Source organism: Pseudomonas sp. NPDC047961, assembly GCF_050272435.1.
Classification (GTDB): domain Bacteria; phylum Pseudomonadota; class Gammaproteobacteria; order Pseudomonadales; family Pseudomonadaceae; genus Stutzerimonas.
Genome location: NZ_JBNNMD010000003.1, coordinates 1 through 57,671, shown reverse-complemented (window position 1 = coordinate 57,671; position 57,671 = coordinate 1). Strand labels below are relative to the sequence as shown.

Annotated in this window: 50 protein-coding genes and 2 tRNA genes (1 of these 52 running past the window's edge); 37 read left to right on the top strand and 15 right to left on the bottom strand. The window is 53.9% G+C overall.

Annotated elements, in window-relative coordinates:
* Positions 1–1,253, bottom strand: the 5' portion of a protein-coding gene (locus ACQKIK_RS10985) for an NAD(P)/FAD-dependent oxidoreductase (RefSeq protein WP_499135959.1). 31 nt of this gene lie to the left of the window's left edge; only the first 1,253 of its 1,284 coding nucleotides appear in the window; its start codon is at positions 1,251–1,253; its stop codon lies off the left edge, out of view.
* Between the two features lie 169 nt (positions 1,254–1,422).
* On the opposite strand from ACQKIK_RS10985, the gene ACQKIK_RS10980 reads away from it, so the two are divergent.
* From ACQKIK_RS10980 to ACQKIK_RS10910, 15 genes are all read left to right on the top strand, one after another.
* Positions 1,423–1,499 (top strand) — tRNA-Val (locus ACQKIK_RS10980).
* Positions 1,500–1,722: 223 nt separating this feature from the next.
* Positions 1,723–3,645 (top strand): threonine--tRNA ligase, encoded by a 1,923-nt coding sequence (gene thrS, locus ACQKIK_RS10975; protein WP_499136421.1) that lies wholly within the window; start codon positions 1,723–1,725, stop codon positions 3,643–3,645.
* Positions 3,645–4,196, top strand: a complete 552-nt coding sequence (gene infC / locus ACQKIK_RS10970) for a translation initiation factor IF-3 (RefSeq protein ID WP_181689948.1) — start codon at positions 3,645–3,647, stop codon at positions 4,194–4,196. The genes thrS and infC overlap by 1 nt, the downstream gene beginning before the upstream one ends.
* A gap of 62 nt (positions 4,197–4,258) precedes the next feature.
* Positions 4,259–4,453: a 50S ribosomal protein L35 gene (rpmI, locus tag ACQKIK_RS10965; protein WP_045426283.1), complete on the top strand. Its 195-nt coding sequence runs from the start codon at positions 4,259–4,261 to the stop codon at positions 4,451–4,453.
* Between the two features lie 27 nt (positions 4,454–4,480).
* Positions 4,481–4,837, top strand: a complete 357-nt coding sequence (gene rplT, locus ACQKIK_RS10960; protein ID WP_019339387.1) for a 50S ribosomal protein L20 — start codon at positions 4,481–4,483, stop codon at positions 4,835–4,837.
* 167 nt (positions 4,838–5,004) lie between these two features.
* Positions 5,005–6,021, top strand: a complete 1,017-nt coding sequence (pheS, locus tag ACQKIK_RS10955) for a phenylalanine--tRNA ligase subunit alpha (protein WP_499135958.1) — start codon at positions 5,005–5,007, stop codon at positions 6,019–6,021.
* Positions 6,022–6,058: 37 nt separating this feature from the next.
* Complete coding sequence (gene pheT / locus ACQKIK_RS10950; RefSeq protein ID WP_499135957.1) at positions 6,059–8,437, top strand: phenylalanine--tRNA ligase subunit beta; 2,379 nt, start codon at positions 6,059–6,061, stop codon at positions 8,435–8,437.
* 3 nt (positions 8,438–8,440) lie between these two features.
* A complete protein-coding gene (ihfA, locus tag ACQKIK_RS10945; protein WP_045426292.1) occupies positions 8,441–8,743 on the top strand; it encodes an integration host factor subunit alpha in 303 nt (100 codons plus the stop codon).
* Positions 8,724–9,080: a MerR family transcriptional regulator gene (locus tag ACQKIK_RS10940; RefSeq protein ID WP_045426295.1), complete on the top strand. Its 357-nt coding sequence runs from the start codon at positions 8,724–8,726 to the stop codon at positions 9,078–9,080. Before ihfA ends, ACQKIK_RS10940 begins: the two co-directional genes overlap by 20 nt.
* Before the next feature lie 82 nt (positions 9,081–9,162).
* Positions 9,163–9,239 (top strand) — tRNA-Pro (locus ACQKIK_RS10935).
* A gap of 170 nt (positions 9,240–9,409) precedes the next feature.
* Positions 9,410–10,618 carry a hypothetical protein gene (locus tag ACQKIK_RS10930; protein WP_499135956.1) on the top strand — a complete coding sequence of 403 codons (1,209 nt, stop codon included), beginning with the start codon at positions 9,410–9,412 and terminating at the stop codon, positions 10,616–10,618.
* Positions 10,619–10,847: 229 nt separating this feature from the next.
* Positions 10,848–11,447, top strand: coding sequence for a TIR domain-containing protein (locus ACQKIK_RS10925; RefSeq protein WP_499135955.1), 600 nt, complete (start codon positions 10,848–10,850; stop codon positions 11,445–11,447).
* A 198-nt stretch (positions 11,448–11,645) separates the two neighbouring features.
* Entirely contained in the window at positions 11,646–12,857 is a 1,212-nt protein-coding gene (gene thcB4 / locus ACQKIK_RS10920) for a Thoeris type III anti-phage system protein ThcB4 (protein WP_499135954.1), read from the top strand.
* On the top strand, positions 12,799–13,368 hold the full coding sequence (gene thcA, locus ACQKIK_RS10915) for a Thoeris type III anti-phage system protein ThcA (protein ID WP_499135953.1): 570 nt from the start codon (positions 12,799–12,801) through the stop codon (positions 13,366–13,368). Before thcB4 ends, thcA begins: the two co-directional genes overlap by 59 nt.
* Positions 13,369–13,582: 214 nt before the next feature.
* Positions 13,583–14,179 carry a toll/interleukin-1 receptor domain-containing protein gene (locus tag ACQKIK_RS10910; RefSeq protein ID WP_499135952.1) on the top strand — a complete coding sequence of 199 codons (597 nt, stop codon included), beginning with the start codon at positions 13,583–13,585 and terminating at the stop codon, positions 14,177–14,179.
* Positions 14,180–14,396: 217 nt separating this feature from the next.
* Here the strand turns inward: ACQKIK_RS10910 and ACQKIK_RS10905 are convergent, their stop codons facing one another.
* Positions 14,397–16,016 carry an MBL fold metallo-hydrolase gene (locus ACQKIK_RS10905; protein WP_499135951.1) on the bottom strand — a complete coding sequence of 540 codons (1,620 nt, stop codon included), beginning with the start codon at positions 16,014–16,016 and terminating at the stop codon, positions 14,397–14,399.
* 151 nt (positions 16,017–16,167) lie between these two features.
* Positions 16,168–16,296 carry a hypothetical protein gene (locus ACQKIK_RS10900; RefSeq protein WP_499135950.1) on the bottom strand — a complete coding sequence of 43 codons (129 nt, stop codon included), beginning with the start codon at positions 16,294–16,296 and terminating at the stop codon, positions 16,168–16,170.
* Positions 16,297–16,440: 144 nt separating this feature from the next.
* Between ACQKIK_RS10900 and ACQKIK_RS10895 the strand changes: the two genes are divergently transcribed.
* Positions 16,441–17,097: a hypothetical protein gene (locus ACQKIK_RS10895; RefSeq protein WP_499135948.1), complete on the top strand. Its 657-nt coding sequence runs from the start codon at positions 16,441–16,443 to the stop codon at positions 17,095–17,097.
* A gap of 96 nt (positions 17,098–17,193) precedes the next feature.
* Here the strand turns inward: ACQKIK_RS10895 and ACQKIK_RS10890 are convergent, their stop codons facing one another.
* From ACQKIK_RS10890 to ACQKIK_RS10870, 5 genes are all read right to left on the bottom strand, one after another.
* A complete protein-coding gene (locus ACQKIK_RS10890; RefSeq protein ID WP_499135947.1) occupies positions 17,194–18,300 on the bottom strand; it encodes a phage integrase Arm DNA-binding domain-containing protein in 1,107 nt (368 codons plus the stop codon).
* Entirely contained in the window at positions 18,300–18,518 is a 219-nt protein-coding gene (locus ACQKIK_RS10885; protein ID WP_499135946.1) for a hypothetical protein, read from the bottom strand. Before ACQKIK_RS10885 ends, ACQKIK_RS10890 begins: the two co-directional genes overlap by 1 nt.
* The gene (locus ACQKIK_RS10880) at positions 18,487–18,705 is read right to left on the bottom strand and encodes a helix-turn-helix transcriptional regulator (RefSeq protein WP_499135944.1); all 219 of its coding nucleotides are present in this window, start codon (positions 18,703–18,705) and stop codon (positions 18,487–18,489) included. Before ACQKIK_RS10880 ends, ACQKIK_RS10885 begins: the two co-directional genes overlap by 32 nt.
* Positions 18,706–18,783: 78 nt before the next feature.
* Positions 18,784–19,536 (bottom strand): XRE family transcriptional regulator, encoded by a 753-nt coding sequence (locus ACQKIK_RS10875; RefSeq protein ID WP_499135943.1) that lies wholly within the window; start codon positions 19,534–19,536, stop codon positions 18,784–18,786.
* A gap of 400 nt (positions 19,537–19,936) precedes the next feature.
* On the bottom strand, positions 19,937–20,113 hold the full coding sequence (locus tag ACQKIK_RS10870; protein ID WP_499135941.1) for a hypothetical protein: 177 nt from the start codon (positions 20,111–20,113) through the stop codon (positions 19,937–19,939).
* A 308-nt stretch (positions 20,114–20,421) separates the two neighbouring features.
* Here ACQKIK_RS10870 and ACQKIK_RS10865 point away from each other — a divergent pair, with 308 nt between their 5' ends.
* The 5 genes from ACQKIK_RS10865 (at position 20,422) to ACQKIK_RS10845 (ending at position 23,234) form a co-directional block, all read left to right on the top strand.
* Positions 20,422–21,252: a pentapeptide repeat-containing protein gene (locus ACQKIK_RS10865; protein WP_499135939.1), complete on the top strand. Its 831-nt coding sequence runs from the start codon at positions 20,422–20,424 to the stop codon at positions 21,250–21,252.
* Between the two features lie 194 nt (positions 21,253–21,446).
* Positions 21,447–21,851, top strand: coding sequence for a DUF6957 family protein (locus ACQKIK_RS10860; RefSeq protein WP_499135938.1), 405 nt, complete (start codon positions 21,447–21,449; stop codon positions 21,849–21,851).
* Entirely contained in the window at positions 21,851–22,165 is a 315-nt protein-coding gene (locus tag ACQKIK_RS10855; RefSeq protein WP_499135937.1) for a hypothetical protein, read from the top strand. The genes ACQKIK_RS10860 and ACQKIK_RS10855 overlap by 1 nt, the downstream gene beginning before the upstream one ends.
* Before the next feature lie 198 nt (positions 22,166–22,363).
* Positions 22,364–22,732 carry a hypothetical protein gene (locus tag ACQKIK_RS10850; protein ID WP_120997723.1) on the top strand — a complete coding sequence of 123 codons (369 nt, stop codon included), beginning with the start codon at positions 22,364–22,366 and terminating at the stop codon, positions 22,730–22,732.
* 67 nt (positions 22,733–22,799) lie between these two features.
* On the top strand, positions 22,800–23,234 hold the full coding sequence (locus tag ACQKIK_RS10845; RefSeq protein ID WP_499135935.1) for a hypothetical protein: 435 nt from the start codon (positions 22,800–22,802) through the stop codon (positions 23,232–23,234).
* A 38-nt stretch (positions 23,235–23,272) separates the two neighbouring features.
* Here ACQKIK_RS10845 and ACQKIK_RS10840 read toward each other — a convergent pair whose 3' ends face one another.
* Positions 23,273–24,637, bottom strand: coding sequence for an Arm DNA-binding domain-containing protein (locus ACQKIK_RS10840; protein ID WP_499135934.1), 1,365 nt, complete (start codon positions 24,635–24,637; stop codon positions 23,273–23,275).
* Positions 24,638–25,403: 766 nt separating this feature from the next.
* A complete protein-coding gene (locus ACQKIK_RS10835) occupies positions 25,404–26,171 on the bottom strand; it encodes a hypothetical protein (RefSeq protein ID WP_499135933.1) in 768 nt (255 codons plus the stop codon).
* A 262-nt stretch (positions 26,172–26,433) separates the two neighbouring features.
* Between ACQKIK_RS10835 and ACQKIK_RS10830 the strand changes: the two genes are divergently transcribed.
* The 16 genes from ACQKIK_RS10830 to ACQKIK_RS10755 all read left to right on the top strand — a co-directional run bounded on the left by ACQKIK_RS10830 (position 26,434) and on the right by ACQKIK_RS10755 (position 53,388).
* Positions 26,434–27,441, top strand: coding sequence for an IS5 family transposase (locus ACQKIK_RS10830; protein ID WP_499135932.1), 1,008 nt, complete (start codon positions 26,434–26,436; stop codon positions 27,439–27,441).
* A 1,254-nt stretch (positions 27,442–28,695) separates the two neighbouring features.
* Complete coding sequence (locus ACQKIK_RS10825) at positions 28,696–29,364, top strand: DUF1819 family protein (RefSeq protein WP_499135931.1); 669 nt, start codon at positions 28,696–28,698, stop codon at positions 29,362–29,364.
* The gene (locus tag ACQKIK_RS10820; protein WP_499135930.1) at positions 29,355–29,933 is read left to right on the top strand and encodes a DUF1788 domain-containing protein; all 579 of its coding nucleotides are present in this window, start codon (positions 29,355–29,357) and stop codon (positions 29,931–29,933) included. The genes ACQKIK_RS10825 and ACQKIK_RS10820 overlap by 10 nt, the downstream gene beginning before the upstream one ends.
* A 14-nt stretch (positions 29,934–29,947) precedes the next feature.
* Positions 29,948–33,616: a BREX system P-loop protein BrxC gene (gene brxC, locus ACQKIK_RS10815; protein WP_499135929.1), complete on the top strand. Its 3,669-nt coding sequence runs from the start codon at positions 29,948–29,950 to the stop codon at positions 33,614–33,616.
* Between the two features lie 68 nt (positions 33,617–33,684).
* Positions 33,685–34,344 (top strand): hypothetical protein, encoded by a 660-nt coding sequence (locus ACQKIK_RS10810; RefSeq protein ID WP_499135928.1) that lies wholly within the window; start codon positions 33,685–33,687, stop codon positions 34,342–34,344.
* A 110-nt stretch (positions 34,345–34,454) separates the two neighbouring features.
* Positions 34,455–38,051, top strand: a complete 3,597-nt coding sequence (pglX, locus tag ACQKIK_RS10805; protein WP_499135927.1) for a BREX-1 system adenine-specific DNA-methyltransferase PglX — start codon at positions 34,455–34,457, stop codon at positions 38,049–38,051.
* A gap of 40 nt (positions 38,052–38,091) precedes the next feature.
* On the top strand, positions 38,092–38,895 hold the full coding sequence (locus tag ACQKIK_RS10800) for a hypothetical protein (RefSeq protein ID WP_499135926.1): 804 nt from the start codon (positions 38,092–38,094) through the stop codon (positions 38,893–38,895).
* 31 nt (positions 38,896–38,926) lie between these two features.
* Positions 38,927–39,382: a hypothetical protein gene (locus ACQKIK_RS10795; RefSeq protein WP_474470181.1), complete on the top strand. Its 456-nt coding sequence runs from the start codon at positions 38,927–38,929 to the stop codon at positions 39,380–39,382.
* A 41-nt stretch (positions 39,383–39,423) separates the two neighbouring features.
* Entirely contained in the window at positions 39,424–40,629 is a 1,206-nt protein-coding gene (locus tag ACQKIK_RS10790; protein ID WP_499135925.1) for a hypothetical protein, read from the top strand.
* A complete protein-coding gene (locus tag ACQKIK_RS10785) occupies positions 40,629–42,614 on the top strand; it encodes a phospholipase D-like domain-containing protein (protein WP_499135924.1) in 1,986 nt (661 codons plus the stop codon). The genes ACQKIK_RS10790 and ACQKIK_RS10785 overlap by 1 nt, the downstream gene beginning before the upstream one ends.
* Positions 42,601–46,374, top strand: a complete 3,774-nt coding sequence (locus ACQKIK_RS10780; RefSeq protein WP_499135923.1) for a DEAD/DEAH box helicase family protein — start codon at positions 42,601–42,603, stop codon at positions 46,372–46,374. Before ACQKIK_RS10785 ends, ACQKIK_RS10780 begins: the two co-directional genes overlap by 14 nt.
* Positions 46,375–46,494: 120 nt before the next feature.
* The gene (locus ACQKIK_RS10775; RefSeq protein WP_499135922.1) at positions 46,495–47,259 is read left to right on the top strand and encodes a type IV toxin-antitoxin system AbiEi family antitoxin domain-containing protein; all 765 of its coding nucleotides are present in this window, start codon (positions 46,495–46,497) and stop codon (positions 47,257–47,259) included.
* Entirely contained in the window at positions 47,249–48,181 is a 933-nt protein-coding gene (locus ACQKIK_RS10770; RefSeq protein WP_499135921.1) for a nucleotidyl transferase AbiEii/AbiGii toxin family protein, read from the top strand. Before ACQKIK_RS10775 ends, ACQKIK_RS10770 begins: the two co-directional genes overlap by 11 nt.
* A gap of 136 nt (positions 48,182–48,317) precedes the next feature.
* Complete coding sequence (gene pglZ / locus ACQKIK_RS10765; protein ID WP_499135920.1) at positions 48,318–50,939, top strand: BREX-1 system phosphatase PglZ type A; 2,622 nt, start codon at positions 48,318–48,320, stop codon at positions 50,937–50,939.
* Positions 50,923–52,977 (top strand): protease Lon-related BREX system protein BrxL, encoded by a 2,055-nt coding sequence (gene brxL, locus ACQKIK_RS10760; RefSeq protein WP_499135919.1) that lies wholly within the window; start codon positions 50,923–50,925, stop codon positions 52,975–52,977. Before pglZ ends, brxL begins: the two co-directional genes overlap by 17 nt.
* A gap of 51 nt (positions 52,978–53,028) precedes the next feature.
* Positions 53,029–53,388, top strand: coding sequence for a hypothetical protein (locus ACQKIK_RS10755; protein ID WP_499135918.1), 360 nt, complete (start codon positions 53,029–53,031; stop codon positions 53,386–53,388).
* Positions 53,389–53,426: 38 nt separating this feature from the next.
* Here the strand turns inward: ACQKIK_RS10755 and ACQKIK_RS10750 are convergent, their stop codons facing one another.
* Genes ACQKIK_RS10750 through ACQKIK_RS10730 form a run of 5 tightly spaced genes read right to left on the bottom strand, consistent with a single transcriptional unit; the run spans position 53,427 to position 57,447 of the window.
* Entirely contained in the window at positions 53,427–53,714 is a 288-nt protein-coding gene (locus ACQKIK_RS10750) for a hypothetical protein (protein ID WP_499135917.1), read from the bottom strand.
* The gene (locus ACQKIK_RS10745) at positions 53,715–54,194 is read right to left on the bottom strand and encodes a hypothetical protein (protein WP_499135916.1); all 480 of its coding nucleotides are present in this window, start codon (positions 54,192–54,194) and stop codon (positions 53,715–53,717) included.
* A complete protein-coding gene (mobF, locus tag ACQKIK_RS10740) occupies positions 54,169–56,841 on the bottom strand; it encodes a MobF family relaxase (RefSeq protein ID WP_499135914.1) in 2,673 nt (890 codons plus the stop codon). The genes ACQKIK_RS10745 and mobF overlap by 26 nt, the downstream gene beginning before the upstream one ends.
* On the bottom strand, positions 56,795–57,124 hold the full coding sequence (locus ACQKIK_RS10735) for a hypothetical protein (protein ID WP_499135913.1): 330 nt from the start codon (positions 57,122–57,124) through the stop codon (positions 56,795–56,797). The genes mobF and ACQKIK_RS10735 overlap by 47 nt, the downstream gene beginning before the upstream one ends.
* Complete coding sequence (locus tag ACQKIK_RS10730) at positions 57,121–57,447, bottom strand: hypothetical protein (protein WP_499135911.1); 327 nt, start codon at positions 57,445–57,447, stop codon at positions 57,121–57,123. The genes ACQKIK_RS10735 and ACQKIK_RS10730 overlap by 4 nt, the downstream gene beginning before the upstream one ends.
* Between the last annotated feature and the right edge of the window lie 224 nt (positions 57,448–57,671).

Here is a 57,671-nt window from a genome sequence, read left to right as displayed (position 1 = left end):
TAGAGCGCACCGAGCGCACTTATTGGCGCGCTGAACTTCTGACCACCAGGAAAGGGGTAATGCGGCAAACTGGCAAAGGCGTCGAATCGCTCTGCCTGACCTCGTAGTGCTTCGGCGATCACTTTTCCGGCGACATGGGTGTAGGTGACACCATGACCGCTGCAGCCTTGGGAATAATAAATGTTATCGCCGAGTCGACCGACTTGCGGTAAGCGCGATAGTGTCATTAGAAAGTTGCCGGTCCAGGCGAAATCCGTCTTGATGTTTTCGAGTTGAGGGAAGGTCTTGAGCATTTTCGGTCGGATGATCGAATCAATATCGGCTGGATCGCGCGCGCCGTAGACCACTCCACCGCCATAGATCAGCCGCTTGTCAGCGGATAGCCGAAAGTAGTCGAGCAGGTAGTTGCTGTCTTCTACGCAGTAGTCTTGTGGGAGCAGGGCAGCTGCTAACTCAGGGTCGAGGGGCTCTGTAGCAATCACTTGGGTTCCGCAGGGCATGGATTTAGCTGCCAATTCCGGAATCAGTCCTCCGAGATAGGCATTTCCCGCAACGACGACGAACTTCGCGGTCACTTGGCCGTGCTGAGTATGAACACGCGGATTGCTTCCTCGATCGATACGGACTGCTGGGGTTTGTTCGTGGATCACGCCGCCCAGCGATTCGATGGCTGCTGCTTCGCCTAGTGCAAGGTTGAGCGGATGGATGTGGCCGCCGCCATGATCCAGCAGCCCGCCTGTGTATCGCTCGCACGCAACAACCTTTCTGATGCCGACGTGGTCGAGCATCTCAAGTTGATCGTAGCCGTAACGCTCCCAGAGCGCTTTCTGCGATTCGAGATGGTGCATCTGCTTGATATTGAATGCGGCAAATACGCCTCCGCTTTTCAGATCGCAGTCGATGCCATAACGCGCCACCCGCTCGCGGATGATGCGCCCACCCTCGAATGCCATGGCCCCGATTAGCCGTGCAGCTTCAGCACTGGCAGTGCGCTCGACGGTGTCGATATCGCGGCTGTAACTGTTGACGATTTGCCCGCCATTGCGTCCGGAGGCGCCAAAGCCGACCTTGGCGGCCTCCAGTACGACGACGCGAAACCCCTGCTCGAGAAGGAACAGCGCTGTCGACAGCCCGGTATAGCCAGCGCCGATTATGCAGGCATCCGTCTCAATGTCGGTTTTCAGGGGGGTGCGAACTGGAGCCGGGTTCGCTGAGGCCGCATAATAGGACGCCGGGTATGAGGTGTGCGACATTATGGTTGTCCTGTTGTAAATACTTGACGCCGATGCTATCTCGAGAGTGCTGCGCGCGCTATAGCAGCATTAGGTTCCTATTTGTTAGGCCAAAAATTACAAATATCAGTGGCTTAGCGAAAAAGCGCTTGACTCTTTCAGGCGAGTCTCTAGAATGCGCGTCCATCGGAGGCACATAGCTCAGTTGGTTAGAGCACCACCTTGACATGGTGGGGGTCGTTGGTTCGAATCCAATTGTGCCTACCAATTCCGAAAAGGGTCGCGCTAGCGACCCTTTTTTTATGCCTTGCTTGTCAGTGCGGCGGCTTTCTGAAAGCATCCGCGCTCCTGTATTTCCAGTGACTTCGGTCCGTCTCGATCGCCTTAGGGCTCCTGCCAATGTGCGGCAGGTTATTCGGCGGGTCGCTTTCCTGGCTCATCCCAACCCATGTGGCCTTTGGTAGGGGTCACCACTAGGAGAGGAGGCGCCATGCCCACCATTACTCTTCCTGACGGCAGTCAGCGTTCGTTCGATCAACCGGTCTCCGTTGCTGAAGTGGCGCAATCCATTGGCGCCGGTTTAGCCAAGGCGACTCTTGCCGGTAAGGTCAATGGTCGTCTGGTTGATGCCTGTGACCTGATCGAGAGCGATGCGAGCCTGCAGATCATCACGCCGAAGGATGAAGAGGGGCTGGAGATCATCCGCCACTCCTGCGCTCACCTGGTTGGTCACGCTGTCAAGCAGCTATATCCAACTGCGAAGATGGTTATTGGTCCGGTCATCGCCGAAGGTTTCTATTACGATATTGCCTTCGAGCGACCGTTTACACCGGATGATATGGCTGCGATTGAGCAGCGCATGAAGCAGTTGATTGATACCGAATACGATGTGATCAAAAAGGTTACGCCTCGTACTGAGGTTATCGAAGTATTCCGGTCGCGTGGTGAGGACTACAAGCTACGTCTAGTAGATGACATGCCTGACGAGCAGGCTATGGGTCTCTACTACCACGAAGAATACGTCGACATGTGTCGTGGTCCGCATGTGCCAAACACTCGTTTCCTCAAGTCATTCAAGCTGACCAAGTTGTCCGGTGCTTACTGGCGTGGCGATGCGAAGAATGAACAGCTTCAGCGCGTCTACGGCACTGCCTGGGCGGACAAGAAGCAGCTTGCAGCTTACATTCAGCGAATTGAAGAAGCCGAAAAGCGCGATCATCGCAAGATTGGCAAGCGCCTTGATCTCTTCCATACCCAGGAAGAGGCCCCTGGCATGGTTTTTTGGCACCCGAATGGCTGGACCATCTACCAAGTGCTTGAACAGTACATGCGCGGCGTGCAGCGTGTGAACGGCTACCAAGAGATCAAAACACCGCAAGTTGTAGATCGCAGCCTGTGGGAGAGATCCGGGCACTGGGGCAACTACGCTGAAAACATGTTTACCACTGAGTCGGAAAGCCGCGATTACGCGATCAAGCCGATGAACTGTCCCTGTCACGTTCAAGTGTTCAATCAGGGGCTCAAAAGTTACCGTGAGCTGCCGCTGCGTCTTGCAGAGTTTGGCTCTTGCCACCGCAACGAGCCCTCTGGCGCGCTGCACGGAATCATGCGTGTCCGGGGTTTTACCCAGGATGACGCGCACATTTTCTGCACTGAGGAGCAGGTCAGTGCTGAGGCAGCTGATTTCATCAGGCTGACCATGCAGGTCTATGCTGATTTCGGTTTCAGTGACATCAAGTTGAAGTTGTCAACGCGGCCTGAGAAGCGCGTCGGAGACGATGCGTTCTGGGATCGCGCCGAAGCAGCCTTGGCAGGTGCGCTGGATGCGGCTGGTTTGCCTTGGGAGTATTTGCCGGGGGAGGGTGCGTTCTACGGTCCGAAGATCGAGTTCACGTTGCTTGACTGCCTGGGTCGTTCCTGGCAGTGCGGCACCCTGCAGTACGATCCGAACATGCCCCAGCGTCTCGATGCGAGTTACGTGGCGGAGGATAACAGTCGAAAGACGCCGGTCATGCTGCACCGCGCGATCCTTGGTTCGTTCGAGCGCTTTATAGGTATTCTGATCGAGCACTATGAGGGCGCGTTCCCGGCCTGGCTGGCTCCGACGCAAGCTGTGGTTATGAATATTACCGATAAGCAGGCTGATTTCGCACAGGAAGTGGAGAAAACACTTACCCAAAGCGGCTTCCGTGCCAAGTCCGACTTGAGAAACGAAAAGATCGGCTTTAAAATCCGCGAGCATACCTTGCTCAAGGTTCCCTATCTCCTGGTTATCGGAGATCGGGAAGTAGAGACACGAGCCGTTGCTGTGCGCACCCGTGAAGGCGTCGATCTGGGCTCCATGCCCTTGGATGACTTCGCGCAGCTGCTGACACAAGCGGTTTCCCGGCGTGGTCGCCAAGAATTGGAGTAATGACTATTAAGCGTGAAATGAGACAGGATAAACGAGCTGCACCCAAGGCCCCGATCAACGAGAATATCTCGGCTCGTGAGGTCCGTTTGATTGGTGCTGATGGCGAGCAGGTTGGCATCGTCTCGATTGATGAAGCGCTTCGTATAGCTGAAGAAGCCAAGCTGGATCTGGTGGAAATTTCCGCCGATGCGGTTCCTCCTGTATGCCGGATCATGGATTACGGCAAGCACCTCTTCGAAAAGAAGAAGCAGGTTGCTGCAGCGAAGAAGAACCAGAAGCAGATTCAGGTTAAAGAAATAAAGTTTCGTCCAGGGACGGAAGAAGGGGACTACCAGGTCAAGCTACGCAACCTGGTTCGTTTCCTGAGTGAAGGGGACAGGGCCAAGGTATCGTTGAGATTCCGCGGTCGTGAGATGGCGCATCAGGAGCTGGGGATGGAACTGTTGAAGCGGGTCGAGGCTGATCTCGTGGAGTACGGTTCGGTCGAACAGCATCCAAAGATGGAAGGACGCCAGCTGATCATGGTCATCGCTCCCAAGAAAAAGAAGTAACCACCAGGGCACTGGCAGGCCTTGCGGTTATTTGAAATCACCCACACTGTGGAGTACCGAACATGCCAAAGATGAAGACTAAAAGTGGCGCTGCAAAGCGCTTCAAAAAGACGGCGAATGGCTACAAGCACAAGCACGCTTTCAAAAGCCACATCCTGACCAAAATGTCTACCAAGCGTAAGCGTCAGCTGCGTGGTACATCTCTGATGCACCCGGCCGACAAAGCAAAAGTAGAGCGCATGCTGCGCGTTCGTTAATTCGGTCAAGACTCAGAGGAATAACTCATGGCTCGTGTTAAGCGTGGCGTCGTCGCTCGTCGCCGTCACAAGAAAATTCTGAAACTCGCTAAAGGCTACTATGGCGCTCGTTCAAGAGTGTTCCGTGTTGCCAAGCAGGCGGTAATCAAGGCTGGCCAATATGCCTACCGTGACCGCCGTCAGCGGAAGCGTCAGTTCCGCGCTCTGTGGATTGCTCGTATCAACGCCGGCGCTCGTGTAAATGGTCTGTCCTACAGCCGTTTCATTGCTGGTCTGAAAAAAGCAGCCATTGAGATCGATCGTAAGGTCCTGGCCGAGTTGGCAGTGAATGAAAAAGCAGCTTTTGCTGCAATTGTCGAAAAAGCCAAAGCTTCTCTGGCCTAAGCCCATCGACAATCGAATCTTCGGATTCGTAGCGTCACCGATAGGGGAAGAGCCTTGTGCTCTTCCCCTATTTCGTATCTGAAGGGGCATTTGCAAAAATGCACCTCGCGTAAAGCCTAAGCGCTGATCGTCTGGTGCGGTTCTGCAAGAACCTCTGGAGGTTGTACATGGAAAACCTGGATGCACTGGTCTCGCAAGCGCTTGAGGCGGTGCAACATAGCCAAGACATCAACGCCCTGGAGCAGATCCGGGTTCAGTATCTCGGCAAGAAAGGCGAGCTGACCCAAGTCATGCAGACCCTGGGCAAACTTTCCGCGGATGAACGCCCCAAAGCCGGTGCGCTCATCAATGCAGCGAAGAGCCGTGTTCAGGATGAGCTGAATGCCAAGAAGGCGGATCTGGAGCAAGCTGCGCTGAGCGCCAAGCTCGCTGCCGAGCGGATCGATGTGACATTGCTAGGTCGGGGAGAGGCCTCCGGTGGCCTGCATCCGGTGACGCGTACACTAGAGCGGATCGAACAATTCTTCAGCCATATCGGTTATAGCGTTGCCGAGGGGCCGGAGGTCGAAGACGACTACCACAACTTCGAAGCGCTCAATATCCCCGGCCATCATCCTGCCCGGGCGATGCACGACACCTTCTATTTCAACGCCAACATGCTGTTGCGTACCCATACCTCGCCCGTTCAGGTGCGCACGATGGAGTCGCAGCAACCACCCATCCGCATCGTTTGCCCGGGGCGTGTCTACCGATGCGACTCGGATATCACCCATTCGCCTATGTTTCATCAGGTTGAGGGCTTGCTTGTCGATGAGGGTATTAGCTTTGCGGATCTAAAAGGCACCATCGAGCAGTTCTTGCGGGTGTTCTTCGAAAAGCCGCTGGGCGTCCGTTTCCGGCCCTCGTTCTTCCCGTTTACCGAGCCGTCGGCCGAAGTGGACATGCAATGCGTCATGTGCAGCGGAAAGGGATGTCGCGTCTGCAAGCAGACCGGCTGGCTCGAGGTGATGGGCTGCGGCATGGTGCATCCGAATGTGTTGCGCATGTCCGGTATCGATCCGGAAAAATACCAGGGCTTCGCTTTCGGTATGGGGGCCGAGCGGCTTGCCATGCTGCGCTATGGCGTCAACGACTTACGCCTGTTCTTCGATAACGACCTGAGGTTCCTAGCTCAATTTCGCTAGGTCCAGAGTCCAGTCAAAGAAATTTTAGGAGAGCAGGATGAAATTCAGCGAGCAGTGGTTGCGTACTTGGGTCAATCCGCAAGTTTCTCGTGAGGAACTGGTGGCGAGGCTGTCGATGGTCGGCCTCGAAGTGGATGCGGTCACACCGGTGGCCGGTGAGTTCAGTGGCGTTATCGTCGGTGAGGTGCAGAGCACCGAGCAACATCCGGATGCGGACAAGCTGCGCGTCTGCCAGGTCAGCAACGGCAGCGAAACCTTTCAGGTAGTCTGTGGTGCGCCCAACGTGCGCCCGGGCTTGAAGATTCCTTTTGCGCAGATCGGCGCTCAGCTGCCGGGCGACTTCAAGATCAAGAAAGCGAAGCTTCGCGGCGTCGAGTCCAACGGCATGCTCTGCTCGGAAACCGAGTTACAAGTTGGTACAGACGACAGTGGACTGATGGAGCTGGCTGGCGATGCCCCGGTTGGTAGCGATTTGCGAGTGTATCTCGGCCTGGACGACGCGAGCATCGAGATAGGCCTGACGCCGAACCGTGGCGACTGCCTCTCTGTCGCAGGGCTAGCGCGTGAGGTAGGCGCTATCTACGGCGCGACGGTCGCTCCAGTCGATATCGTTCCGGTGGCTGCGAGCCACGATGAGGTACGCCCGGTCGAGGTATTGGCACCCGCAGCCTGTCCGCGTTATCTCGGACGCGTGATTCGTGATGTAGACCTGTCGCGGCCCACTCCGCTGTGGATCGTCGAGCGGTTGCGTCGTTCCGATATCCGCAGCATCGATGCGGTGGTAGATGTCACCAACTACGTAATGCTTGAGCTTGGGCAGCCACTGCACGCGTTTGACCTGGCCGAGATCCATGGAGGCATCAGGGTTCGGATGGCTGAGGATCAGGAGAAGCTCGTCCTGCTCGATGGGCAAGAAGTGACCCTGCGCAGCGATACCTTGGTTATCGCTGATCATCAGCGTGCCCTCGCGATCGCTGGGGTCATGGGTGGTGAGCACAGCGGCGTGAGTGCAGCAACACAGGATCTGTTTCTGGAGAGCGCCTTCTTCGACACCATTGCCCTTGCCGGCAAGGCGCGCTCCTATGGTTTGCATACCGACGCCTCGCATCGTTACGAGCGAGGGGTAGACGCTCAGCTGGCCCGCCGGGCCATGGAGCGGGCGACTGCACTGTTGTTGGATATTGTCGGCGGTAGCGCCGGGCCCGTAATCGAAGCTGCCAGCGACGCCGATCTCCCGCGCGTTGCACCGATTCAGCTACGCAAGGATCGAATCGAGCAGATGCTGGGGTTGAGCATGGCGGGCGATCAGGTCGTCTCGCTGCTGTCAGCTCTGGGTCTGGGTGTTGCCGAACAGGGCGAAGAGTCATGGGAAGTCAGCGTTCCCAGTCACCGATTCGATATCAGTCTAGAGGTAGATCTAATCGAGGAGTTGGGCCGTCTGTATGGCTACGACCGCTTACCGGTGCGTTATCCCCAGGCACGTCTGGCGCCTGAGGCCAGCCCTGAATCCCGAGCCGAACTGCCCGCCCTGCGCCGCTTGCTGGTTGCCCGTGGCTACCAGGAAGCGATCACCTACAGCTTCATCGACCCAAAAATGTTCGAGCTGTTCAGCCCTGGCGTCGAGCCGCTGCAATTGACAAACCCGATCTCGTCGGACATGGCGGCGATGCGCGCGACGCTATGGCCAGGATTGATGAAGGCATTGCAGTACAACCTGAACCGACAACAGACGCGGGTGCGTCTGTTCGAGAGCGGCCTACGTTTCGTCGGTCAGCTTGACCAGTTGAAGCAAGAGCCGATGCTGGCCGGTGTCATCACCGGCAGCCGTTTGCCGGAGGGTTGGGGCAACGATAGAGCCGCAGCTGATTTCTATGACATGAAAGCCGACGTCGAAGCCTTGCTTGGATATGCCGGTGACTCTACCGCCTATGGCTTTGCCGCCACCGAGCATCCTGCTCTACATCCTGGACAGACTGCTCGAATCGAGCGGGAAGGGCGTCTGGTCGGCTATATCGGAAGTCTTCATCCTGAGTTGGCCGCCACGCTGGGTATCGATCAGCCCGTCTATCTGTTCGAGCTGTTGGTCGCCGAAATCAGCGAAGGCCGGCTGCCGCGTTTTAGTGAGCTGTCCCGTTTTCCTGAAGTGCGTCGCGACCTGGCGATTCTGGTGACACGTGAGGTTCCGGCTGCCGATGTGTTGCTATGCATTCGTAAGGCCGCGGGCGAGAACCTGACGGACCTCAAGCTATTTGATGTGTATCAGGGTAAAGGTATTGATCCTCTTAGCAAAAGTGTGGCAGTCGGCTTGACCTGGCAACACCCTTCGCGCACTCTAAACGACGACGAGGTGAGTGGTGCGATGCAGCAAATCCTCTCGTCCTTGGAAGAAAGGTTCAACGCCACGTTAAGGAAATAGCGTATGGGGGCTCTGACGAAAGCTGAAATGGCGGAACGTCTATTTGAAGAGCTAGGCTTGAATAAGCGCGAGGCAAAAGAGTTGGTCGAGCTCTTTTTCGAGGAGATTCGCCAGGCGCTTGAGCACAACGAGCAGGTGAAGTTGTCCGGGTTCGGCAACTTCGACCTGCGCGACAAGCGACAGCGTCCTGGGCGTAACCCGAAGACCGGCGAAGAAATTCCCATCACGGCGCGTCGTGTCGTGACATTCCGGCCCGGCCAAAAATTAAAAGCCAGAGTCGAAGCATATGCTGGAACCAAGTCATAACGACGAACTGCCAACGATACCTGGCAAGCGCTATTTCACTATAGGTGAAGTGAGTGAGCTATGTGCAGTTAAGCCGCATGTGCTGCGCTATTGGGAGCAGGAATTTCCACAGCTGAATCCTGTGAAGCGTCGTGGAAACCGGCGCTACTATCAGCGTCAGGATGTGCTGATGATCCGGCAAATCCGTTCGTTGCTTTACGAGCAGGGCTTTACCATTGGCGGTGCTCGCCAGCGGATGTCAGGCGATGAGGCTCGCGAGGACACTACCCAATACAAGCAGCTCATCAGGCAGATGATAACTGAGCTTGAAGACGTGCTTCAGGTGCTTAAAACCTAAGCCCTTCTGACGAAAAAACTTTCACATATTCAGTCGCTTAATGTATAGTTCGTTCCGTTTTCAGCGAACCTGAAGATGCAGTCGGGGCGTAGCGCAGCCTGGTAGCGCACTTGCATGGGGTGCAAGGGGTCGAGTGTTCGAATCACTCCGTCCCGACCAAAAATCCCTAGAAAATCCAGTCACTTAGCGGTGACTGGATTTTTTTATTTCTGGCGCCTGCAAAAATTCTGCAAAATACCAGCAAAACCCCTCGTCAAGCTGCCAAGCGCGGGCTGAGTTATGTCTGGGCTTGAATCGCCACCTGTATCGCTTGGACAAAGGGAAACAGCATGGATCGCCTGTTTGCGAACCTGTCGCCAGAGGAGCTCTATGAGCACCTTCAATCTCTGGACGATGCTGAGAAAACTATCAGAGTTGTTGGAAACACTGCCTTACTGCCTTCTCTTGGCACTGTATACAAATTGCTTCATACCTCTCGCGAGGCGGTTTGGGATGCCATGCGGGCAGAACGCCCATATTTGCCCGTCTCAAAGACGATGTCTAAGGCCTGGTGCAGGCCGGGCACATGCCTTGGACGTAGTGCCTCTATTCGAATGTTGCGGGCAGCACAGAGCGCAGGGATGGCTGGAGTACTCTCTGAATTTCTCGATCTGGATTACCTCTGGCCTCCCGGCAATGAATGGGCGGGACTGTTTGCCAGTAATTTTTTCTCTCAGGATGTCGCGAAGAAATTTTGGGTCGGCTTCGTCAAGGAGGCGATGCACCTCAATGCAATTGAGCTTCATCCAGATCTTGGCCGGCTGACGCGGTGGAAGGTCTATGCGCATTCGTCGACAGTGAATCGTTTTGGCTATCCAGCAATGCGAGAGGCTCTATTTGAGCGCCTAGCGGTTCTCTCCTCTGATATGGAGGCAGAGCTCGACCCTATGCTTGACCGTGTGCACGTCGCCGACACTTTTGCAGTTCTGATGCGCCTTTTAGCATGGTGTGTTGCAGACTTAACGATAGAGTTATGGGAGCAGGTTGAACAGGACGGGATGGCTCATGATATTCCGCTCCAGGAGCTGATACCTGCTTTTGATGATGGCGCTCAGGCATGGAGCAATCCCATGCAATCTGCGCTTGATCGTCTGGCCAAGATGGCTGGTTGGCAGCAGGAGCAGAAAGCAACTAGGTTTTTGGGGCAACTTTGGGGGCGCGAGGGGGGCGAGAATGGTGTTGAATCACGCATCAGGCTGCTGCGCTACTGGGTACAGCTGAAAAAAGGTCGCCCTGACTTCAAAACATTTTTGGCGCTGTCTAGGGTGGTCGCCGCTGAAAAGCTTCGCTGCGCGGACGCAGATAAAGACGGCATAGAGCAGTTTGCCTGGTATCAGGCCGTCATCTTGCGTGTTGCTGAGACGTTGTCACACTTGCGGTTAGGCCTCAGCAGGAAAGGGTATTCGACGTCGGAACTCTCTGAGCTGATGTCGATTTATCGACAAGAGTTTTGTGCTGCACGTGATTTGCTAGGTAAACCCATACAGCTGGCTGGTTGAGCAGTTTGATATAGTTGTTTGGGTACGCATCCAGGCATGCGCACCTATTTGCACCTGAGGCCAAAGTAAGCAGTTTGCTTCATCAATCTGGTTGGCTTTGCGCTGTCCGAAGCCGCTGGTAGGGTCTGGCGGCCTCGCTCAGCAGGACGATCACAGACGACTCATACCGGAGTCAACCGCAGCTGCTCTGGCATAATAGCGGTGGGTTATTAACTGAAGGAGGCTAGGGATGGCACGCAGAACATTTTTTTCATTCCATTATCAAGAAGACGTCTGGCGAGCATGGAATGTTAGGAACTGCTGGGTCGTAAACGACGAGCAAGCTTCTGTCGGATTCTTCGACGCTAGTGTATTCGAAGCTTCCAAAAAGGAAGGCTCTGAGGCGCTCAAAACCTTCCTTCGTAATGGTCTCAACAACACCTCTGTTACCTGCGTGCTTGCCGGCCAGTTCACCGCAGCCAGGCGATGGGTACGTTACGAGATAGTTCGTAGTGTTTTGAAGGGCAACGGGCTGCTCACCGTCGATGTCCATGGCTTAAGGAATAGCGAGAAGGAGCTTGGTGTGAAAGGCACAGACCCACTGGATGAAGTGGGTGTTTATCTCGCCAACGGCAAGATTTTTTTCGCGGAGCGCAAGGACGATGAATGGGTGAAGTATTCGGACTACGCCCCCGCCATCCCTGCCTCTGATTTGTGGTTTGACGCCCCAACCAGTAACAAGGTTGTCAAATTGTCCAAATACTGCATGAGATACGATTTTGCGGCTCAAAATGGCAGGGAAAACATCGGAGGTTGGATCGAAACCGCTGCTGCCTTGGCCGGTCGTTAACAAAGCGACGCTAGAAGTACTAGCCAGCAGAGATCGGCTTTTCAGATCACTCAGGTTCTTCACATTGCGCTCACGCAGCGTCCGGCCGGCGTCAGGCTTCATCTGGGTAGCTGCGTAGGCACGGACGCTCTGGGGAAGGTTACTCGGCGCCCGTTTGGCAAAAAATAGCGCTTAATTGAACTTGATAGCGAGGCGGTCATGCCATTCATCTATCAGCTTGCTGTCCTGGGGGCACCCTCGGCTGAACAAGTCTTTGAACTCGAAACCGCTGTAGCAGATGCGATGTCCATGTTTGGCTTGAGGTTGGGCCAGGAGATTGGCTGGGAGGTAGCTCCTGCTACCTTCACTCCTTGTCAGCAAAGATCGGCTGCCGTCGTTTTTTTCGGTGGTGTAGGCGCTGATCATTCCAGCCTACCAAGCTTGTTGCGAGGAGGCGTCCCTGTTGTTCCGGTCGTCTCTGACCTAGGTCGAGTCGCGACGGAAATCCCCGAAATTCTGCGCCCATTGAATTGTTTGTCTTACGCAGATGGTGGGGTAAAACGTGTCGCCACTGCGCTGTTGGAGTGTGCGGGTCTGCTTCCGAAGCAACGTCGGGTCTTTGTCAGCTATCGACGAGACGAGGCTAGGCAGGCGGCGCTGCAAATGTTCGACGCGCTCTCTGCCAAGCATTTCGACGTTTTCCTGGATACCCATAGCATTGCGCCGGCAGAAGATTTTCAGACCATGCTGTGGCATCGGCTTTGTGACTCTGACGTGTTGTTGATGCTCGACACGCCTGACTATTTCAACAGTCGATGGACGGCAGCTGAGTTCGGAAGGGCCCTTGCCAAGGGCATCAGCGTTCTTCGCGTGGGGTGGCCAGAGTCCCAGCGTTCCGCGCGCTTGGCAACTGCAAGTCTCGCTGAGCTTGATGTTAGCGAGATAGATGTCTCATCTGGACGGATTAATGATGACGCGATCAGTCGTATCTGTATTCAGCTTGAGGAAGTCCGTAGTAAAAGCCATGCGGTAAGAATCGTTAACCTGATTAGCAATCTTCGAATAGGCATTGAGGCTATAGGTGGCGAGGTGATTGGCATCGGCGCCGGGCGCGGGATTCGAGTACGTCTTCCCGATGACCAGATGGTTGTGGTCTACCCAGCGGTTGGCGTTCCGACTTCGACAACAATGCACGAAGCATCAATGAGCTCTCCTGGCGAATCTGTGGCCATCCTTTATGACCATGTAGGCCTACATCCTGAATGGCTGATCCACTTAGATTGGCTGGGCCAATACATCCAAGTGCCGCGCTGGGTTAAGGTTTGCGAGGCAGGTTGGCAGGTTGGCAATTTGCAGATTGGAGAGCATAGAAATGGGGGCTATTTTCCTCTCGGCAAGCATCCCTGTGATCGGGCGGGGGAAGTACTATGAAACCGCTGACCCGTTTCTAATCCAGTGTGCCGTTCGTGAACTAGCCATCGCTACTGTTCGCCGGCACAAGATTATATGGGGCGGCCACCCTGCAATTACTCCTATGATTTGGAGCATCTGTGAGGATCTTGGGGTTGATTACGCACGTTCTGTGGTTCTCTATCAAAGCCGGTATTTCGAGGGTCGTTACCCAGAAGAGAATCAGCGGTTTGACAACGTAATTTATACCGATCCCGTACCCGAGGATATCCAAGGTAGCTTGGAACTGATGCGTGAGCAGATGCTCTCTAGAGATGATCTGGTCGGTGCGGTTTTCATTGGCGGGATGGACGGCGTTGAGGTCGAATACGATATATTCATACGGCTCAATCCTAAGGCTTTCGTCCTGCCAATTGCTGCACCGGGGGGGGCAGCACTCAATCTCGCTCGTGATAAAGGCTATTTCAGTGGGCAAGAGCTCGAAGACATAGATTTCGCCACGTTATTTAATCGTTATTTGTCTGCTGATTAAGCATATGTAAAGCTAGTCAGGCCCCCATACGTAACGGGGGCATGATGCCTGCGAGTCCGATAGGTGTTAAGAATCGGTTCGTTAGGGCAGTTGTATCTGCCACTTGGCGTGTGACTGCGTGTGCGTTGATGAGCCCAATTGCTGGTCATGAGTGCTAACCCACAATAATGCATGTCATGAATCATGACTCTCGTGGCCTAAGAAGGGGGATTGAATGGCGTTTTTCACCAAAACAGAAGCACGAAAGGCAGCGCAGCAGGCCATACGGGGTAGTCGCAACGCTCGAGATGTCTTAATCGACGCACAGAAGAACTACAAAGAAACGGATCGATTTGACATCTTTCTTTCTCACTCCATGGTGGATGCGGAGCTCGTGCTCGGGATCAAAGTCCTTCTTGAGGCTCAAGGTCAAAGGGTCTACGTGGACTGGATCGACGACCAGGCTCTTGAGCGTGATCGCGTTACCGCTAAGACCGCTGACGTATTGCGCAAACGTATGCGTCAATCTGAATCTTTTCTTTATGTCGCCACAGAGAGCGCACCTAAGTCTAAGTGGATGCCTTGGGAGCTTGGCTACTTTGATGGATTCAAGAACGGAGGTGTGGCGGTTTTGCCGGTACTGGATAAATCAGACTCGCCATTCGAAGGGCAGGAGTATCTTGGTCTCTACCCTGTTATCACCAGGGAATCGCTAACTAAGGATAAGCGCCCCGTCGGGCGTCCGATCCAGAGTCCGTTTGGGTTGCCCTTGGACACCGGATCGACATTAGACCCAAGATTTCCTTTCGTGGGGCCCAAGACTTTCTTCTGATTATTTACTGGTATGACTGGTCGCACCTGACCGTTAACTTCTTGGCATCGCTACGACGTGCTCGCCAAGTCGAAAGCAACTTACTAGCGAGTAGTGGTGTAAGCGGGTAGTCATGCCAGAGTCATTTAAAAATCGAATGAGCGCCACCCGTCCGTCTCTGAGTAAAACTTTACTCAGCTGCCGTTCGCAGGGCGGTTTTCTCGTGACCGACGTGCCATTAGCGATCACTGAGAAGCGCAACTTGCCTCCGTAAAACCTCAATCTCGCTGAGCAGTGCTTGTTCGGTGTGGTTTTGCTCAATCACTTCACCTGTGTCCAGGTTCAGCCAGCGGGCATCGGCGATTCTCACGTCTTTGATTCGGCGATCACTTTCCTTTCGACTGTCCGCACGTATCTGCAAAGCTTTGCGCAGTTCGTACTTGCTTTCTGGGTTGCCATGGTTGATCAGTAACGTCGCGGCTTTGTTGCAGCCAAAGCCATCGGTACGGAACAGGAAGTCCAACAGCATCTGTTGATCGGCATGGGCTGAGTAATAAGGCGACATATCAATCACCTCTGCCAGTCCAGGTGAAAAGCTATCCATGGGCGCAGGGGAAGCTTTAGCACGCTGCATCAGCTCGGCACCTTTGCTGCCCGCAGACTGATAGCCCGTGAGGATCACGGTGTTGCGTGGATCGTTACCCCAGCGTTCCAGATAGCTAACTACCGGCCCGTTGTCGCACATGCCGGCGCTGGCGATCACGATATCAGCCTCAAAGTTGGAGGGCTGCTTCGGCTTTGTGATGCTCAGGTAGCCTCCATCGCCTGCTTTGAAGCGGCCATGTTCTACCAGCCGCTGCAACATGGTTTGAATCTCATCGGCATGCATTGCCAGTGATTCACACAGTTCAGCATTAAGATATTTGAACTTGCCGTTAGGCGACTTGCTGCAAAGATGTTTTGCATATACCTGAGTCACCGCGTGGCCAAGTGGCGCATGGAAAATGGCAGTGACTGGCCGATCGTTATCGCTATTTCCAAGTCCGTGTCTTCTGTTTGGCATGCTGACTTTCATCCAATGCAGGACGTCCATCAGTAATTCCTGAGCACGGTGCAGTGAAAAGGTCGGTATCAAAACCTTGCCGCCCTTAACGAACAGGGTGTGGACGATGACGTCTGCCAGGCGTGCCAAACGCAGCTGGGAATCCTGATGCTCATGTGCTCGCACGCGGCCGCCGTAAGTGGACTCAACAACGATGTAGTCCGTATCGGCAAACGGATGCTGGCCGCTCTTCATCAGTGGCAGGTAGGCGTTCTCATCCGTCTGGCACCCCACGTCACCGCTGAAGCAGATGGAGCGATTACCATCATTCGCCTTCCAGCCAATGCTGATCAAACAGGCCCCCAAGATGTGGCTGCTGCGCAGGTATGCCATCCAGATACCTTCGGCCAATCGGATGCTGCGGCCCCACTTGAAACCGAGGTCATCATCCAGAACGCTCCAGCGGATCTGCTTCACCTCGTGCTCAGTAAACATGCCGCTTACCCGTGCTGCGTCCAGCAGCATTAGTTCGGTAAGTTCACGGGTTGCCCGGGTGGCATATACCAAGCCGGTAAAACCCTCTCGTACCAGCCGGGGCAGTAGGCCGCAGTGATCAATGTGAGCATGAGTGAGTAGCACATATTTGAGGCGTGCAGCCTGGAAGGGAAACGGTTGGCTATTGGCCCATTCCTCGCGCTCCGTACCCTGATGCATGCCGCAGTCCACCAGAAACTGAGTTTCAGAGTCGGTGTGATGCAGCCAGGTGCACGAGCCGCTGACGCCCTCGATTGCGCCGACGAATTTGATTTTCAACATGATCTTTCCCTTTTCCTGGGCAACAGCAGGCGGTGCTCTTGGGCAATCAGCCGAGCTGTCTGTAATGAGTTTTTTCGGGTGTTACGAAACGCGCTAGATCTAGTCGATTATCGACTCCATACCGGCTGCCAGGGGGATGCCGCGAGATATCTCATTGATCCTCGTCCGAACGGTCTTCCCAGTCTTCCGGGCGCTCGTCATAGCCACGCGACTGCCAGTACGCATCGTTGTTTTCATTCAGTTGGTTTGCATGGTTGTCGCGGTCGCTTTTAAAGCTCATTGTGATTTTCCTCTAGGAGTCAGCCTGTCTAAGGCCTGCGGTGAAGACGGGCTCAGTATTTGTTCGCTGCTGGTGGCTGCGATAGGGAACTGACGAGGAAATTTTTCTGCTTAGGCGATAAAGGCTTACCACTGCGAGGATCAGATGTATCACCGACCGATTTATGATGAAGTCATGAGCCGGGCATCACGCTTGGCCAGTGACTGCCATCCAATGGTGGCGGAGCGTCACGTTGATACGCTGGCTCGTTACGCCCGGGTGAACTCTGCGTGCGATGCCCTTGAGTCTTTTCTCGGCGCTCGCCCCCGAATGGATGACGACGTGTTCGCTCTGCTATCGCAACGTCGAGCACAGATCGCTGATTTGATCGCGGGGGCTAACCTTGACGCCTACGAGCAGGAGCTGCCTTCTGGCTTGTACTTAGCAATACCGTTTTTCCCACGGTGCTCAGACAAACAGCCCGTAGGGCTGGTGAATCGAACAGCGAAGCCCGTCACTTATCTCAGCCGGTCGCTCTGTGCGTTTGCGAGCACGGATGATGGCGTCAATGAGTATCGGGCAGCAGGCTCTGCGTTCAAGGACGGAATTGCAGTTTCTGCCTTGATTGCGCCGGGCGAGAAATTGCAGATCGATGAGTACTCAATGAGCTTCGACGGCGACTTCGTCAGCAATCGCCGGATTGTTCTCCACATTGATGGCGAGCGTCGCGAATGGTTTGTCAGTATCTCGAAGCTTGGCGGCTACCTCTGGGATGAGGAGCTCCATGGGTTTCATGCGCTGAAAGACGTCACTGACCACTAACCGAGCAGTAGCGAGAGCTGGCGCCGAAGTAAAGCCGAAGTTGTGCTGCTCAACTTGTATCTTGGCAGTGACAGCTAAGTAGAAGCGGCATGTGGCTTATTCGTCTGTGAACTCGCTGATGTCGAGATCTGGAGAAACTTCAACCCATTCGGCGAACTCGTGCCCCTTGAGGTAGTTTAAGGTCATATCAGGACTGGCATGGCCGGCGATCTTCTGTGCATCTTTGCCCGCCATTTGGTACATCTTCAATGACGTACCGCGAATTTCATGCAAACCCGGCATCTCTTTTGCGCCGTATTGTGGGTAGCAACGTGCGGCATCCCGCGCTTTTTTGAATTCGGTGCTCAGATAGTGTCCAGTGATCTGAGTGGGATGCTCTTTGTTGGCATATTCGCGCTTGCGATCTGGTTTTCTATGGATCAGAAAAGGTGAGTCCACATCATCCCGACACTGATCGATCACTTTCTGAAACGCTGGAGTGATCTCCAACTTTAACCAGGCAGAGTCGGTTTGATCGCCTGTTTTCTGCTGGATAAGGTACATGTAGCCATCTTTGATCCCATCAAAACGGAGATTCAGTAGGTCGCAGCGGCGTTGCGAAATGACCAGTGCCAGGTCGATGGCGTTCTTAAGCCACTGCGGGGCATGCTCGCGGATTGCCTTGATGCCTTCCTTTGTATGGCGTTTACGTTGTTTGTCCTCGCTCCTTTTCATGGTTTTGGCAGCTACGTTGCTCTCTAAGAGGCCTCGTGCAACTGCATGGTTAAAGAGGTCGATGAGGCTGGCCCGTGTCTGGTTGCTAGCGCGCGGCGAGAACCCGTCCAGGAAATCACTGATTTGCTTCAGCGTGATCATGTTCAGGGGTTTATCACCTAGGGCATTACCAATCTGACGATGTCGGATTTTATAAAGATCGAGCGTCGCTGCTTTCAGCTTTTTCTCTGGTAGAACCTTCTCACGATAGTCATCAATAAACTGTCGTAGCGTGAGGGTGTGCTCCGCCATCACTGCCTCGATCAAATCTCTGCTGATCATCAGTTTTGCATTGAGAATTTGTGCACTTTTGATGGCTTTCTGGCGGTCATGGCCAAATTTGTGCCACTTGTTTTTAATTGTATCTTTATAGCGATAGCTCTTTGTGTCCTTGCTGTAGTACAAATTCAAGGGCAGGTCACGATTTGCTTTTTTACGGGGACGAGACATCAATACCTACCCGCAAGTACTTGCTCGACAAACATGTCAGTGGTTTGCAATTGGTACTGGTTCCAGTCGACGTACCAATTACCCACTACCTGTTTGCCCGGCAGCTTGCAGTTGAGTAAATGGTTGCGGATAGATTGGCGACTTAAGGGTGTACCATTCTCTCCCCATACCCGCTTCTGAAATTCTTTAATGCTGATGAGCTCTTGATGAGTGCTCATGGTCTTTCTCCTGGACAACCTCTTCGTCATCGAGTCGAAGGCTTACCCATCGCTCGATCTCGTTGCTGCACCACCCGACGGAGCCGCCACCTATTAGCCGGCTCAAAGGGAATCGTCCTTCGCTCATCCACAGATAAACGGTGCTACGCGCTATCCCGCACACGTGGATTACCTCTCTTAGTCGCATTATTCGGCGCATTAGCTATAAAATCTCACCTGGAAAACGCTCAATCTAACGTAAAAACGATAATTCGAGGCGAAATAATCAAAACCTCTGGAGTCGACTTGCGATAACCCCCGCTGCGCGCAAGCTCGCATCTAGAGGAAGCAGCTCTTCGTCGCCCGCGTTAATCGCGAGAAGCAGAAATTGTCCGCTTGGTGTGTCAATGACGCGGCCTAGCAGAATGTTGTCATCAGAGCGTACGACCACAATGTCTCGCCCAGCCAAAACTGGAGCGTCGGGCTCAATGAGCAGAAAGTCATCTTCGCGCAAATTCGGAATGTGGAGATTTCGTGTAGCACGGAGCAGAAACGCGCGCGAGCTATGCGGAAAGGGCCACTGAAAACGACGCTGTTGCTCTAGGTTTTGCTTATAAGCAGTGTCGGGGTCAAGAAGAGAACGAGCTGTCCAGGCCAGCAGCTTTAGACCTATCGAATGCTCTGTTCCTTTAGGAACGGTGTTGGATTGCGAATATGCCGTGCTCTGCTCGCCGGGAACGGCACTCTTAAGCATTCGCTGCACGCTTTGCTCGGCTGCTGACGACATCTGGTGCAAGTTGCCGCGCAGCAGAGCCATGATTTGTTCGTGATTTTGGCCACTGTCTAGCCATTCGGCCGGCACGTCCAACGCTTTCGCAAGGCTCACAAGGCTACGTGAGCCTTTGTTTCGCCCTGCTTCCAGGGACGCCAGACTCGACTGCGCAATGCCGGCACGATCAGCTAGTTCTTGCTGAGTCAGACTGCGGTACTTTCGCGCGCAAGCGACTCGCTTGCCGACGCTATCGAGGCTGAAATCCATGGTGGGTTCCTTGTTGAGGTACGAGAGATCGTAAGGAGCTCTGGCTTGTCTGTCAACGCATTTACGATAATTTGATATCGCAAATGCGATTTTGCAGGTCTTGCGATTCTGTTTATCGAATGTTCCGGATGCCCCCCTCGGTTCACCGGCGAGGTGAGTCGTGGATCCAGTGCCAAAAAATGCATCCGTGATCTCACCGCTAGCGGGCGCGCTTGATGAATGCCAGCCCTTGATCTTCAAGGGCATGCAATGTCACGTCCGATGGTGAGGTCGGACGGGTAAGCAGCTAGTTAGCGGAATCCGCGACACAATGATTGAGTTGGCCTCGTACCGTTTCTTCAGACGTCTGAGCTCCTCAGCCATCATCAGAGAAGCGTCACGACAGATTGGTAACAAGGCTTCATGGGACTTCCAGACCAGTTGCTGGATAAAGATGGCTTTGTACCGCTTCAGCTAGATCATCAAGGGCGTCCTTAAGTCGCATGTCCTCCCGGGGATCACCGCTTTGAGGTTCGAAAGTGCGAGCGTGGTGCAGCAGGGCTTCGGCGTAGTTGGTGCTCAGATCAAACGTAATCATCTCAACTCCTGGTTCGTTGCGGTTTTGATAGCTTTGGGGCACGCGATGCTCGCCCAGTTTTCGGTGCCTAGCCTGATCAAAGGTCGGGCAGGGCGACTGTTTTCTATCACGATAATCAGTAATACACGCGGCGTGTAGTTTAGATAATGGTTTGTATGTTAAAGATATTTTGTTGGGGATCTTGTCAATAAACACTAATTACAATTAGCGCTCTTCAGAAATTTGTTTGGAGTGCATTAAAAAGTGCTTGACGTCCAAGTATCTCGCTCCGATTATGCACGCACTTTCAATTGGTTGGGGAAGACAAAATGGCGAGTCCGCTGGTCGGTCTGATAGGGTTAAGGGTAGAAGCGGCCAAGCTTCGTAGCACTATAGTGCTAGGCCATAAGGCTCCTATTGAGATGTTAAGTAACGAAGGTTTCGTTTCCGGTTTCATTCCTAGCCACAACCAACTCCTTGAGCTGATCGCCCGACAATGGGGATTCGACAGTTATGACCATTTTCTGATAAATCAGGAAAATCTGGCGGCATACATTGACCTCAATCTTCAAGCGGGGATATGGCATACCTTTCGTCCTGTTCGACCTTCTATCCAAGCGTACTCGCGCTGCATTGAGGCGATTGAAGAAGCCTTGAACGCCGGAATTCCCCTCGCGGTAGCCGCACAACTTAAAGGTGCCAACTTCGATGGTTTTGAGTTCAGTGACGCACTGGCGTGGCGGTTTGGTGCGCGACTGCTCAGAGCTAACATTAGCTTCGCTGGCTTGAGAGCCCAAGGTGCGCTGGTCTCGGGCCTGTGGGCAGGTTCGGTGAGCAGTTTCGTTGGCGCTGACCTTCGCGATGCCAAGTTTTATTCGTCCGACGATACAGGGGTGATCGCGCCTGGGATTCGGCTCGGCCAGATTGACTTCGGCGGCGCTAATCTTGAGCGAACAGATTTTCGGTGCTCCTATTTTTCGCACTGCTCATTTCTAGGCGCCTCCATGACCGGGGCTGATCTGAGGTATTGCCATCTCACGTCTTCTTATTTTGACAGCGATGTTAAACCGTTGATTGATGCTATTAAGTGGGGCCGCTTTAACGAGCCGTGGATCTATAGCCCTGACCAACCTGATCGGCTTGTCGTCTGCCCAGCCTAGCTCTTTAAAGTGGTTTAGGGTTAATAACTATAAACCGCCTATTCGATCTTCAAGCTATATATAGATAATAGTCAGAACTGATATTCATTGGGACACAAGTTTTTCATCCTTGGGACAGGTTGTTCACCAGGGCAGGGGAGTTTCGCCAAAATTCTGCCTCGTTAGATGTTTATGGTTCAGTTAGGGAAGAGGATATGGACGATTTAAAGAAAGTATCTCATTTGCTATACGCCCCGGGTGAGGTAATGCCTGGCATCGAGATGTCGCTGGCAGAGGCGTGCGCTCGCGGTTCAGCGGCTGCGTTGTTTGATGAGATGCCATTCTGTGTTGTGTGTGACTGGATCTGGATCGATCTCATCATCCCTGACTCGATACGAGAAACGTTAAGGGCGTCCGGGCAACAGCCGGCGATGGTGTATGCCGGCCGCGTGTTGTACGACAGTGCCCGCCGTTTCCAACAGGGTGACTGGGTACGAACATCGCAACTGGTTGAGTTTGCTGATGGGTGCATTTTCAGAACGCGCAATACGCGATATGTGCTTGCTGGCCCGGGGGTTCGCAAAAGCGCCGAGCTCACGACTGTGTTGAAGATTTTTTGATGCTCAGTCCGATATTGGGAGGCATGGACGTACCAGACAACCGACACCCCGATGTGCCTTGCGACATCTGTGGTACCTCCACGCGGGTGCCTGGGTACGGTGAGCAGTTCGGTGTGCTGCAAGCGCACTGGGGATATGGCGCACGCCATGACGGGGAGCGTTACCGTGTCCGGATGTGTGAGACCTGCTTCTTCATGACCTTGGCGTACCTGCGGCAGGAGCGGCGCATACACCATTTATTCGACGACACACAGCAGCATGACGACTGTGAGTTTGGGCGTATTGCTCGCGACGACTACTGGTTGGACAGCTAGCCGTTAGTGGCCCCAGATGCTTTCCACGCACAAGCGAGTCCTGTCATGCGTATTCATCTCCCGTCAGATTTGCATCTTGAAGGGAGCGCCCTTTACTGGCCGGTTTCACGCACGCCGATGTGGTCATCCTGGCGGGCGAAACCCTCGTGGTTATCCAGGTGAAGAAACTGGATTCAATCCTGGCCTGGAGCTGACGATATGAAGATGCCAAACCCAACCAAGGACGAGCCTATAGCAGCCAAGCTGCGACGTGCCCTGAATACGTCCTTCGGTCGCCCGGTGACAGCTTATCTGAGCGACTGTTATTTCCTTGCTGGATGCGGCCTCGGCATCACTTACGGCCATGCTCGAAAGGATATGCATGGGCGATTCGCGGACGGTCATAGGATTCGAACCTCGCAAGTAGTCGAGGCGCACCGCTACGGAGAGTTTTGGCTGCTGCACACGTATAGCGGTAGTTTGTATGTCGTGGTGACATTTCGAGAGGAGGGCGGTCTTGAGTCGCTTTATACGATGCTGACGATTCTTCTGAACGGTATTCATTCAGCTCCCCCGTCCCTTCACTGATGCTGATGTAGGGCCATCAGCGCCGGTCGGTTTCATCCAAGCTCATGTCTTATTTTTTGGTGGGAAGATGCAGTCGCTCATCTCGTTTGAGGTCGGTAGTCCAACGCTTTTATCCCGGTGGGAGGCGAACAAAATATTCGCTGCTGACGTGCGCGCGTACGATCAGCAAAGGTTGGTCAGGAGGACGAGGGTTTTGTTCCTGGTTGCCGAGGGTGTGGCGTCGGTGTTGGGGAGCCACTTGGAGAATGTACGCAACGCCAAGCTCCCTGCGTCGCAAAAAGGCTTTGTCGAGTGGCTGCGAGAGGAGAATGATCGTTACAACGCAGGCCATGGGATCACAGCCTTCATGTACGAGGGGCATCAGTACAGGTATTTGAGCTACGTAACTTCTGCATTCATCGCGAAGCTGGATCCGGCACTCAAGATGGGCGTCAGTTACCTCGACAATGACACCGGCCAACAGGTTTGTGCCGCTTTGGATCCGCTTCCTGTAACACCATAGCGCTCAAGCTGCCGGAAGCGGCTGCCTCGCACGGCTACTCATGCCACGTGAGCGCGCCGGGCCTCCACTTCCGCATTGGGCTGGGTGCGGTGTTTGTCCCACTTGTCGCTTAAGGCCTTGTCGAGCGCCATCACGGCAGAGGAGGCGGCGGTCATCTCGCTCGGCATCCATTTTCCGTAATGATTCCTGAGCATTTGATCGTCGGTATGGCCCAGCTGCCTGATTATCCATTGGGGCTCTGCAAAGTGAGAAAGCGCCCGACTCGCGAACGTATGCCGGCTTTGATTGAATCCTCGGTATCTGACGCCAGCTTTTGCAGTGTGTTTTTTAAACCATCGATCCAGCGCGGACGGGCTCCAGGGCATATCTGTTCGTGGATTGCGAAAGAGCAGGCGCACCTGTTCCTTGCCGATGGTGAGGTTGTCCAGGTGAGTGACTTCTATCTCCTCAATCGGTGCATGCTGGGCATCAGTTAAAATCTGACGAAGCAGATCGACTGCCGGATCCAGAACGTCAATTTCACGGGCTCTCGACAAAACCTTCGGTGCCTTGTGTTCGCCTTGCACGAACGCTCGGCGGACTGAGATTTTCCTGCGCGGTAGGTCGATGTCCTCGACTGCTAATGCGATTAATTCCGAGCGCGACAGTCCGAGCCAGCAGTTACACACCACCATCCGGGCTGATGCCATGTTTTGCGGATCGGCCCAAAGGAGCTTCTGCATCTCGTCGAGATCAAACGGATCAGCAATGCTTTTGACCTCCATGCGATGGTTGGTGATGCCATCAGCCCGGTTGGAGAGGGTGATGTCGTTCTTCCTGGCATCCTCCCAAACTCCCCGAACAACGGTTAGAACATCGTTTGCTGACTTTGGCGATAAGCCTGCGGGGTTCGCTCTACTTCGTACCAGCTGGTTTCTGAATTGCTGTAGCTCCTGAGTTGTCACGTCCGCCAGGCGCCGATCTCCGAAGCTCAGAAGGACATGCCTGGCGCGGCTTCGGTAATTGATAGCCGTGCTTTTCGATTTGCCTGACGATTGCGTCATCAACCAAGCCTCGACCCCTTCGGCTACGGTCATATGACGGATGTTTTTATGAGCGTGCTCGGCGGAAACTGCCTGCTCCTGTGCAACCTCCATCGCAAGCAGCCGCTTGGCCGTTGTGGAGTCAGGAAAGCGTTTTGAATAGTCGAAACGTCCTGCCGCAATCGCGTCGACCACCTGCTGGCGTAAGCGAGCTGCCATCGCGATGCTCAGCTCATCAAACTGACCGCGCTCGACGACCTCTCGACAGCGTTTCCCGCGATACATGAAATTGATCCTTAGCGACTTTCCATGACGTTCGACGCCCGGTGGAAGCGGTGAGGGTGTAGTCGTTTGGGTGGTTTCCAGGGCAGTAACGCTCATGGGAATGCTCCGTTCATGTGGTGTGCAAAGCGCGGTTCCTCCGTGCTGTGCTGGCGGTTTGAGTCAGGGATGATTGCAAAAACGATAACACGCGATGCGAGTGTTGACAATAATCGTAAATATGATAATTTTGGCGTGTTGGCGCGGAAGCCTAAACGGATTGGTACGCCCTGCTGGATAGATAGTGGAGGTCGTGAAATGGAAGCAGTTGGGGAGCTAGGTGCGATAGGTATGTATACCCATCGCTATTTATGTTCGCTTATCGCTATAGGCACGGCCTTCGACAATTCCTATTCAGATAATGAGGTTGACCATGTGTGTTCATGTTTCCGCTGTAGATGCAGCAATCGCCGCAAATAAAGTCCAAGAGAGCGGTTATGAGGTGCTGATTGAGAAAATTAAAAAATGTGCACTTGAGTATATCGCTAGACGTGTTCGGCGAACTCACCCACAGGGGTACTTCGACTCAGCCAAGCGGTTCACGTTGTCGAATCGCCACGACTGTTGTACCGGAATACGCACTCCCTCTAGGTCGTTTCCGTTTTCAGAAATGACACATGGCAGAAGCTTGCCCCATATAGCTCACGAGTTTGGTCTAGAAAAACATATTTCTATCATTCGCAGGGCTACAAATCGCTTGGAGAAGGACGGCATGAGTGCAGCTGATGATTTCCTTAGATCCAAACCCGTCAAAAGAAAACTAATAGAGGGTGAGCTGTGTAACTAAGGTTAATTAGCTCAATGCCTGGGGCTTCTGCGCCAGGCTTTACCATCCCAGCTCAGTATCTGTAGAGTCTTTTTTAAGGAAGTGGCCGATGGTTATATTCCTAATGGCTTCGAGAAACACAAAAGACTTCTCGTTATCAGTGAGTTCCTTTTTCCTCATTACCTCAATAACCTTGCAGACGACATCGTTTATCTTTGTCTGCTGATGAGTCACTGCAAGGACTCCCTGAGCCGGCCAATGCGGCGCAATCATGAGAAACAAAGCGAACAAATGACGTTCGTTGATGGGGGCTGACCTTTTTGGTAAGAGGCTTTTTATGTGCAGCCACGCATTGACCTGATCTTCGCTGAGTTTTTTGTTTTTCTCAGATATGTCCATTGCGTTATAAACGAATCGATACATTTTCCCGGAAACGCTTTCAACAGTCTTTCGAACGGCAGCGCTAGCATATGCATGCTGAGCGGTGGTATTGCCAACGATCGAATCAAGGCGATAATTAATGATTTGTGCGGCTAGGGAGCTAGGGCGAAGGATGCTTGCTGCTGTTTGTTTAGCATCAGCCTGACGAATAAAATCATCCAGAAACTTTTCTGGAATGCATTTTGAGAAGCTGACGGGGGCATAGCTCATTGAAGGATCTCTATCGGGCATGAAAACTATGCGCGCATGCCAAGCCTGAATTAAGGTTTTCTTGGTTTCCTGGCTTAGGTTAAACAGGCTGGTGATGCTTTCTACCTCATGAAGAGGTTCGTTCTTGTCGTAATGAAAGTGGCACGTTGTTCCGTTTATCAGATAATGATAGCGCATTTTTTATCCTTATTATTTTTATAATGTATATATGGTGAGCTATACGTTTCTACTTTGTCAATCGGTTAGAGGCTTGTCGTATATTGAAAGTTACTTATATTCAGGTTTGGGTTTATATCAGTCATTTGATATGGATAAGCCCAGGCGGCGCTGTGCAGAGCGCTGCTCTGCTAATGGGGGAAGCTCCCATATTAGGGGGCCTCTAAAAACCGGCCACCTCACGGAAAAATCGGCGCGCCCTTGATCCTCCGGAGCTCTGCCCATGCTCAGTCTGTTTGCCGACCAGGAACGTGAAGCCAAGCTGGACAGCCTGGGCGATCCACTGGCCCTGCTGGACAAGCATGTGGACTTTACGGCCCTGGCAGCCGAGATCGACCGCTGGGCGCCCAGGCCCAGTCGGGCCAAGGGCGGTCGGCCTCCCTATCCAACGGAGTTGATGACCCGCCTTCTGGTGCTCCAGCAGCTGTTCAACCTGTCCGATGAGCAGATGGAGTTCCAGCTGATCGACCGCATGAGCTTCCAGCGTTTTGCCGGGCTGAAGCACTCCGGGCGATTTCCGGATCGCAACACGATCTGGGTCTTTCGCGAGCGCCTGGTACAGGCCAACGTCGAGCATCAGATCTTTGCCGAGGTGCAGCGCCAGTTGCAGCAGCATGGATTCCGGGCCCGCGAGGGGCAGATCATCGACGCCAGCATCGTTCGCGCACCCATTCAGCACAACACGGCCGATGAGGAAGCGGTGGTGAAGGAGCAGGCGGTACCGGTCGAATGGTCGCCCGCCAAACGGCGGCAAAAGGATGTCCAAGCGCGCTGGACGAAGAAGCACGGCAAGTCGTATTTCGGCTACAAGCTCTCGGTCAGCTTGGATCGCCGGCACAAGCTCATTCGCTGCGTGAGGGTGAGCGATGCCAGCGAGGCCGATACCCGGCATCTGGTGGATGTGCTCGACCGGAACAACAGCAGCCGGGTCTTCTGGGCGGATCGCGGCTATCACGATAAGCCCCGAGAGCAGTGGCTCCGGATGATCGGCTGGCGACCGCATATCCAGCGCAAGGGCCAGGCTGGCAAGCCTATAGGGGAGCGGGGCAAGGCACAAAACAAGCGCATAGCCAGCCCCCGAGCCCGCGTCGAACATGTCTTTGCCAGCCTCGCGCAGATGGGCGGCAAGATAATCCGGAGCATTGGTCTGGCGCGAGCCCAATTTGGCCTGATAGTCAAATCGGCGGTTTACAACCTCAAGCGGATGTCGAGCCTGCTGGAAATGACCTGAACCGGGCACCGGTTGCGTGATGCAACCGGCCATTCACGATGCTCTGCGAGCGCCCAAGTCGGCGTTCGGATGCCAAGGAGCTGCACTTTCGCATCCTGGCTCAGCCCGGATGTGTTTTTAGAGGTGCCCGATTGGGAGCGGGTGGCAGTGGCAGCTGGACGCGAAGATTTGTCTTTTTAAGCCAGTCGGAACCGAAAATAAACACGAATTGAAGTGCAGCGTCGTTTTGGCTAGTTACATTCGTAACATCCTGATTTTAAAAGGAAAGTAACGCCGTTATGAGTATTGACTATTTGCCAATAGCGACCGTTCGTCGGAAAATCAAAACAGAGGGGGTTGAAAAAAAATTCGCGAGACGGATCTATATATTTGAGAACAAAAAAAAGCGAGTGATGTGAAGCCTGAATTTTTTGTGTCAGATGAGACGCGATTTTGTGGCATCCATTGATCAAGCACGACCGTTAAATTTGAAGAGCATGTGCAGCTGGCACCTCCCTCTCCCTAGGGATCGCCTCCTTCGCGGCCGACAGGCTGCGGCTTAAGGTTTGACAACAAAAAAACGAAACGGCCAAAATTTTTTTGGCTAAAACACAAGATGTTGTGTTTGTTTTTTACTTCAAGTCACTTATATTGAGATTTCAGTTTTTTTTCAATCATTCTTCCGCAGTCCATCGCGAGCTTTCTATCATCTGGCCTCGACTCTGATTAGCGGGAGCGCTCCGAAGCGCCCGGGCGAGGGTATGGCGAGCTGCGCAACGCGAACGAGATACGATCCCTTAGGATAGACGTAGCACAGGCATGAGCGTTTCGATGTCCCCCTTCCCGGCCTCCCCGTCATCGACGTCTTTGCGCCCCGCGCCAGTGCCAGCATGAAGGTCGGCTCGTGCTGGATGCCTGGAGCAGGCGCTGCATGTCACGTCAGCGGCGTCGCACAAGAGGCTGATCCACTACCGCGACCTCGGGGCAGCCAGTACGACTCGATCCGCTATACCGCGCGCCTGACCGAGCTGAAACACCGTCCATAATGAAGGAACGTGAGGCCGCGGGGATGGTGGCCTTGAAATCGACTCACTGGTAAAACCACCAGCGCCTGCTGAGCTCAATCGGCTATTGCCGATCCGGAATGGTCGGTCTTGTGTGCCTATCGACAGAAGGAACGACACGAGAGCAAGAACTCGTCATGCGCGTTGTATCGAGTGTCTTCTCGATTTGCCCATCACCTTGCACTCTTGAATGTGGTCGGCGCTAGGGCGTTTGTCGCTGGCGCTCAGTCCGGCCGGCACTCAAAATAGGCGCTTTGATGTCGTTGATGAGTTCGAAGCCCTTATGAGCACTCTTTACCTGGCCAATTTCACCAAATGCTCATTAATTGTGCCCGAGACCCGCATCGTTGCTGGCCTGCTGTTGCAGGGAGTGGAAGCTCAAGAATGGGAAAAGCAAGTACATGAGCTGAATGTACTGCAAAAACGTACGGCCAAGACGGCAGCGAGCTATGCCGATTTGGCGCGTGCCCGGTTGCAAACGATGGATGCAGATCTCTGGCAATTGGTGCGTGACGGCAGCATGCCTGTTGCGACCCATGCCGTCCTGGCTGCTACCGTGAAATTCTCGCCCTTATTTGGCGATTTCCTGCGTACCGTCGTGCGTGACCAGTTCCGTCGCTTCGCCACCCACCTGGAAGCACGCCATTGGGATGCCTACATCGAAGACAGCCTGCGTTCGCAGCCGAACATGCCTACCCTCAGCGACTCCACACGGGTTAAGTTAAGGCAAAATGCCATGCGTATGTTGGCGGAGGCTGGGTTCATCGAGAACACCCGTAGCTTGCGCCTACGCAGTCAGCAGATTGAACCAGCGGTTCTTCACTATTTACGTCAACACAATGAGCAGTACGTGCTCGATTGCCTCCAGGTATGCCCGTGAACGACCTCGATGAACGCCTCAATAAAATTCTGGATAAGGTTACCTCCGATGATTTTCTCGGTGGCCAAGGCCTGGGTAATGAGGTTCCTTTTTACGCCTTTGACTATCCGCCGCAGGACGAGGTGAAGGTGCGCGAGCATGTCCGGTTTCTTGAAGGTGCTATCAGCAAACGTCGCCCAGAGCTGAAGGTTGCGTTCATCAACCTGTTTGAACTGCTGCTGGAAATGCTCAACAACCGCAAGCTGCTGGATAAGTCCATCGACCTGCAAGCGCAGAAGGGCGACGAGGCTCTGCAAAAAGCCCTCAAGGCACCACTGGATGCAGGCAAGGTGGCCAAAGAACTGGTTGATCGCTATCCGCCCAGTGAGTACGGCTTGCTGGTCATCAATGGTGTCGGCAGTGCCTATCCACTGATCCGCACCCACAACCTCCTGAACAACCTCCAGCCTTTCATGGGGCAGACCCCGCTGGTGGTGTTTTATCCAGGCCTCTATGACGGCCAATCGCTAAAGCTGTTCGGTCAGCTGGGCGAGAAACCTTATTACCGTGCTTTCCGTCTGGTGAGCTGAAAAGGATGTCCACCGTGCAAATCAAGAGTCTGTTTACCCGCTCCATTCACCGCTCCATCAATGGCGTGATCAAGGCTGATCAGGATGATGCTGAGTCCGTCTGGCAAGAGCTGGATGAGTACGTCATCACCCGTGAGCTGGATCAGCACCTGCGTAGCTTTTTTGAAAGCTACCTGGCGGCCCTGGACAACCCCCAGGATGCGTCTGGGCGAGTGGGGGTGTGGATCTCTGGTTTCTTCGGTTCGGGTAAATCGCACTTCCTGAAAATCCTCTCTTACCTGTTGGAGAACAAGCAGGTCAGCAAGGACGGCGAAACGCGGCAGGCCATCGATTTCTTCGAGCGCAAAATTGCCGACCCGATGCTCGCTGCCGACATCAAGCGTGCCATCGCCGCCGAGACCGATGTGCTGCTGTTCAACATCGACAGCAAGGCTGATAGCGGTGATGGCCGCGATGCCATCCTTCGTGTCTTTCTTAAGATCTTCAATGAGCGCTTGGGCTTCTGCGGTGATCACCCGCATATCGCCCACATGGAGCGCCACCTGGATGACCTAGGCAAGTTTGCTGCGTTCAAGCAGGCGTTTGCCGACGCGTCAGGTTCCACCTGGGAAGACGAGCGCGACGCCTATCATTTCCAGGTTGATGCACTGGCTACTGCTCTGTCGCAAACCCTCGGGCAGGAAATCAAAGATGCCGACGCTTGGGTGGAGCGCTTCGAAAACGACTTCAGCCTTAATGTCGAAAGCTTTGCCAAATGGGTGAAGGAATACCTGGATAAGCGCGGCAAGGATCAGCGCATCGTGTTCCTGGTGGACGAAGTCGGCCAGTTCATTGGGCAGGACACCCATCTGATGCTCAGCCTGCAAACCATCACCGAGAACCTCGGTACGGTCTGCGGTGGTCGTGCCTGGGTTCTGGTCACTTCGCAGGAAGATATCGATGCCGTATTGGGTGAAGTCCGCGCTTCCAAGGCCAACGACTTCTCCAAAATTCAGGGTCGCTTCAAAACGCGTCTGTCGCTGTCCAGCGGCAACGTCGATGAGGTCATTCAGCGTCGTTTGCTCGACAAAGAACCTGAGCCCAAGGATGCCCTGCGCAAGATCTACCGCGAGAAGGCCGACATTCTGCGCAACCAGCTCAGCTTCACCAACACCGGGCGCACCTATAAAGCGTTCAGCGACGAAGATAACTTCGCCGCCGTTTACCCCTTTGTGCCGTACCAGTTCCAGCTCGTGCAGCGCATCTTTGAAAGCATCCGCAAAGCCGGTGCCACCGGCACCCACCTGGCCCGAGGTGAGCGCTCGCTGCTGGATGCCTTTCAGTCAGCCGCCAAGGCCGTCAGTGAAAACAACATCGGCGTCCTGGTTCCGCTTTACCGCTTCTATCCGTCCATCGAAGGCTTCCTTGAGGGCGTGGTCAAGTCGACCATCGACAACGCCGCGAGCAATCCAAGCTTGCAAGACTTCGACCCGCTGGTGCTGAAGACCCTGTTCCTCATCCGCTACGTCGATGAGATCAAGGGTAACGTCGATAACCTGATCACTCTGTTTATCGATGAGATCGACGCTGACCGCCAAGGCCTGCGCAAGCAGATCGAAGACAGCCTCCAGCGCCTGGAGAAGGAAACCCTGGTCAGCCGGAACGGTGATGACTTCTTCTTCTTGACCAACGAAGAGCGCGACATCAGCCGTGAGATCAAGGATGTCGACCTCACCAGCGCTGATGAGGCCCGCGAGCTGGGTCAGCTGCTCTTTGATGAAGCGCTGCGTGGTCAGCGCAAGTTCCGCTTCCCCGATAACGGCAAAGACTTTGGCCTCAACCGCCAGTGTGATCTTCACCCCCTGGGCAACCGTGTTGATGGTGATCTGCTGATCTCGGTTATCAGCCCCCTGGTGGATGATCGAGACACCTGGAGCGAGCAACGCTGCATTCTTGAATCCAGTCAGGGGGAGGGCAGTGTGCTCTTGCGCCTGGAGGACGAACGCGATCTGGCTCGCGAGCTGCGTTTGTACCTGCAAACCGACAAATACATCACCCGCAAAAACGACGGCACGCTGCCGCATAACACCAAGCGCATCCTTCAGGATCGTGCCGAAGAAAACCGCCAGCGCCGCCAGCGTCTGAGTACCACCGTGGATCGTCTGCTGCGTGAAGCTGAGGTATACGTTGCAGGCAACAAGCTGGAAACCAAAGCGTCCAGTGCGCCGATGTTGGCCGAAGAAGCGCTCGACTACCTAGTGCGTAATACCTTCAGCAAACTGGGTTACATCCAGCACCTGAGCAGCGATCCGCAGAAAGAAATCCAGGCCATGCTGGCCACGCCGCAAACGCCGGGCCTGGGCCTGGAGAGCACCGGCGAAGCTAATCCACGCGCACTGAAAGAGGTGAGTCAGCACATTGAACTGCTGGCGGGGCAATCGCGTCGCATCGTCCTGCATGACCTCGCGGAGACCCACTACGGTCGTCGCCCTTATGGTTGGCCAGAATGGGAAACCGTATTGCTGATCGTAAGGCTGATGCTCAAAGGCGAAGTCAGCCTGATCGGCAACGGTGGCCCGTTGGCCCCGCAGCAAATCTGGAATGAAATCTCCACCCCGGCTCGCTGGCGCACCACTGAAATTCAGAAGCGTCAGCAGGTGGGTTCAGGCGAGCTGCAAAAAGCTCGTCAGCAGTTCAAAGAGGTGTTTCAGAAGATCGCCCCGGATGGCGAAGACAGCCTCTATAGCCATCTGCAAAGCAGCTTGGCCAGCTGGGAAAGTGAGTTCAAACAGTGGCGTGCATTGGCACAGACCGGCCAGTACCCGGGGTTGGATGACATCGACCAGGGCATCAAGCTGATTGGCAAACTCAAGGCTGCGCCGGATAGCTTCGATGCTATCCAACTGTTCCTCAAGGAACGCAGTGCGCTGCTCGACCTATCTGACAGCTATGGTGACCTGGATAACTTCTACAGCAGCCAGAAAACCGCCTGGGACAAGCTAGGTGCGGCGCAGCGGGACTTCCAGCCCAACCGGCCCAAGCTGGAGAAGGATGAAAAAGCCGCTCGTGCCCTAGCACGCATCGACGAAATCCTCAGCGCCAAGGCTCCGTTCAATCTGATTCGTGAAGGTGAAGGGCTGATTCAAACGATCACCCAGATCAACGACGGTTTCCTCAAAGAGGCCCACGAGCGCGCGGATGCCTGGCTGGGTAAGCAATTGGCCAAGGTCACCGCTGAACTGGATGACCTACAAGCCAGCACGGATCAGCGCAACAAGAGCCTGCTCGCCCTGCAAAACCTCCGGCAGCGCATTAGCAAACAGCGCAGCTTGGCCCATATCAGCCAGATGCAGGATGAAGCTCGCGACCTGGCTGATGCAGCCATCGACCATCTACACCTGTTAGCTGAACAGGCTGCCGCCAGAGCCAAGGCCGCAGCCAGCGCAGCGGCGGCCAAACCGGTGATATCGGGTAGCGGTAACTCAGGTGTGCCAGTGGCCGAGCCTGCTGCTGATCTACCCAGTTCGCCTGCGGCTGTTGTCGCGCCGGTCGTACCTGTCAAAAAGCGCCGGGTTGTTGATGCTCAGCTGCTTGCGGGCTCCGGCTATATCGAAACCCAGGCCGATATCGAGAACTTCCTCGCCAAGCTGCGTAAAGAGCTTGAGCAGGCAATCGCTGATAATCAGCGTGTAGAAATACGTTAATACTGATCGTACCTGCCCATCCAGTAGGCTGGGTAGGTGGAAAATCTGCCCCTGAAAAGGAATTCCTCATGCGTACTTTGATTGCTGTTTGTGCAGGCCTTTTGCTCGTATCCCAAGCGGTTGCCGCTGAGCAACCCAAGCTATTCAAGTCCTGGGCATACGATGCGCCCATGTCAGCTTTTACCGAGGCCGAGGGTTATTACGATTGCTCAGCAGACTTTGGCGCAAAAGCGCTGTGTACAGATGAAGTAGAGTTCCTGGGCCATATCTTTGGTGCGGTGTTGATTCCATCCCGCGAGCGCTTGCAAGCTGTGATGCTGGTATCGGAGTTTGATCAAGACGTCTATGTCAAAGCCACTGGAGCATTAGTCAAAGGCTTCACCATGGTTGGCATGCGCGGTACGCGCGATCAGTTCGATATGGTTGAAGCCATTCGCTCAAGTGGGAATGTTCAAGCGTTTCAAACCAAAGTCAATGACTACGAGACGCTCAATCTCAATCAAGGCCAATTAACCTATATCTTTCTTGAGCAGCCCGCTGAGAAAGTGAGAATGCACAAGTCAGCTCACGCGGCCACTGTTGCCGCCCCTAAGAGCGCTCGAACTGCTGAATTATATGTTGTGCAGGACACAGAGACGTCGGCCTTGCTCATCAAGTTCATGCTCCCCGGCCTCTATCAGCAGCAAATGCTGGATAGCGTCAAACAGGCTCCAGCGGAAGACTTCTGAAGCGCTCACCATCCATGAATACTGCTGAGTTCGTCGGATACCGGCGAGCTTTGGCATAGGGCTGACTAGCTCGGCAGAAATACCAGGCCAAGGCCCGCAAGGAATATCGAATGAACCGCTCCGCTCTGAAAAAATACGCCCCCCAGGCCCGTCTTGACTTTATCGAGGCCGTCACCCTGCGTGCCCGCCGCCTAGGGCTTGATCCGACATTGCCGGTCAGTGTCGAACAAACAGGCGACGTATTGCTGATTGCTGGCCAGCCGTTCCCGGTCAGTGTTGCCAAGCAGCGCTCAGCGCTGGCTCAGCGTATTCAGCAGCAGGGCTTCAGCTCCGTGGTCGAGGCCCTGGCTTATACCTGGTTCAACCGCTTGGTCGCCATTCGCTTTATGGAACTCAAGGGCTACCTGAGCCACGGTTACCGTGTACTCAGCCACCCGCAGGGCCAGCAGCCGGAGATCCTGGATCACGTTCAGCACCTTGATCTTCCTGGCCTGAACAAGGCCGAGGTTATTCGCCTGAAAACCGCAGGTAATCAGGACGAAGTGCTGTACCGCGAGATTTTCCTCGCCCAGTGTCATGAGCTGCACCGCAATATGCCGTTCCTCTTCGAGGCGCTGGACGATGCGACCGAGCTGCTGCTCCCAGACAACCTCCTGCGCACCGACTCGCCCATTGCTCACATGGTTAGTGATATCGACGAGGCCGACTGGCAAGAGGTAGAAGTCATCGGCTGGCTCTACCAGTTCTACATCAGCAACAAAAAGGACGAAGTGATCGGCAAGGTGGTCAAGAGCGAGGACATTCCCGCCGCCACCCAGTTGTTTACCCCCAACTGGATAGTTCAGTACCTGGTGCAGAACAGTCTCGGTCGCCTCTGGCTGATGGCTAACCCAGGCTCCAACCTCAAAGACAAAATGCCCTACTACATCGAGCCCGCCGAGCAAACGCCGGAGGTGCAGGCTCAGCTCGATGCGCTGATTAAGGTGCGCATGGATGAGGATGGTGGCACGCTCAATCCTGAGTCGTTGACCGTGCTCGATCCGGCCTGCGGATCCGGTCATATCCTGGTGGAAGCCTACAACCTGCTGCGCGCCATCTATGAGGAGCGGGGCTATCGCCTACGCGAGATTCCTCGGCTGATCCTGCAAAAGAACCTATATGGTCTGGATATCGACGACCGTGCTGCTCAGCTAGCTGGTTTCGCCTTGCTGATGAAGGCTCGCGAGGATGATCGTCGGCTATTCGATGAAGAGGGGAATCCGCCGCACCTAAATGTGATGGCCATTCAGGAAAGTGCAGGTCTGCCGGATGAGGAGATGGCCCGAGTAATACTCAATGCGGCTATACAGATTGAAGGTGGCGATGCATTTCACTCGGGGCAGCTGTTTGGTGGGGGGCAGTTGGAAACTCAGCACAGCTCGGGGCTGACTGTGCTCGACTTGCGCCAACTGATTAAGTTGTTTGAGCATGGCAAGACCTTTGGTTCGCTAATCAGCGTGCCGGATACTCTTAGGGCTAGGCTGGGTAAGATTGTCGATTTGCTCGCTAGCGTGCGAAGCAAGGGCGATGATTTGTCACGCAGCTATGCCAGCCAAGTTCTGGAGCAGTTTGCATGGCCGGCTAGCTTACTTGCTCTGCAATACGATGCTGTCGTGGCGAATCCGCCTTACATGGGGCAGAAGGGCATGAATCAGGCTCTGAAGGATTTTGCTAAGAGAAGCTTCTCTGATAGCAAGGCAGACTTATTTGCCATGTTTATTGAGCGCGGCTTTATTTTATGCAGGCAGAGTGGTTTCAACAGTTTGGTGACCATGCAAAGCTGGATGTTTCTTTCTTCATATCAGGCGATGCGAGAGAAAATTCTTTCTGACCGCACAATTAATATCATGGCACATTTGGGTGCGCGAGCCTTTAGTGAAATTTCTGGGGAGGTGGTACAGACTACGGCGTTTATATTGCAATGTCAGTACTTGCAGGGTTTTAAGCCAGCTTTCTTTCGCTTGACCGATGGGGTTGAGAGTGTAAAGGAGACAGCATTGCTGGCTAATCAAATGCGATTTGATCGAACAGTACAGGAAGATTTTAAAGTTATCCCAGGATCCCCAATAGCTTACTGGGCGACACAGCAGGCTCGCTCAGCATTTGAAAAATTCCCTGCGTTGGATGTATTGTCAGTTGTTCGGCAAGGGATGGCGACAGGCGATAATGATAGGTTTATACGTCTTTGGCATGAAGTTGATTTTGATAAAGTCGGATTTGGTTGCTTAGACAAAAAGGATGCTTGGATTAGTGGTAAGAAATGGTTTCCTATAGATAAGGGCGGCCCTTTTAAAAGGTGGTTTGGAAATAACTACAGTGTCGTTGCTTTTAGTGAAGCAGACTACAAGATATTAAAGGGGATGGGCAACCACTGTCCCTCAGAGGATTTATATTTTCAATCTGGGGTGACGTGGGGGAAGATTACATCTGGTAACTTCTCTGCGCGCTTTAGTCGTGCTGGTGCGATTTTTAGTGATGCTGGAATGAAGCTTTTCACGAGTGATGAGGATAGGCTTATTCAAGTGTTGGGTTTTTTAAACTCAAAGGTTGCCCCTGTTTTTTTAGGTTATCTGTCAGGGACGCTCAATTATGAGCAAGGTAATATTGCTCGTTTGCCAATACCTAGATCGATTGATAACTTAGAAGTTCTGAAAAAGATAGTTCAGGTGGCTGCGTCTGACTGGGATTCCTATGAAGATTCATGGGGGTTTAGTCGATGTCTATTAATTGGTGACTGCGATGGTGAGTCACTCGGTCAGTCTTGGGAGAGGTACTCCAAAATTACTTCGTTAGGCCGCGCCGAGGCAGTGGCGCTTGAGCGAGAAAATAACGAATATTTTATCGGTGTTTATGGGTTGCAGGATTATCTTTCCCCAGATGTTGAAGATGATCAGATAACTCTTGCAAGCTCCAACCGTGAAAAAGACATGCAGCGATTAATCTCTTATGTGGTGGGCTGCATGATGGGTCGCTACAGCCTAGATGAGCCAGGCTTGGCCTACGCTCATAGCGGCGGAATTGGTTTTGATTCCTCATGCTATCTCAAATTTTCAGCGGATGCCGACGGCATTATCCCCATCTCTGACGAGGCCTGGTTCGAGGACGATGCCGCCGAGCGCGTGCGCGATTTCGTCAAGGTAGTATGGGGCGCTGAAACGCTTGTAGAGAATATGGAATGGCTTGCTGATAGTCTGGGCCGTAAGGCTGGTGAGTCTGCCGACGAGGCTGTCCGCCGCTATCTATCCACCAGTTTCTACAAAGACCACCTACAAACCTACAAGAAGCGCCCAATCTATTGGCTGTTCTCCAGCGGCAAGCAAAAGGCCTTCGAGTGCCTAGTTTACCTGCACCGCTATAACGAGGGTACGCTCTCCCGTATGCGCATGGAGTACGTCGTGCCCCTGCAAAGCCGCATGCAGGCCCGTATCGACAAGCTCACCGATGACATCGACAGCGCTACCAGCAGCGCCCAACAAAAAGCCCTGCAAAAGCGCAAAGATAAGCTCACCAAACAACTCGAAGAACTCCGCCGCTTCGACGAAAACCTTCGCCCCTACGCCGACCAACGCATCACCCTCGATCTGGATGATGGCGTAAAGGTCAATTATGGGAAGTTCGGTAATCTGCTGGCTGAAGTGAAAGCCATAACGGGCGGTAAGGAAGATTAAGCCTGGCCGGGCATTAGGGACAAAGTGAAGGGAGTCGCTTATGTGCAATGCAAACAATCACCCCCCAGGCTGCAATTGTGGCTGGGGAGGGGTTTGGTATGGCGGTGGTGGCGGGGGAGATTTTGCCCAGTGGCTTTTTAACAAGCCCAAACCTGTGCGCAAAATTGGCTTGCAAGTTGCCACGCTGTCAGAGCTTTCCGGGGGCATTACTCATCCAAATGCCGCCTGTCCGGTCTGCGGCGCGCCAGTGTATTACTACGAGTCGTCATACGGGGGCAGAGTCTATTTTGATGAATTAGGCCCTCCTTGGCCCAAACACCCCTGCACGGCGAATGAGCCAGTTAGCTCACCTAGATCTCCTGCAAACAAATCTAGTCGAGAGGACTGGAAGCCTTTTGGAGGCGTGACTATCTCGGAAAAAGCCGGAGCAGTTGGGGTGTATTCCGCTACCGGGACAACGCTGGGCAAGAAAATATCTATCTGCTTTCGCAGCAGCCAAGTCGTGATGGCTGATATTTTCCGCTATCGCCCTGTTAGCCCCGGTTTATTTGAGGTTTCTATCCTTGACTATGACTCGATCAAGAAAAACTGGCTGGTCTGGAGCGGTATGGCCGTTGTCGACCCTGCTCGCCTGACAGATGCATTGTCTTGCTCGATTATTCACTCTCATCCTGATCCCGTTATAAAGAAAAAAATTAAGGCTGAACCAAAAAAAGAAATGCCAAAGTGTCCTGTCTGTACTAGTTGTGTTCGTGAAGATCGCCTGATTACGCATGTCGAGAAAGTGCACAAAATAATTTTTATTTGTGTGGATGGTGTTGTATCGGGGCGTATGGCTTTGTAGTTTTTGGGATTTTATAATTAAGGGGAATGCTATGGCAGAGTTGGCAGTCAATCTTTGGGCTATTTATGATGCGTCAGTTGAAGTCGTATATGCACTGTGTGGCAAGGTATACGCTCTTGATGGCACTGATGCCGAGAAGCTTGCAGTATTGAAATCGCTATCAAGAACTGACTACTTAACTGTGAAGCGGTTTCCAGTTCCGAGCAGGTTTGCAATAGTAAATGCAGATGGCGAAGAGCGAACAGGCGTTGCAATGCTGAACGCTGTATATGACGAAAATGCCGTAATTTTTAACGAGCTTTTTGATGTCCTTGATGCAGATTTGCCTGCGTTACCTGACTTTACTGGGGCTGAATTTACCTGGGTAAAGCAAGCCTTACCTGCTGATCCGGTTTGTGTTGTTACTGTGCTCTATGAGGACGCTTCGGGCCAGATTCGTCCAATTATTGATGATGAAGATAGGCGGTGGGTTTCAGAACAAGGTTGAACAAGATCTTTTGAATTTAGACTTTTCGAGTCAATAGACTGATGCTGACCGTACTTTCGCTTATGGACGACCGCTCACGCCCCAAGGGCTCCCGAGACCCTTTGGGCATCGAGGCCATCTGGAGTTACATGGGGCGCAAGGTGGTCGGTAACCTGACCACCGTCACCAGCAACCTCGATAACTTTATGGTGGCGCTGCTGTGTTGCCATCATGCGAACGCTTGCTCAGATCAGCCGGATCAGATTCAGACAAATTATTTACGTGCAGAGCAGCTGGCCGCTTACCTACGTTTGGCTGCGGGCAATGAGAACTTTCTGGGTATCACTCGGGCCAAGGCCAATTTTAAAAATGGCTACCTGCCGCTGGGTAAAAATGAAGCAGCGCAGATCCTCAGTAATCAACTGAGTTATGGCCTGTGGGGTTTGTATTCGACGGCTATGCAGGTTGCTGGGCTGATCAGTGGATCTGATAGGCGCTTAACCGCTCAAGGCAGCACGCTGGTCGCAGAAATGACGGCCTGCATGGGTGATGCTGAGTGGCAGTCTTTTCATCAGCTTGCTTTGAACGATGAGGTCAGCCTGGAGCGCGTGCACGCGCTTGCGCCAGCGTTTAATGGCCTGCTACGCAATAGAGAAGTGCGGCGTGCTGTTGTGGCGGCGTTGCTGCAATGGCAAACCGCACGACCTTTGCAGCTAGAGCTATATGGTTGGTCTGCGGAATACCTGAGCGACTTCACTGGTGATCTGAGTGTGCCTGTGTTTTGTCGCTGGCTGCTCGGTCAGTCAGGCATTAGTGACGACTTGAGGGCAACAGTTCAGCAGATTCAGTCGCTTGAACCCTTGCTGGTACTGGCGGCCACGCTGATGGAATGGCTTCAAGGCCAGAAAGGCTGCAATCGCGCTGCGTTACTCGATGTTCTCCAGCCTCGACTGGAGGGGTTGGTTCTTGGCGATGCTTGGCAAGCAGTGGCCAGACTCCCTAATCGTTCCTTCCTGACCAACCTCTATCAGGCTGGTAACGCCCACGATGCAGATGCACTGATTAGCTGCGTACTGGAACAAAACAAGCAGGTCATGCAGCAGCGTGGCGGTGCGGCCTGGCTTGAATGGCAGGGCGATGCGCTGCGGGTGCGTGTTGCGAATGATCGAGCCTCCATACCGGAAAGCCTGTCTAAGCACTGTCATGGCCGTTGGTGGAACAGCTATTTCATGGGTTCGTTCTTGCAGATTGCCAGGCAGGCTGTGTGATGAAGGCATTGACCATTAGTGAAGCCTTTCGCGCAGTGATTGGTGAGCGTGAGGTAATGCAGGCGTTTTTTACGACATACACCTTTGAACCAGATTTCTTTGAACTTGAGGTGATGCCGCTGTTTTTGGGAAATCCGGCACTGTCGAGCAACGAATCGATACGCTATTACCAGCTGCAAAGCCTGATGCGGCAGCACGCGGGGCGCTTGGCGGTGGTGTATGACCTGAGCGTATTTGATCCGCAGCTAGCACCTCGCCTGGAGGTTGATTATCTGCCGATGCGAGTCGGTGGTGCCTGCCAGCATGCCAAGCTAATGGTGCTGGTCGTTCGTGATCGTAAGTCCAAGCAGCTGAGCATTGTCTTGGGTGCCGGCTCGTTCAATTTGACCAAGGCGGGCTGGTGGGAAAACCTTGAGGTGGGCCATTGGGTCGAGCTGAGTGAAGGCTCCGCCCCCGGCAATATCCTTGAGCCTCTCATTGACGCGTTGCGCTTTTATCAGGCTCGCACACCGTCGCCAGTGTTGGACAATATTCTTGGCGTGGCGATGGCGTTTGAGGCCTCTGCTGATGATCCCAATTGCAGTTTTTACTTCTCGGGCAATGGAGCAGCGCATCGTCATTTCGACACCTTTATTGCCGAGCATACCGATACAGACGCGGCGCTGGAGATCATCAGCCCGTTCTTCGCGGACGATGGTAACAACCGCACCATTATCGATTTTCTAGGTCGTTATCCATCGGCCACTGTGCTTCTGCCGCTGGATGAACAGGGGCAGGCGTTGGTGGATCGGCAATCGGTTTACGAGGCGTTGCCACGTGAATTGATAACCTGGGGGCAGTGGTGTGAGTCGATACGCAAGAGTCATCTTGATCCGAAAAGTCCTTATCGACGACTGCATGCCAAGATTTACCAGGCGCATGGAAAGGATCCGTGGTGCTTTGTTGGCTCGGTCAATCTGAGCTTCAAGGCCTTCCGGCAAAACGTAGAAGCGGGTTTCTTGCTCAAGGGCGGGGACGCAAAACCCTTGCTGGTTGCTCTGCAAGCGCCTCCGGATAGGTTCAAGGTTGAAGTCGAAGCCAGTAGCGCCAGTGCTGCGGGCGACCTGGAAATGCCGCCGATCTGTGTGGCGTTCGACTGGCAGACTGACATGCTGCATACGGCCTGTAAGGCACCAGGTGAGCTTGTACTGCTGAATAGTGCTGCGGAGGCCCTGGTTAGCGTACTGCTCAATGGAGCTGATGATCTGTTATCTCCGGCACCGCAGCTAAAAGCTCATCTACAGGGCTCCTCGTTGATGCATGCCCGCTGGCTTACTGATGCAGGGGAGGCAGAAGGGACTGTATTGGTTTCCCAGCGCAACCTGTTCTGTAGGCCGACCCATTTGCCTGCCTTGGACTTGCAAGCGTTGTTGAAAATCTTCATCGGCATGCATGAATCGCGGCGCTTGGAGCTGTTCGGTGATCTGGCTGTTCGGTTGCTGCATGCCAGTCAGGATGATGGTGTTCAGGATGAGTTTTTGCCTGGGCCGACAGCTGAAGGCTCTTTCGAAAGCTTTTTCGCTGAGTTTTCCCAGGTTAATGGTGCGTTTTGGGAGCTGGCGGAGCGGCTCGAAAAAGCCGAAAGTGAGGGTGATTTTCAGACATTAGCGTATTACCTGAAAGGTCAGCAGCCGGACTCGTTGCGCAAGGTGCTAGCCAGTATTGTTGGGTTGGTTTCGACCAACAAAGAGGCCTCTCTGATCGTTCGGTACCTGACACTGCTTAGCGTTACCGATTTGCTGAAACGATTTGCCGTGTACTCAGACGAAACCTTGATACATGAGGCCGAGAAAGCGCTGACAGTTTTGGAGCGCGATGAGCTACTTACCCAGCTTGATGGGGCAGAGGGTGAGCAGTTTATTCGCTGGTTCAAAACCAAATTCTTTGAGCCCGTTGCGGCAATGACGCGTACCAGTAGGGATGGGTATTCACGTGAACAGGATTGATCGTGATACCGCTGCTTGTTTGATAGATTTCTCTGCTGGCAAGCCCGAATTGGAGCAACTCGCCGCGCAGCAGTTAGAAGGTACGGTAGCCCTTCATAACCGTTTAGCTGATAGCCGGGTTGCCTACCTTGCCGACGAAGTCGGTATGGGTAAGACCTATATAGCGCTGGGTGTGGCTGCCCTGATGAGGCGGTTTAATCCATCACTGCGAGTGCTGTACCTGCTGCCAAAGAACAACGTGCGAGACAAGTGGGTCAAGGATTACAAGAGCTTCATCGAGTACAACTATGTGCCGCGTGATCTCTCGGTTAAGGGGCTGGGCAATCAGCCAGTGGCTCCTTACCGAGCCTGCGCAGGGCTGCCTGACCTGATTCAGTCGGTCGCAACCAGCAGCACGCGCGATTATTTCGTGTGTACATCGGCATTTAGTTTTGCCTTGGGCAATACCGCTTCTGATCTGCTGGCATCGCTGGCGCAATTTGCTCGACTTCTGCCTCAGCACGCTGACGACATAAGCTTGTTGCGCGGTGAAATACGTGAAGGTTTGTCAGGCACCGAATTGTCCAGGCTGAAGGCTAAGGTCAAATCGGCTTGGGCCTCGGCTTTGAACAATATCCTGCCCCGGTTTGATCTAGTGGTAGTCGATGAAGCCCATAACCTGAAAAAAGGACGTGAGAGCAGCGACCGCAACCAGTTGCTGGCCATGTTGTTGGGCGCTGAAGATGAAGCCCGCAACCGGGTTGGGCGTTTGTTATTGCTGTCTGCCACCCCGTTTGATCGTCAGCTTAATCATCTGCGCAATCAGCTCGACCTATTCGGCTTTGCTCGCCAGGTGGCATTGCCAACCGGTAACGATTGCACCAGTGAAGAGGTTCAGGCTGTGCTGTCACGGTTGATCGTTCGCAGACTCAATGCGATTGATCTGTGCGGTAAGCGTCACACGCGAAACATGTACCGGCGTGAGCACCGGACAGGTGAAGCGGCTGAGGTTCAGATGTCCATAGAGCAGCAGTTGTTTGCGGCGCTGTTGCAGAAAAAGGTCAGTGAGTACCTGCGAGAAAATTGCGCGGGACGCTTTGAGTTGGGCATGTTGGCGTCATTCGAAAGCTACCTGCCGGGTGAAAGGAACAAAGCCATTGAGTTCGATGGTCAGGATGATCATGCAAGCGATGGCAGCAAGCGTGATGCCCAAGATCGCCATGTAGTGGAGAGTCTGATTGATGACTTCAACCAGGAGTTCAAGACCACTCCGCCGCACCCGAAGATGGACTGGGTGGCTGAGCAGGCGCACCGGCTTAGCTTCGAACAAGGCAAGAAACAGCTGATTTTTGTGCGTCGGGTCAGGAGCGTTTCTGAGCTGAAGTTTAAATTGGAGCGCGCGTACGACCACTGGGTGGGTGATTACATCCGGGCCGATGCTGCCGTTGCCTTCTGGTTTGATAAATACAACGCTCAGGTGCGGGAGCGGAATCAGGCGCTGAAGGAAGACGTTGCTGCGGACGGAGACGTCGAGGCCACGGGTGAGAATTTCTTCACCTGGTTCTACAGAGGGAAAAATGTGGAGCTGGAGGGTGCCACGGAGCAGTTGCAGCAGTTGCCCTTCAACTTCCGGAATACCCTGGGTCAGACCAGCTACATGTTTGAGCCTAATTGGGCAGCTCTATCGGGAATGCCTGACGTGGCAGAATGCCAGATTGATTGGGGGCGATGGATTCGAGGGAATGGGAAGCCTAAGCCGACTCCACAGTTGCGATTTCGCTTGGCCCAGTTTGCCTACCTTAAGACGGTACTCAGCCAAGGTAATGATCAGGCCAAAGCGGCTGCCGAGCGCATTCTGTCAGTGGCTTTTGCTGGCTTCAAAGCCGAAGTTGAGCTGGCTGATGTGGCTAGCCTTCAAGCTGAGCTGAAGCGCAGAACGCTGTGGGATGTGATGCGTGCTTTACCGGCACTTGTGATGTTGAGCCCGGACTGGGGTAGCGAGACATTCAAGCAGTTGTCTGGTTCAGATGAGCTGGTTGCTGAGCGTTGTATTCGTCGACTTCTGACCCACATCGAGTTGTTAGCTGTGGTGTGTCGATTAGATCACCCCTTTATTGACCTCTATGCCCTGCGTGGTGCGCGCAAGGGTAATGATGAAGCAGATGCGGATAGCCAGTTGATCTCTGCATTTTCAGAGCTGCTTGGTCAGCAGAAGCTCCTCGGCCCGGGCTTTAGCTCATTTCATATTCTTCACGATGTTGCGACCAACCTGGATCTGTTGATTAAGCTGAATTTCGCTGAGGCTTACCACACACCGGCTGACAAGTTGACTCGCTACCTCACAGGCCAGCTGAATCCTTTGTCGCCGATAAGCGGAGCCACCGGGGAAAATAGCTCCAATCGTTCGCCTTTGGCCCGAAAATTCAGAATGCCCGGTTACCCGCGCGTGCTGATTTCCACTGATGTTTTTCAAGAAGGTGAGGACTTGCACACCTTCTGCGACAGCATTCAGCACTACGGCATATCAGCCAGCCCGATTGCGCTAGAGCAGAAGGTGGGGCGAGTTGATCGAATTGCGTCGATAGCTCATCGCCAAATGAGCAGCGCCGGTGACCAGTATCAGCAGCACTTTATTCAAGTTGGCTACCCACATATTCGTGAGAGCCTTGAGTTTTTTCAGGTTCGCCAGGCCGCAGCCAATCTGAATGCTTTCCAGCGCTCACTGCATAAGTTGGGCGATAGCAGCGTGTCATTTCAGCAAGACATTGATCTTCGTCAGCAGTTGGCTTGCTCAAACGCTATCGAGCCGCAAATCACTGAGCCGCTTGAAAGCCTGTTCAGGATCGGTCAGGAGGATCTGTCCGGAGAGAGCTTGTGCTCATCGCTCGTCGTAGAACAGGGCAGGGTAGAAGGCCGATTGAGCCATGTTCGTGGTCAAGTCGAGCGCTGCATTACCCATATGTTCAATCACTCCAGCCAACCGCAGGTACTTCGTGAAACCACTGAAGGTTGGGGCTGGAATGGGTATGAGCTAGCTCCGATTTCAATTCAGGTGCGCAGTGCAAAAGGGTTTGCTGAGCTGCTTCTTTCCGCCAGTTCAGTCTCAGAGCGTGTATGTGCACTGGAGGGCCTCGATGCAGGTGGGCGAGTCGATTGGTTGCGGGACTTGCAGGCTGATCCACTAGTTCGATTGCAGCTTGCCGGGGTGGAGCCGGTCACCGATGCGTTGCTGATTCAGCGCAATGCCGAGGTGTATGCAGGTGGTGAAGAGGTTTTGATTAGCCACGAAGTACTGGATGTTTATCAACGGGTCATGGGTGCTGGAAAATCAGTGGTCGTCCCCAGCAACTTTAGGCTCAAGTTGAAGGCAATGATCTCTGCCCTTTGCGAACAAAGTGGTCGGGTCACCATCAGGGAGCAGGGCGATGGATTGCTTTCATTTCTGTTCCACCATGAAGCTCGTGAGCAGTTGGTGGCATGGCGGCTCAACGATTCGCACGTGATCTTCAGCTCGGTCGTATTGGATAGCCATGCCACTCGGGAGTTGGCACAGAGTGGGAAAACCATGTCTGCGTGCCCGCTCGCGGCCCATACGCTCAAGCGTAATCGGGAGTTTGATCTGGTGGATTTCCACGTTGACCAGCGTGGGCAGTTGGCCGTCAGGGCCTGTCATCCGGTCGTTCATTTCAATAGTGAGGAGCTAGCCTTTATTGCGGCCTCGGTAGCTGCCGAAGCGGATCGCCTGGAGCAAATTCTGTTGGGTTTGATTGGTAGTGATTGAGGCACCCAGATCTTGATAACTCCATATTGCATGGCGCTCCCCGGGGTATTTCTAGCTTGCGGTAATGATGTGGTGGTTTATAATTTTTCAATTAGATGATCAATCTGCTAGGTTTTTTGCGTGAAAATAAACCACCTGATTGCAGACTGGCCCTCTGGAGTTATTGCCACTCAGAGCTGGTTACACCAGCACGGTGTTGGCAGCAGCCTTGCGCGTAAGTACCAGCAGTCCGGTTGGATTGAGCGGATTGGCCATGGTGCCTGGCAGCGTCGTGGCGATAGCGTCGACTGGCTGGGAGGCGTATTTGGCTTGCAGCAGGACGGCCTCTTGAAAGTCTGGCCGGGCGGCCAAACTGCCCTTGCTTTGCAAGGCTATAGCCACTATCTGCCGCTAGGCGAGGATGTGGTGACTTTGTTTGCCTCCCCTGGCTTAAGACTGCCTGGCTGGTTTGCTGAACATAAGTGGGAGGTGTCGATTCGCTGCATTGCGGCCAATCTTTTCAGCGAGCTGGATTCCGCTGCCTGGCAAACCTTTAAGCCTGCTCATCGCGAGTTCGAGTTGCAGATTTCCTGTCCTGAGCGGGCGGTACTTGAGCTGATCCACGCCAGTGAAGATGAGGCATTGTTCAGTTCGGCAGCGGAGCTGCTAAACGGTTTGGCGACACTGAGCCCCAGGCGTTTACAACGCTTGCTGGAGGCCTGTCGCTCAGTACGTGTGAAGCGGGTGTTTCTGTTGCTGGCACGCCATTCTGGGCATGCCTGGTATTCCCGTCTCGATTTGACGCGTGTCGACCTGGGTACTGGCAAACGGCAGCTAATTGCGGGTGGGTGTCTGGACAAGCAATTTCTGATTACGGTGCCGGAGCAGTTTGCTGATGCCTCTTGATGCTCGTTATGCCGCCCAGGTTCGTCTTTTAGTGCAGACGCTCCCCCTGGTCGCGGTGGAAAACTGTTTTGCATTGAAAGGCGGAACCGCCATCAATCTATTCGTGCGCAATTTGCCCCGTCTTTCGGTTGATATCGACTTGGCTTATTTGCCGAATGCTTCACGACAAGAAGCGTTAGATGACGCGCGTGCAGCACTGGGGCGTATTGCAGCATCCGCCGGGCGGGGCATCCCAGGCGCCAAAGCCACTCTGCAAACCAATCGACCGGATGAGCTGCGCATTCTTGTGCGCTCAGCAACGGCGCAGATCAAAGTCGAGGTTTCTCCGGTGCTGCGCGGTACTGTGCATCTGCCTGTGCAGCGGGATGTGGTCGCAGAAGTCGAGGATGAGTTTGGCTTTGCCAGTATGCCGGTCGTGTCTTTGCCGGATCTCTACGGAGGTAAAATCTGCGCTGCACTCGACCGTCAGCATCCTCGTGATCTGTTTGATGTGATGCTGATGCTCAGGGAGGAGGGACTGACGCGGGAAATCTTTGAAGGTTTCCTCGTGTATCTAATCAGCCATGGCCGACCGATGGCCGATTTGTTGGAGCCCCGCTGGAAACCACTGAAGCAGATCTATCAGGCTGAGTTTTCTGGCATGACACGCGAGCCTGTGGGTCTGGAGCAGCTTGAAGCCACTCAGGTCGCGTTAATGGATGCTATCCGAGCGCAGATCGCGCATCGGGATGTCGCGTTTTTGTTATCACTTAAACGTGGCCAGCCCGACTGGTCGCTGCTCGATCTGGCTGGTATTTCAGAGCTGCCAGCCGTTAACTGGAAACTTACAAATATTCGCGCCATGGCTGAAGGTAAGCGCGCAGAGTCCTTGGCTCGACTGGAACAGGTTTTACTGCGTTTGATGGTGAAGTCTGGCCAGTAAATCTCCGTGGTTCAAAGCTCCTCAAAAAGCACCGGTTGGAAATCCATCCCTGTACGGTTGGTTTATTTTTTGTTTTAAAAAAGCACTGAAAGTTTATTTTAGGTGGGTTTTATAAACCCACTGGAGGCGGTGATTGATGTTTGAGCAGTCTGCACAAATCGAACGGATCATCGACGGCCTACAGCAGCAGTTTGCCGTCAGCCGAGTGGTTTGGTGGGAAGATCCGCAGGGCGAGTTCCGCGAGACCTTGGAAGCGCTGACATTGCAGAATGTTCAGGTTTTGCGCCGCTCGGTGACGCCAGCGTTGGCGATCAAGCAACAGGTCGAGTTGCTGAATCCGAGTGGCCTTTTCCTTATTTACGAAGACAGTCATCGCCCCGAGCCAGAGCAGGATTGGTTGCTGGATATTCGATTGTATGCCGCGCCATTTGCAGCGGACCGTACGTCCATGCTCTTGCAAGAACTAGGACTGCGTCAGCACAGTTTGCGTGAGCACCTGAAGCTGCGTAGTGCGTTCTTCGCTAGTAAAGATCGGGTAGCCAAGATCCAGCGACTGCTCAATCCGGATGACGATGAGGCAGCGCTAGATCTGAAGATCCTCGCGGTACTGGGGAAGGTTGAGCAGGCTGAATTGTTTGCAGTGCTCACGGCTATCTTCGCCACCTTGGCCGAAGCTGAAGAGCTGGAGACTAATCCCCTGTGGGAGTCGATCTCTAAGTTCGATATGCAACCGGTGTTCTGGCAGCTGATGTTGCAGGCGTTCGGCTATAAGCATGGTGAGCCTTCTCTGCGCCACTTTCTTGTGCGGTTGTTTGCCACTGACATCGGGCATGCCTTGCATACCCAGGCCCCGACCAGCCTCAAGGCCCTTCAGCTCAACCCTTCACGCGCTGCAAATGTCGCGGTCTTCTTGTCGCAGTGGCGCGATAGCACGTTGCGACAGCGTGCTTATGATCGCTTGTCCAGGCGAGTGGCGGCAGATTTGCGCCCGACAGAGTTGTTGGCTCAGGTGCCTTTGGAGGCACTGATGGCCGTCAGTACCTTTGTGGATGTTGAGCGTCAGATTGCCGAGCGTTTGCGAGATGCCGTGCTCTCTAATACCAGCGAAGCGGTTGGCCTGAAATTGCGTGATATGGCTAGCCGGCGCATGGATGATTACTGGGCCAATCCTCGCTGGCCAGATAACGAGGACGCCAACCGTTCGGTGTGGTACGCATACTATCGCTCGCTGATTGCAGCATCTGAACTGTTCGAGCTGAAGCTGCGTTACGCCGGTGGTTTTTCGTTTGCCTCCGCTGAGGCCTGCTACAGCGCCTATACTGGTGAGCTTTATCGTTTCGATCAGCTCTATCGGATGTATCACGAAGCCGCTGATGCTGTGTACGCGCGCAGTCCGGATGCCCTGTCCCCGTTGACCTCGCGGGTTGAGCAGGACTACTTAAACGGCTTCCTGCAACCACTGGCTCAGAAGTGGGGCAGCTTCGTCGATGGCGGTCTGCTGCAACAGTGGCAATTGCCTGATGTACCCAATCAGCAAAATTTCTATGCCGAGCAGGTGGATCGCTATTTGAAGGGGGGCGAGGATCGCCGGGTGTTCGTGGTGATTAGCGACGCGCTGCGCTATGAGGTGGCTCAGGAGCTGAGTGACTCGCTCAATGGTAAGTACCGGTTCGCCGCAGAACTGAGCAGCCAACTGGGTGTTCTGCCGTCTTACACCAAGCTCGGTATGGCCAGCCTGCTGCCGCACAAGTCACTGAGCTATACCGATGCGGGCTTGGTTCAGGTGGATGGACTGAGCAGTGATGGTCTTGAGGCGCGTAACAAGATTCTAGCCAGTGTGAATGGTCTGGCCCTGCGTGCCGAAGACTTCCTGACCATGAACAAGACCGATGGGCGAGAGCTAATCAAGCCGTACCGTGTTATCTACATTTATCACAACAAGATTGATGCGGTTGGCGATACCGCCAGCACTGAGAGCAGCACCTTCAGTGCTTGTCGCGATGCCATTGAAGAGCTGGAGTCCATCATTAGTCGCATCATCAATAATCTCAACGGTCATCGGGTGGTGGTTACAGCGGATCACGGCTTCCTGTTCCAGGATTCAGCGCTTGAGGCTTTAGATAAGAGCAAGCTGGTCACCAAGCCCTCTGGAGCTGTGGTCTCGAAAAAGCGCTATCTGATTGGTCGAAATCTGGGCATTTGCGACCAGGTGCATGCTGGCTACATCCGGGACACCGCAGGCATCAGCGATGACATGATGTTCTGGTCGCCACGCGGGGTGAACCGTTTCCACTTTGTCGGTGGCGCACGGTTTATTCATGGCGGAGCTGCGTTGCAGGAAGTGGCTGTGCCGGTGCTCAAGGTGCAGCAGGTGCGCGGCCAGAAGGCCAAAGACACGGCAGTGCGCAAGGCGCAGGTCACGGTGCTTGGTAACAACTTCACCATCACCACCAACCGCTATGTGTTCAACCTGTTGCAGACGGAGGCAGTCTCCGAGCGGGTACTTCCGGCGGTGCTGCGTGTAGGTTTATATGATGATGCTGGAGAGGCGGTATCAGCGGTGGAGCTGGTCTCCCTGGATAGCGACTCACAGAATCTTGACCAGCGCCAACGCAAGGTGATTCTGACGCTATTGAACCGTCCGTTCTCTTCCAGTGAGCGCTATTTCTTTAAGTTGCTTGACGCAGAAACTGACGTTGAGCAGTTCCGAATTGACGTCCGTATCAACCTGGCGATTAGCAATGACTTTGACTTCTGATAGCGGCACTCTTGATCTGGATCTCGACGCACTGCTTAACCGCTTTTTTACCGGCAAGGTGGTGCGCAAGGATCTGACCAAGCGTTTGAAAGAAGGCATCAACGTACCTGTGTACGTGCTTGAGTATCTGCTCGGCATGTACTGCGCCTCGGACAACGAAGAGGTCATTGCCGATGGCTTGGAAACCGTAAAGCGCATCCTTGCTGAAAACTACGTTCGCCCCGACGAGGCCGAAAAGGTTAAGTCGAAGATCCGCGAGCGCGGCAGTTTCAAAATCATCGACAAGGTTTCAGTCAGCCTGAACGAGCGCCGGGACATCTACCAGGCGCTATTCATGAACCTGGGCGTCAAAGATGCGGAGATCCCCAGTCGCTTCATCAAGGACTTTGAGAAGCTCCTTGCTGGCGGTATCTGGTGCATCGTGACCTTGAATTACTTCTTCGAGGAGGGGGCCAAAGGTTCGCCTTTCACGGTGCATGACCTCAAGCCCATCCAGATGCCGAACATGGACATGGATGCGTTGTTGGAGGCGCGCAAGGCGTTTAGTGAAGGTGAGTGGATTGATGTGCTGCTCCGCTCAACGGGCATGGAGCCAGCTCATTTCAACGAGCGCACGAAGTGGCATCTGCTCACCCGGATGATTGCCTTCGTCGAGAACAACTACAACTGCTGCGAGCTTGGCCCCAGGGGCACAGGTAAGAGCCACATTTACAAGGAAGTCAGCCCGAACAGCATCCTGGTTTCCGGTGGCCAGACCACCGTTGCCAACCTCTTCTACAACATGTCGCGCAGGCAGGTAGGGTTGGTCGGGATGTGGGATGTGGTGGCCTTCGATGAGGTGGCAGGGATCTCGTTCAAGGACAAGGACGGCGTCCAGATCATGAAGGATTACATGGCTTCGGGTTCCTTCGCCCGTGGACGTGACTCCATCTCAGCTTCTGCGAGCATGATGTTTGTCGGCAACATCAACCAACCGGTGGACACCTTGGTTAAGACCAGCCACCTACTGGCACCGTTTCCAAGCGCGATGATCGACTCTGCGTTTTTCGACCGTTTCCATGCCTACATTCCAGGCTGGGAGGTGCCGAAGATGCGCCCTGAGTTTTTCACTAATCGCTACGGCCTGATCACCGATTACCTGGCCGAGTTCATGCGCGAGATGCGCAAGCGAAACTTTGCGGATGCCATCGACCGTTTCTTCAAGCTGGGTAACAACCTAAATCAGCGTGACACCATCGCTGTGCGCCGGACGGTCTCTGGCTTGCTGAAGCTCTTACATCCAAGTGCTGACTATGACCGTGAAGCTGTACGTCGCTGCGTTGAGTACGCATTGGAGACCCGTCGCCGGGTGAAGGAGCAGCTGAAGAAAATTGGCGGCATGGAGTTCTTCGATGTGCATTTCTCGTACATCGACGCCGACACTCTGGAAGAGACGTTCATCAGCGTGCCGGAGCAGGGCGGGGGCGGGCTGATACCCGAAGGGCAAGGTAAACCGGGGGCAATGCATCTGGTGTCGACCGGAGCCAATGGGCACCTGGGGCTCTACCGGCTGGAAACCCAGATCACTGCCGGTAGCGGCAAGCTGAATATGTCCGGCCTTGGAACCAGCTCATCCGCGAAAGAAGCGTTGAAGGTTGCGTTCGACTACTTCAAAGCCAATATCAATCGCGTGAGCGCAGCATCAAAAGTAGGCGATCACGACTACCACTTGCATGCCGTCGAGCTTCATAACACTGGTGCACCCAAAGCATTGACCCTCGCAGGTTTCGTCGCCTACTGCTCAGCGTTGATGCAGCGGCCACTGCAAGCGCAGATGGTGGTGCTGGGGGACATGAGCCTGGGTGGAAACGTAGTGCCAGTGGAGAACCTGGCTGCATGCATGCAGGTGGCTTTCGATGCCGGTGCGAAACGCATCCTCCTGCCTATGGCCAGTGTGACGGACATCCCAACCGTACCTGGCGAGCTGTTTGCTAAGTTCCAAACCAGTTTCTACAGCGATCCGGTGGATGCTGCGTTCAAGGCACTTGGGGTGAGCTAATTACCGATTTAGTTGGCTATTTCGGCAGGGATGACAGGGCTTGGAGAAGCAATGGGTAAGGGGCATTACACAAGGCCAGCAGTAATCCAAGTTACTGAAATGCGCCTCAGCTATGGCTTTTCAGGGGACTGCTTTCCCCTTACGTTTGAGCTCTCCGAGCGGCTCAAGCCCCTCGTAGCTTCGCATCTGCCTCGACGTAGAAAGTGGCATTTCAATGACCGGGTACTGCTTTGGCTTAGCCCTGAGTTGGAGCCAGACTTGATAGCGTTCTATCAAGGTGGTGGTGATATCTTTCTGATGAGTTATGACGAGGCTTGGGCTCAAAAGCTCGATATTGAGCTACTTCGTGTGCTGGCAAAGCGTTTGGAGGTACTCAGTCCCGGTATCCTGACCATGATTACCGGGCAGTAGAGACCGAGTTTGAGTCTTTGCCGTCTGATACCGCGACGCTATCTTTTTTGCCCCCGAAGCCCTGCGATCACCATGCAACTCAGCCGCTCCCCGTTTTCCTTCCGCGCCATGGCTCGTATGCCTGTCAGTTTCTCGCCCGGAATCTCCATCACAAGGTTGTTCGGGGTGTCGAAGAGCCCATCATAATCAGCGGCATTCTGAACCCCGGCCAATTCTTGCATGGATAGCGAGTGGATCGGGTCGTAGCCGTTTTCGTAGCCCTCCACGAGCACCGCTATGTCGTCGGGAAATTGCTGTAGCAACTGAATCAATTGGGCGACTGTCATCTATTCATTCCTGTCCCAGGGGCTGGAGCAGTGGATGTGACGCTCTATCGTTTCGGCTAGTTGCCTAGCGTCTAAAAGTGCATGGTGCGGAGCGTCGTCGAGCTCTTCGGTATCGCTCTGGATCGCAGCTGGAAAAGTCCCAGCCTCAATACCTTCAGGGAGGCCTGATGACCCTGCCAGCCAGAGGAGCAACGGCCAGTCCCAGGCTATGGCATCGCTGATGATTTCAGCTGAGCCAACCAAGCGGAGAAACGAGAGTAAGTCCAGCCTGGCTTGTTCTGTGCTTCTACCATGTTGAAGCAAATCGAGCTGGGGCAAAACGATGGACTGGGTGAAGTCGGAGCACTCGTCTTCCGTCCAATTATCTGCAAGCTCGACATAGAACTCCTGACCGTCCGAGGAAACCAGCGCAAGGCTGATCAGCCGGTAGGTAAAGCGGTTCAGTTGGGTGAACTCAGTATCCAGGTACAGACGCATCATGCGCGCTCCTCTGGCTGCCCGGCTGAAGGTTGTATCGCAATATGCAACCTTGGGTCTCACGAGAGTGGAGCCTTGTTTGTGCATCAGCTTCACCGAGTGATTCAGGTTTCTCAGGAAAAAACCTACTCTTGAGAATAGTTTTCGCTGCCAACTTGAAGGTGCTCAAACGTTCCCGCAGGCGTTGAAGCAGGAGGTCGAGCTTTGCTCGTGAGCGGGTTTGAAGCCGGTAGGCCGGTCGGCTCCTAATTTGCATGGCTAACGCATCAGGGGCAGCAGACCGAAGGATTTCCGGCGTCCCAGTGTAAGAAAAGTAAACGCCTGCTTTCTCCAGCAGCTCCTTTATTTTTGGCTGCTGCGCTCTAATAGTAGGGTCATCTGTGCGGATGGGCGTCTGGAGCGTCCGCCGCTTCGTTTCTGGATCTGCATCGAGCGCTGTCATTTTCGCTTTGAAGAGACTCGTCCGATTCGCGAAAGCGGATTCGCACTCCGGGGACAGGTAAAACGGGCAGGCGGTCTTGGCGCGTGTGAAGGCGACGTAGGCAGAACGGCGGTCGGTTGTTTCACTGACTAGGTAGAACGCATGCTCGACGGTAAGCCCTTGGGATTTGTGAACGGTCATGGCGTAAGCGTGATCGAGCCTGTCGTAGTCGCTGAGATGCCAGCAGATTTCAGTGCCTGAACGATCCAGACGGACATACACAAGCGTTTTAAACTGTGCTTCATCATTACCCGATTCGTGACACTCGATATGGGTGACCGTCGCTCGGTCTCCATTGAACACTGGCGTCTGACCAAGCTTTGCGTTTTTGCGCAGCATGATCCGGTCGCCTGGGCAGAGCGCAAGCTGTCGGGAATACCCTCTGTCATTGCTCACCTGGATAACCTTTTCGGCAGATTCGTCCAGCTCGCCATGTGCCATGCGTATTTCCCGTACGCGCTGATTGAGCTGGTTTACATGGCTGTTGCGATCAGCCAGCAGGAGGATTTCGCTCCAGTCAGTGCCAGCCTTGTGTATCTGCGCGGCATCGTTGAGCATTCGTTCAAGGGGGGATGGATGCTCGGGGCTGGTTCCGCGAAGCAATCCGCGTCGTTGCATCATTGCAGGGGCATCCTGTGTATCGGAAAACCAGGCCAGGCTGATACCTCTATCTTCAGCGCTACGCTGGCGGGCTATCTGCTCAAGCCGCGCTGCGCCGAGGTGCCGGGTTAGCATATGAAGTGTGGATGCCGAGCCAACAGCTTCAAGCTGTTTAGAGTCTCCTACTAGCACAATCTTGGCTCCCGCAGCCTCGATATGGCCAAGGAGTTTATGCAGCGTGCGAGTATCCACCATGCCTGCTTCATCCAGCACGATTACGTCCAGGTTGGTCAAGGTAAATGGTTTTCTGGCGTTATCGCTCTCCAGGCGCATGAGCAGCGCATGGATGGTTTGCGAGTCAATACCGGCGCTTTTTTGCAGCTCGGCCGCAGCTGCCCCTGATGGAGCCAAGCCGAGTACGCGATGCCCAGCAGCGTTATAGGCAATTTTGAACGCGGCCAGTGATGCGGACTTTCCAGTGCCCGCAGCACCCTGGATGATTGCGATTTGGCGTCCATCGGTGGCATGCAGCATGGCCTGAACCTGCTCATCACGAAGGGGGAATCCTTTCTCCCGTTCGCATTGCCGCAATGCTTGCTGAATTTGAAGGTCGGAGAGGGTGAAGCGCTGCCTATGTCTTGAAGCTTTGCGAGCAAAGCGCAGCAGATCGACTTCGAGCTGCCTGAAGGTTTCAGTAGTGAAATATGAGTCCTCACCAGGGCTGTCCGGCAGGCGCACAACTCCCAGTTGCTGGGAGACGGCGGACTCAATCTCGGAGAGTGATCCGATACCGCCATGCAGGATGCTCAGCATGGCGACAGCGCGGTCGAGATCGTGATGTCTAAAGACAGAGTTGTTCTTGAATACCAGGGCTTCGGCGGCGAGCAGCGTAGTTGGCGTGAGATCTCCAGGCTCGGGTGACAGGTCAGCCAGGCAGGATTTCCATTCCTCTCGCAACGTTTCCCCTCCAACCCCGGCTTTGGTTTGGCGAGTTCTTTTCGCGGCTGCTCGTGCCGCGTCAGCGCCTGATGCCCCCATGGCCTTCAGAGCATTCTGAATTTCTTGGCGGCGTGTGGAAAAACGCATGATTGTGCTGTGATCAATGCCGGCGACGACCAGGCCGCTGCGTTCAGGGACGCACTCAAGAAGATTGGCGACTCCTGGGAGATCGCGTTGCAGGATGCTGGCAAGGCTGGCATCAAACAGAGCGGCAATCTCCACTTGGCGGCGGTATAGCTCGCGGGCATCCAACGTTCTCCATTGGCCGTCGCTGCCGAGAACCAGATTCGGAAACTCTGCATGCACGTGAAGGTGCGGCTCCTGGTTGCGATTCGTGAAATGAAGATAAGTCGCTGCCACGACTTCGCCCGGATGAGTCTCGCTGCCTTGTGCGCCAGTGCGGTAAGCGAAGATGCCACGACTTTCGAGGTGCAAGATGGTTCGACCGGTGGCTTCCATCATTGCACGCTCAAATTTCATTTGCTGATCGCGGGGAAGTGTGGCGTACAACAGTGATAGCGACTTATCGACGAAAAGATGTAGAAAATCCGGCCAGCGCTCGGTTCTCATTACTTAGCTGAGTTCGCCTTGTCTTGCTACAAAATGATTTCGCCGTCCTTGGATTGATGCCAGACATAAGGGCTTTATAGTCCCCGTTCTTTGGTCTGGCACCAAGTTTAAGTTCGCTTGATCCGTTGCCAACAAAAGCAGCCAGTAGGGTGTCACCATCGAGTTTGAAGTAATAGTCTTCAGCACCTGATGATTTATGAGTTATCTCCTCTCCGGTTTCATGGTATTCGGCACGCGCTTGGATGTCTTCCGTGTTGAATTTATCGATTGTGAAAATGCTCATATTTGATCCTCAAGATCGAGGATCGATATCAAGCCGGCCCTTACGCCATCGTTCGCGGCATCAGTGACCCTGGAGCTCAACAAGGAAATTGAGCGAGCTATTTGATCCTGAATAACCTGGGCTGTAGCGCGATCTAGCTGGATTACACTGGCTGTTTTTAAAGAGAATCGGCGAGTGATAATGGCTACAAGATCGTCAACATCAATCGACGTAATTATTCTTTCAAGAACACGGCTTTGAGCGATGCCAAGGGATTTGGCTAGATTATCCAATGCTGTTTGGTTCGCATGGCTCTCTATGCTCTGGCTGTAGATTTTTCTCATAACATGCCTCATTGAATATGCCTACTACATTATTAGTAGAGGCATATGGGCATGAGCTTGTGCAATAGTTATTTGTGGGTTTGGATTTGACGCTAGTGCAACCTTCGAAGAAGGTGCAGCAGTGTTAGATTGTTGGCGCTGATGGAAAATTGACCCACCCTGCCGATTGAAATTTGACCCAGGGCGGATTGCTGATTTTGTTACCAGCAACTGTGGATAAGTCT

Bases quoted from the DNA above. Each gene is read 5' to 3' on its own strand.
- ACQKIK_RS10930 (WP_499135956.1), top strand. From the start codon at position 9,410: ATGGATCGCCTGTTTGCGAACCTGTCGCCAGAGGAGCTCTATGAGCAC.
- ACQKIK_RS10755 (WP_499135918.1), top strand. From the start codon at position 53,029: ATGGGTAAGGGGCATTACACAAGGCCAGCAGTAATCCAAGTTACTGAA.
- ACQKIK_RS10730 (WP_499135911.1), bottom strand. From the start codon at position 57,447: ATGAGAAAAATCTACAGCCAGAGCATAGAGAGCCATGCGAACCAAACA.
- ACQKIK_RS10890 (WP_499135947.1), bottom strand. From the start codon at position 18,300: ATGTCTCGTCCCCGTAAAAAAGCAAATCGTGACCTGCCCTTGAATTTG.
- thcA (WP_499135953.1), top strand. From the start codon at position 12,799: ATGGGGGCTATTTTCCTCTCGGCAAGCATCCCTGTGATCGGGCGGGGG.
- mobF (WP_499135914.1), bottom strand. From the start codon at position 56,841: ATGAGAACCGAGCGCTGGCCGGATTTTCTACATCTTTTCGTCGATAAG.
- pglZ (WP_499135920.1), top strand. From the start codon at position 48,318: ATGTTTGAGCAGTCTGCACAAATCGAACGGATCATCGACGGCCTACAG.
- ACQKIK_RS10860 (WP_499135938.1), top strand. From the start codon at position 21,447: ATGGACGATTTAAAGAAAGTATCTCATTTGCTATACGCCCCGGGTGAG.
- pheT (WP_499135957.1), top strand. From the start codon at position 6,059: ATGAAATTCAGCGAGCAGTGGTTGCGTACTTGGGTCAATCCGCAAGTT.
- rplT (WP_019339387.1), top strand. From the start codon at position 4,481: ATGGCTCGTGTTAAGCGTGGCGTCGTCGCTCGTCGCCGTCACAAGAAA.
- ACQKIK_RS10895 (WP_499135948.1), top strand. From the start codon at position 16,441: ATGTATCACCGACCGATTTATGATGAAGTCATGAGCCGGGCATCACGC.
- ACQKIK_RS10735 (WP_499135913.1), bottom strand. From the start codon at position 57,124: ATGAGCATTTTCACAATCGATAAATTCAACACGGAAGACATCCAAGCG.
- ACQKIK_RS10910 (WP_499135952.1), top strand. From the start codon at position 13,583: ATGGCGTTTTTCACCAAAACAGAAGCACGAAAGGCAGCGCAGCAGGCC.
- ACQKIK_RS10795 (WP_474470181.1), top strand. From the start codon at position 38,927: ATGGCAGAGTTGGCAGTCAATCTTTGGGCTATTTATGATGCGTCAGTT.
- ACQKIK_RS10840 (WP_499135934.1), bottom strand. From the start codon at position 24,637: ATGAGCGTTACTGCCCTGGAAACCACCCAAACGACTACACCCTCACCG.
- ACQKIK_RS10835 (WP_499135933.1), bottom strand. From the start codon at position 26,171: ATGCGCTATCATTATCTGATAAACGGAACAACGTGCCACTTTCATTAC.
- rpmI (WP_045426283.1), top strand. From the start codon at position 4,259: ATGCCAAAGATGAAGACTAAAAGTGGCGCTGCAAAGCGCTTCAAAAAG.
- ACQKIK_RS10785 (WP_499135924.1), top strand. From the start codon at position 40,629: ATGAAGGCATTGACCATTAGTGAAGCCTTTCGCGCAGTGATTGGTGAG.
- infC (WP_181689948.1), top strand. From the start codon at position 3,645: ATGACTATTAAGCGTGAAATGAGACAGGATAAACGAGCTGCACCCAAG.
- ACQKIK_RS10830 (WP_499135932.1), top strand. From the start codon at position 26,434: ATGCTCAGTCTGTTTGCCGACCAGGAACGTGAAGCCAAGCTGGACAGC.
- ACQKIK_RS10845 (WP_499135935.1), top strand. From the start codon at position 22,800: ATGCAGTCGCTCATCTCGTTTGAGGTCGGTAGTCCAACGCTTTTATCC.
- ACQKIK_RS10745 (WP_499135916.1), bottom strand. From the start codon at position 54,194: ATGATGCGTCTGTACCTGGATACTGAGTTCACCCAACTGAACCGCTTT.
- ACQKIK_RS10925 (WP_499135955.1), top strand. From the start codon at position 10,848: ATGGCACGCAGAACATTTTTTTCATTCCATTATCAAGAAGACGTCTGG.
- ACQKIK_RS10870 (WP_499135941.1), bottom strand. From the start codon at position 20,113: ATGATTACGTTTGATCTGAGCACCAACTACGCCGAAGCCCTGCTGCAC.
- ACQKIK_RS10865 (WP_499135939.1), top strand. From the start codon at position 20,422: ATGGCGAGTCCGCTGGTCGGTCTGATAGGGTTAAGGGTAGAAGCGGCC.
- ACQKIK_RS10880 (WP_499135944.1), bottom strand. From the start codon at position 18,705: ATGCGACTAAGAGAGGTAATCCACGTGTGCGGGATAGCGCGTAGCACC.
- ACQKIK_RS10900 (WP_499135950.1), bottom strand. From the start codon at position 16,296: ATGAGCTTTAAAAGCGACCGCGACAACCATGCAAACCAACTGAATGAA.
- ACQKIK_RS10770 (WP_499135921.1), top strand. From the start codon at position 47,249: ATGCCTCTTGATGCTCGTTATGCCGCCCAGGTTCGTCTTTTAGTGCAG.
- thcB4 (WP_499135954.1), top strand. From the start codon at position 11,646: ATGCCATTCATCTATCAGCTTGCTGTCCTGGGGGCACCCTCGGCTGAA.
- ihfA (WP_045426292.1), top strand. From the start codon at position 8,441: ATGGGGGCTCTGACGAAAGCTGAAATGGCGGAACGTCTATTTGAAGAG.
- ACQKIK_RS10885 (WP_499135946.1), bottom strand. From the start codon at position 18,518: ATGAGCACTCATCAAGAGCTCATCAGCATTAAAGAATTTCAGAAGCGG.
- pglX (WP_499135927.1), top strand. From the start codon at position 34,455: ATGAACCGCTCCGCTCTGAAAAAATACGCCCCCCAGGCCCGTCTTGAC.
- brxL (WP_499135919.1), top strand. From the start codon at position 50,923: ATGACTTTGACTTCTGATAGCGGCACTCTTGATCTGGATCTCGACGCA.
- ACQKIK_RS10850 (WP_120997723.1), top strand. From the start codon at position 22,364: ATGAAGATGCCAAACCCAACCAAGGACGAGCCTATAGCAGCCAAGCTG.
- ACQKIK_RS10905 (WP_499135951.1), bottom strand. From the start codon at position 16,016: ATGTTGAAAATCAAATTCGTCGGCGCAATCGAGGGCGTCAGCGGCTCG.
- ACQKIK_RS10790 (WP_499135925.1), top strand. From the start codon at position 39,424: ATGCTGACCGTACTTTCGCTTATGGACGACCGCTCACGCCCCAAGGGC.
- ACQKIK_RS10750 (WP_499135917.1), bottom strand. From the start codon at position 53,714: ATGACAGTCGCCCAATTGATTCAGTTGCTACAGCAATTTCCCGACGAC.
- ACQKIK_RS10940 (WP_045426295.1), top strand. From the start codon at position 8,724: ATGCTGGAACCAAGTCATAACGACGAACTGCCAACGATACCTGGCAAG.
- pheS (WP_499135958.1), top strand. From the start codon at position 5,005: ATGGAAAACCTGGATGCACTGGTCTCGCAAGCGCTTGAGGCGGTGCAA.
- ACQKIK_RS10800 (WP_499135926.1), top strand. From the start codon at position 38,092: ATGTGCAATGCAAACAATCACCCCCCAGGCTGCAATTGTGGCTGGGGA.
- ACQKIK_RS10875 (WP_499135943.1), bottom strand. From the start codon at position 19,536: ATGGATTTCAGCCTCGATAGCGTCGGCAAGCGAGTCGCTTGCGCGCGA.
- ACQKIK_RS10810 (WP_499135928.1), top strand. From the start codon at position 33,685: ATGCGTACTTTGATTGCTGTTTGTGCAGGCCTTTTGCTCGTATCCCAA.
- ACQKIK_RS10855 (WP_499135937.1), top strand. From the start codon at position 21,851: ATGCTCAGTCCGATATTGGGAGGCATGGACGTACCAGACAACCGACAC.
- ACQKIK_RS10820 (WP_499135930.1), top strand. From the start codon at position 29,355: ATGCCCGTGAACGACCTCGATGAACGCCTCAATAAAATTCTGGATAAG.
- thrS (WP_499136421.1), top strand. From the start codon at position 1,723: ATGCCCACCATTACTCTTCCTGACGGCAGTCAGCGTTCGTTCGATCAA.